This is a genomic window from Streptomyces sp. NTD91 (assembly GCF_059510455.1).
Genome location: NZ_JCAJZW010000050.1, coordinates 1 through 55176, shown reverse-complemented (window position 1 = coordinate 55176; position 55176 = coordinate 1). Strand labels below are relative to the sequence as shown.

At 72.6% G+C, this 55176-nt stretch carries 54 protein-coding genes and 4 pseudogenes; 35 read left to right on the top strand and 23 right to left on the bottom strand.

The window, feature by feature from the left end; all coding sequences use genetic code 11:
- Positions 1-76: 76 nt before the first annotated feature.
- Positions 77-469, bottom strand: a complete 393-nt coding sequence (locus tag AC5WRT_RS33675) for a VOC family protein (protein WP_496097910.1) — start codon at positions 467-469, stop codon at positions 77-79.
- 70 nt (positions 470-539) lie between these two features.
- Between AC5WRT_RS33675 and AC5WRT_RS33670 the strand changes: the two genes are divergently transcribed.
- On the top strand, positions 540-1079 hold the full coding sequence (locus AC5WRT_RS33670) for a GNAT family N-acetyltransferase (protein ID WP_496097909.1): 540 nt from the start codon (positions 540-542) through the stop codon (positions 1077-1079).
- A gap of 3 nt (positions 1080-1082) precedes the next feature.
- Here the strand turns inward: AC5WRT_RS33670 and AC5WRT_RS33665 are convergent, their stop codons facing one another.
- Positions 1083-1802 carry a glycerophosphodiester phosphodiesterase gene (locus AC5WRT_RS33665; protein ID WP_496097908.1) on the bottom strand — a complete coding sequence of 240 codons (720 nt, stop codon included), beginning with the start codon at positions 1800-1802 and terminating at the stop codon, positions 1083-1085.
- Positions 1803-2194: 392 nt separating this feature from the next.
- On the opposite strand from AC5WRT_RS33665, the gene AC5WRT_RS33660 reads away from it, so the two are divergent.
- The 4 genes from AC5WRT_RS33660 (at position 2195) to AC5WRT_RS33645 (ending at position 6125) form a co-directional block, all read left to right on the top strand.
- Entirely contained in the window at positions 2195-3592 is a 1398-nt protein-coding gene (locus AC5WRT_RS33660) for a DUF6421 family protein (RefSeq protein ID WP_496097907.1), read from the top strand.
- A gap of 41 nt (positions 3593-3633) precedes the next feature.
- Complete coding sequence (locus AC5WRT_RS33655; protein WP_496097915.1) at positions 3634-4389, top strand: SDR family NAD(P)-dependent oxidoreductase; 756 nt, start codon at positions 3634-3636, stop codon at positions 4387-4389.
- A complete protein-coding gene (locus tag AC5WRT_RS33650; RefSeq protein ID WP_496097906.1) occupies positions 4386-5456 on the top strand; it encodes a threonine aldolase family protein in 1071 nt (356 codons plus the stop codon). Before AC5WRT_RS33655 ends, AC5WRT_RS33650 begins: the two co-directional genes overlap by 4 nt.
- A gap of 78 nt (positions 5457-5534) precedes the next feature.
- Complete coding sequence (locus AC5WRT_RS33645) at positions 5535-6125, top strand: transglutaminase-like domain-containing protein (RefSeq protein WP_496097905.1); 591 nt, start codon at positions 5535-5537, stop codon at positions 6123-6125.
- A gap of 339 nt (positions 6126-6464) precedes the next feature.
- On the opposite strand, the gene AC5WRT_RS33640 is transcribed toward AC5WRT_RS33645, so the two are convergent.
- Together AC5WRT_RS33640 and AC5WRT_RS33635 are read right to left on the bottom strand one after the other, a co-directional pair.
- On the bottom strand, positions 6465-7193 hold the full coding sequence (locus AC5WRT_RS33640) for a lysophospholipid acyltransferase family protein (protein WP_496097904.1): 729 nt from the start codon (positions 7191-7193) through the stop codon (positions 6465-6467).
- 188 nt (positions 7194-7381) lie between these two features.
- Positions 7382-7798: a DUF4395 domain-containing protein gene (locus tag AC5WRT_RS33635; RefSeq protein ID WP_496097903.1), complete on the bottom strand. Its 417-nt coding sequence runs from the start codon at positions 7796-7798 to the stop codon at positions 7382-7384.
- Between the two features lie 74 nt (positions 7799-7872).
- On the opposite strand from AC5WRT_RS33635, the gene AC5WRT_RS33630 reads away from it, so the two are divergent.
- The 6 genes from AC5WRT_RS33630 to AC5WRT_RS33605 all read left to right on the top strand — a co-directional run bounded on the left by AC5WRT_RS33630 (position 7873) and on the right by AC5WRT_RS33605 (position 12528).
- Positions 7873-8286: a TlpA family protein disulfide reductase gene (locus AC5WRT_RS33630; protein ID WP_496097914.1), complete on the top strand. Its 414-nt coding sequence runs from the start codon at positions 7873-7875 to the stop codon at positions 8284-8286.
- Positions 8255-8470, top strand: coding sequence for a putative leader peptide (locus AC5WRT_RS33625; RefSeq protein WP_496097902.1), 216 nt, complete (start codon positions 8255-8257; stop codon positions 8468-8470). The genes AC5WRT_RS33630 and AC5WRT_RS33625 overlap by 32 nt, the downstream gene beginning before the upstream one ends.
- Before the next feature lie 46 nt (positions 8471-8516).
- Complete coding sequence (locus AC5WRT_RS33620) at positions 8517-9026, top strand: flavin reductase family protein (RefSeq protein WP_496097901.1); 510 nt, start codon at positions 8517-8519, stop codon at positions 9024-9026.
- Positions 9027-9244: 218 nt separating this feature from the next.
- Positions 9245-10033 carry an electron transfer flavoprotein subunit beta/FixA family protein gene (locus AC5WRT_RS33615; protein ID WP_496097900.1) on the top strand — a complete coding sequence of 263 codons (789 nt, stop codon included), beginning with the start codon at positions 9245-9247 and terminating at the stop codon, positions 10031-10033.
- A 55-nt stretch (positions 10034-10088) separates the two neighbouring features.
- On the top strand, positions 10089-11051 hold the full coding sequence (locus AC5WRT_RS33610) for an electron transfer flavoprotein subunit alpha/FixB family protein (protein ID WP_496097899.1): 963 nt from the start codon (positions 10089-10091) through the stop codon (positions 11049-11051).
- Positions 11052-11229: 178 nt separating this feature from the next.
- On the top strand, positions 11230-12528 hold the full coding sequence (locus tag AC5WRT_RS33605) for a DUF6986 family protein (RefSeq protein WP_496097898.1): 1299 nt from the start codon (positions 11230-11232) through the stop codon (positions 12526-12528).
- Positions 12529-12815: 287 nt separating this feature from the next.
- Here the strand turns inward: AC5WRT_RS33605 and AC5WRT_RS33600 are convergent, their stop codons facing one another.
- Positions 12816-13865 carry a LacI family DNA-binding transcriptional regulator gene (locus tag AC5WRT_RS33600; protein WP_496097897.1) on the bottom strand — a complete coding sequence of 350 codons (1050 nt, stop codon included), beginning with the start codon at positions 13863-13865 and terminating at the stop codon, positions 12816-12818.
- Positions 13866-14129: 264 nt separating this feature from the next.
- Here AC5WRT_RS33600 and AC5WRT_RS33595 point away from each other — a divergent pair, with 264 nt between their 5' ends.
- Positions 14130-15080, top strand: coding sequence for an ROK family protein (locus AC5WRT_RS33595; protein WP_496097896.1), 951 nt, complete (start codon positions 14130-14132; stop codon positions 15078-15080).
- Positions 15081-15238: 158 nt separating this feature from the next.
- On the opposite strand, the gene AC5WRT_RS33590 is transcribed toward AC5WRT_RS33595, so the two are convergent.
- Positions 15239-17260: an NPCBM/NEW2 domain-containing protein gene (locus AC5WRT_RS33590; RefSeq protein WP_496097895.1), complete on the bottom strand. Its 2022-nt coding sequence runs from the start codon at positions 17258-17260 to the stop codon at positions 15239-15241.
- Positions 17261-17485: 225 nt separating this feature from the next.
- Positions 17486-18256, bottom strand: coding sequence for a maleylpyruvate isomerase family mycothiol-dependent enzyme (locus AC5WRT_RS33585; RefSeq protein WP_496097894.1), 771 nt, complete (start codon positions 18254-18256; stop codon positions 17486-17488).
- Positions 18257-18767: 511 nt separating this feature from the next.
- On the opposite strand from AC5WRT_RS33585, the gene AC5WRT_RS33580 reads away from it, so the two are divergent.
- Both AC5WRT_RS33580 and AC5WRT_RS33575 read left to right on the top strand, forming a co-directional pair.
- The gene (locus AC5WRT_RS33580) at positions 18768-18962 is read left to right on the top strand and encodes a hypothetical protein (protein ID WP_496097893.1); all 195 of its coding nucleotides are present in this window, start codon (positions 18768-18770) and stop codon (positions 18960-18962) included.
- A 141-nt stretch (positions 18963-19103) separates the two neighbouring features.
- Positions 19104-20147 carry an NUDIX hydrolase gene (locus tag AC5WRT_RS33575; RefSeq protein WP_496097892.1) on the top strand — a complete coding sequence of 348 codons (1044 nt, stop codon included), beginning with the start codon at positions 19104-19106 and terminating at the stop codon, positions 20145-20147.
- Between the two features lie 20 nt (positions 20148-20167).
- On the opposite strand, the gene AC5WRT_RS33570 is transcribed toward AC5WRT_RS33575, so the two are convergent.
- Both AC5WRT_RS33570 and AC5WRT_RS33565 read right to left on the bottom strand, forming a co-directional pair.
- Complete coding sequence (locus AC5WRT_RS33570) at positions 20168-20872, bottom strand: MBL fold metallo-hydrolase (RefSeq protein WP_496097891.1); 705 nt, start codon at positions 20870-20872, stop codon at positions 20168-20170.
- A gap of 62 nt (positions 20873-20934) precedes the next feature.
- Positions 20935-22290: a dipeptidase gene (locus tag AC5WRT_RS33565; RefSeq protein WP_496097890.1), complete on the bottom strand. Its 1356-nt coding sequence runs from the start codon at positions 22288-22290 to the stop codon at positions 20935-20937.
- Between the two features lie 141 nt (positions 22291-22431).
- Between AC5WRT_RS33565 and AC5WRT_RS33560 the strand changes: the two genes are divergently transcribed.
- Positions 22432-23676: a geranylgeranyl reductase family protein gene (locus AC5WRT_RS33560; RefSeq protein WP_496097889.1), complete on the top strand. Its 1245-nt coding sequence runs from the start codon at positions 22432-22434 to the stop codon at positions 23674-23676.
- Between the two features lie 102 nt (positions 23677-23778).
- Here AC5WRT_RS33560 and AC5WRT_RS33555 read toward each other — a convergent pair whose 3' ends face one another.
- Positions 23779-24228 carry a nitroreductase family deazaflavin-dependent oxidoreductase gene (locus AC5WRT_RS33555; protein ID WP_496097888.1) on the bottom strand — a complete coding sequence of 150 codons (450 nt, stop codon included), beginning with the start codon at positions 24226-24228 and terminating at the stop codon, positions 23779-23781.
- A 126-nt stretch (positions 24229-24354) separates the two neighbouring features.
- Between AC5WRT_RS33555 and AC5WRT_RS33550 the strand changes: the two genes are divergently transcribed.
- The 3 genes and pseudogenes from AC5WRT_RS33550 to AC5WRT_RS33540 all read left to right on the top strand — a co-directional run bounded on the left by AC5WRT_RS33550 (position 24355) and on the right by AC5WRT_RS33540 (position 27055).
- Positions 24355-25047: a TetR/AcrR family transcriptional regulator gene (locus tag AC5WRT_RS33550; RefSeq protein WP_496097887.1), complete on the top strand. Its 693-nt coding sequence runs from the start codon at positions 24355-24357 to the stop codon at positions 25045-25047.
- Between the two features lie 130 nt (positions 25048-25177).
- A pseudogene (locus AC5WRT_RS33545) lies at positions 25178-26368 on the top strand (sensor histidine kinase); the annotation flags it as partial.
- Between the two features lie 21 nt (positions 26369-26389).
- Positions 26390-27055, top strand: coding sequence for a response regulator (locus tag AC5WRT_RS33540; RefSeq protein ID WP_496097885.1), 666 nt, complete (start codon positions 26390-26392; stop codon positions 27053-27055).
- Here AC5WRT_RS33540 and AC5WRT_RS33535 read toward each other — a convergent pair.
- Complete coding sequence (locus tag AC5WRT_RS33535; RefSeq protein WP_496097913.1) at positions 27016-27300, bottom strand: DUF6332 family protein; 285 nt, start codon at positions 27298-27300, stop codon at positions 27016-27018. The two genes, AC5WRT_RS33540 and AC5WRT_RS33535, sit on opposite strands and share 40 nt — an antisense overlap.
- 376 nt (positions 27301-27676) lie before the next feature.
- Between AC5WRT_RS33535 and AC5WRT_RS33530 the strand changes: the two genes are divergently transcribed.
- Positions 27677-28081 (top strand): MarR family winged helix-turn-helix transcriptional regulator, encoded by a 405-nt coding sequence (locus AC5WRT_RS33530; protein ID WP_496097884.1) that lies wholly within the window; start codon positions 27677-27679, stop codon positions 28079-28081.
- Here the strand turns inward: AC5WRT_RS33530 and AC5WRT_RS33525 are convergent.
- Together AC5WRT_RS33525 and AC5WRT_RS33520 are read right to left on the bottom strand one after the other, a co-directional pair.
- Positions 28068-28808 (bottom strand): maleylpyruvate isomerase family mycothiol-dependent enzyme, encoded by a 741-nt coding sequence (locus AC5WRT_RS33525; RefSeq protein WP_496097883.1) that lies wholly within the window; start codon positions 28806-28808, stop codon positions 28068-28070. The two genes, AC5WRT_RS33530 and AC5WRT_RS33525, sit on opposite strands and share 14 nt — an antisense overlap.
- Positions 28809-28894: 86 nt before the next feature.
- On the bottom strand, positions 28895-30073 hold the full coding sequence (locus tag AC5WRT_RS33520; RefSeq protein WP_496097912.1) for an MFS transporter: 1179 nt from the start codon (positions 30071-30073) through the stop codon (positions 28895-28897).
- 428 nt (positions 30074-30501) lie between these two features.
- Here AC5WRT_RS33520 and AC5WRT_RS33515 point away from each other — a divergent pair, with 428 nt between their 5' ends.
- Positions 30502-30897, top strand: coding sequence for a luciferase domain-containing protein (locus AC5WRT_RS33515; protein ID WP_496097882.1), 396 nt, complete (start codon positions 30502-30504; stop codon positions 30895-30897).
- Between the two features lie 25 nt (positions 30898-30922).
- Here AC5WRT_RS33515 and AC5WRT_RS33510 read toward each other — a convergent pair whose 3' ends face one another.
- Positions 30923-31702 carry a DeoR/GlpR family DNA-binding transcription regulator gene (locus tag AC5WRT_RS33510; RefSeq protein WP_496097881.1) on the bottom strand — a complete coding sequence of 260 codons (780 nt, stop codon included), beginning with the start codon at positions 31700-31702 and terminating at the stop codon, positions 30923-30925.
- A 126-nt stretch (positions 31703-31828) separates the two neighbouring features.
- Here AC5WRT_RS33510 and AC5WRT_RS33505 point away from each other — a divergent pair, with 126 nt between their 5' ends.
- Together AC5WRT_RS33505 and AC5WRT_RS33500 are read left to right on the top strand one after the other, a co-directional pair.
- Positions 31829-32710, top strand: a complete 882-nt coding sequence (locus AC5WRT_RS33505; RefSeq protein ID WP_496097880.1) for an SIS domain-containing protein — start codon at positions 31829-31831, stop codon at positions 32708-32710.
- Positions 32711-32741: 31 nt separating this feature from the next.
- Entirely contained in the window at positions 32742-33602 is an 861-nt protein-coding gene (locus tag AC5WRT_RS33500) for a class II fructose-bisphosphate aldolase (protein ID WP_496097879.1), read from the top strand.
- A gap of 23 nt (positions 33603-33625) precedes the next feature.
- Here AC5WRT_RS33500 and AC5WRT_RS33495 read toward each other — a convergent pair whose 3' ends face one another.
- Complete coding sequence (locus AC5WRT_RS33495; RefSeq protein WP_496097878.1) at positions 33626-34759, bottom strand: methyltransferase; 1134 nt, start codon at positions 34757-34759, stop codon at positions 33626-33628.
- A 79-nt stretch (positions 34760-34838) separates the two neighbouring features.
- Here AC5WRT_RS33495 and AC5WRT_RS33490 point away from each other — a divergent pair.
- A pseudogene (locus AC5WRT_RS33490) lies at positions 34839-35496 on the top strand (alpha-ketoglutarate-dependent dioxygenase AlkB family protein).
- Between the two features lie 36 nt (positions 35497-35532).
- Positions 35533-36771 carry an ROK family protein gene (locus AC5WRT_RS33485; protein ID WP_496097877.1) on the top strand — a complete coding sequence of 413 codons (1239 nt, stop codon included), beginning with the start codon at positions 35533-35535 and terminating at the stop codon, positions 36769-36771.
- A gap of 93 nt (positions 36772-36864) precedes the next feature.
- Here AC5WRT_RS33485 and AC5WRT_RS33480 read toward each other — a convergent pair.
- Both AC5WRT_RS33480 and AC5WRT_RS33475 read right to left on the bottom strand, forming a co-directional pair.
- Positions 36865-37235 (bottom strand): annotated as a pseudogene (locus tag AC5WRT_RS33480) (DUF4865 family protein); the annotation flags it as partial.
- Between the two features lie 53 nt (positions 37236-37288).
- A complete protein-coding gene (locus tag AC5WRT_RS33475; RefSeq protein WP_496097876.1) occupies positions 37289-37903 on the bottom strand; it encodes a TetR/AcrR family transcriptional regulator in 615 nt (204 codons plus the stop codon).
- A gap of 166 nt (positions 37904-38069) precedes the next feature.
- Between AC5WRT_RS33475 and AC5WRT_RS33470 the strand changes: the two genes are divergently transcribed.
- From AC5WRT_RS33470 to AC5WRT_RS33460, 3 genes and pseudogenes are all read left to right on the top strand, one after another.
- Positions 38070-38360, top strand: coding sequence for an SHOCT domain-containing protein (locus AC5WRT_RS33470; RefSeq protein WP_496097875.1), 291 nt, complete (start codon positions 38070-38072; stop codon positions 38358-38360).
- Entirely contained in the window at positions 38357-39103 is a 747-nt protein-coding gene (locus tag AC5WRT_RS33465) for an ABC transporter ATP-binding protein (protein ID WP_496097874.1), read from the top strand. The genes AC5WRT_RS33470 and AC5WRT_RS33465 overlap by 4 nt, the downstream gene beginning before the upstream one ends.
- A 65-nt stretch (positions 39104-39168) precedes the next feature.
- A pseudogene (locus AC5WRT_RS33460) lies at positions 39169-39531 on the top strand (ABC transporter permease); the annotation flags it as partial.
- A 424-nt stretch (positions 39532-39955) separates the two neighbouring features.
- Here AC5WRT_RS33460 and AC5WRT_RS33455 read toward each other — a convergent pair.
- Together AC5WRT_RS33455 and AC5WRT_RS33450 are read right to left on the bottom strand one after the other, a co-directional pair.
- Positions 39956-40594, bottom strand: coding sequence for an ATP-binding protein (locus AC5WRT_RS33455; protein WP_496097873.1), 639 nt, complete (start codon positions 40592-40594; stop codon positions 39956-39958).
- Positions 40595-40842: 248 nt separating this feature from the next.
- Positions 40843-41166, bottom strand: a complete 324-nt coding sequence (locus AC5WRT_RS33450; protein WP_496097872.1) for a hypothetical protein — start codon at positions 41164-41166, stop codon at positions 40843-40845.
- A 307-nt stretch (positions 41167-41473) separates the two neighbouring features.
- Between AC5WRT_RS33450 and cds1 the strand changes: the two genes are divergently transcribed.
- The 8 genes from cds1 (at position 41474) to AC5WRT_RS33410 (ending at position 48967) form a co-directional block, all read left to right on the top strand.
- The gene (gene cds1 / locus AC5WRT_RS33445; protein ID WP_496097871.1) at positions 41474-42598 is read left to right on the top strand and encodes an L-cysteine desulfhydrase Cds1; all 1125 of its coding nucleotides are present in this window, start codon (positions 41474-41476) and stop codon (positions 42596-42598) included.
- 234 nt (positions 42599-42832) lie between these two features.
- Positions 42833-44035, top strand: coding sequence for an ATP-binding protein (locus AC5WRT_RS33440; protein ID WP_496097870.1), 1203 nt, complete (start codon positions 42833-42835; stop codon positions 44033-44035).
- Entirely contained in the window at positions 44032-44430 is a 399-nt protein-coding gene (locus AC5WRT_RS33435) for a roadblock/LC7 domain-containing protein (protein ID WP_496097869.1), read from the top strand. The genes AC5WRT_RS33440 and AC5WRT_RS33435 overlap by 4 nt, the downstream gene beginning before the upstream one ends.
- The gene (locus AC5WRT_RS33430; protein WP_496097868.1) at positions 44427-44801 is read left to right on the top strand and encodes a DUF742 domain-containing protein; all 375 of its coding nucleotides are present in this window, start codon (positions 44427-44429) and stop codon (positions 44799-44801) included. The genes AC5WRT_RS33435 and AC5WRT_RS33430 overlap by 4 nt, the downstream gene beginning before the upstream one ends.
- Positions 44776-45378: a GTP-binding protein gene (locus tag AC5WRT_RS33425; RefSeq protein ID WP_496097867.1), complete on the top strand. Its 603-nt coding sequence runs from the start codon at positions 44776-44778 to the stop codon at positions 45376-45378. The genes AC5WRT_RS33430 and AC5WRT_RS33425 overlap by 26 nt, the downstream gene beginning before the upstream one ends.
- A gap of 110 nt (positions 45379-45488) precedes the next feature.
- Positions 45489-46793, top strand: coding sequence for a cytochrome P450 family protein (locus tag AC5WRT_RS33420; RefSeq protein ID WP_496097911.1), 1305 nt, complete (start codon positions 45489-45491; stop codon positions 46791-46793).
- A 123-nt stretch (positions 46794-46916) separates the two neighbouring features.
- Positions 46917-48179, top strand: a complete 1263-nt coding sequence (locus AC5WRT_RS33415; protein WP_496097866.1) for a cytochrome P450 — start codon at positions 46917-46919, stop codon at positions 48177-48179.
- Positions 48176-48967 (top strand): enoyl-CoA hydratase/isomerase family protein, encoded by a 792-nt coding sequence (locus tag AC5WRT_RS33410; RefSeq protein WP_496097865.1) that lies wholly within the window; start codon positions 48176-48178, stop codon positions 48965-48967. The genes AC5WRT_RS33415 and AC5WRT_RS33410 overlap by 4 nt, the downstream gene beginning before the upstream one ends.
- On the opposite strand, the gene AC5WRT_RS33405 is transcribed toward AC5WRT_RS33410, so the two are convergent.
- The 4 genes from AC5WRT_RS33405 to AC5WRT_RS33390 all read right to left on the bottom strand — a co-directional run bounded on the left by AC5WRT_RS33405 (position 48968) and on the right by AC5WRT_RS33390 (position 54796).
- Positions 48968-49441, bottom strand: coding sequence for an SRPBCC family protein (locus AC5WRT_RS33405; RefSeq protein ID WP_496097864.1), 474 nt, complete (start codon positions 49439-49441; stop codon positions 48968-48970).
- A 66-nt stretch (positions 49442-49507) separates the two neighbouring features.
- The gene (locus AC5WRT_RS33400; protein WP_496097863.1) at positions 49508-50338 is read right to left on the bottom strand and encodes a DeoR/GlpR family DNA-binding transcription regulator; all 831 of its coding nucleotides are present in this window, start codon (positions 50336-50338) and stop codon (positions 49508-49510) included.
- 1178 nt (positions 50339-51516) lie between these two features.
- Positions 51517-53958 (bottom strand): right-handed parallel beta-helix repeat-containing protein, encoded by a 2442-nt coding sequence (locus AC5WRT_RS33395; RefSeq protein ID WP_496097862.1) that lies wholly within the window; start codon positions 53956-53958, stop codon positions 51517-51519.
- Between the two features lie 232 nt (positions 53959-54190).
- Positions 54191-54796, bottom strand: coding sequence for an Rv1733c family protein (locus tag AC5WRT_RS33390; RefSeq protein ID WP_496097861.1), 606 nt, complete (start codon positions 54794-54796; stop codon positions 54191-54193).
- Positions 54797-55176 lie beyond the last annotated feature (380 nt).

Below are 55176 nucleotides of genomic sequence, written 5' to 3'. Positions count from 1 at the left end.
GAGGGCTTGCACCCGGCACGCCGAGAGCACGCACCGGACGCCGCTCCTTGACGGGCAAACGTTGCCTGCCGCGGCCCTAGATGCCCGGGCGGTAGCGCATCGGATGGTCCTGTGGGACCTCCACCAGGGCGATGCGGACGCCGTCCGGGTCGGCGATCCACATCTCGACCAGGCCCCACGGCTCCTTCACCGGCGGCCGGACGATCTCGACGCCCTCGGCCCGCAGCTCCTCGTGCGCGGCCGTGACGTCCTCGACCTGGAGCCACAGCCGGACCGCCGGGGACTGCGGGACGTCGGACCGGCCGGAGACCTCCAGGAAGCCGCCGCCGAGGAAGTAGACCGTCCCGCGCTCGGGCCCCGTACCGAACTCGCGGTAGACGGAGAGCCCCAGCTGATCGCCGTAGAAGGCCCGGGAGCGTTCGGGGTCGGTCGGGGTGAGCAGCGTCCGGCTGCTGAGTACGTGCACCATGCAGGTGGAGCCTAGTGGCAGGGTTACGCTCGACCCTGGCTGAGCCACGCCAGAGATCGGAGAGAGCCCCATGGAGACCCCCGCCGCCGGCCCCACCTTCCGCGACGCCACCGACGCCGACGTCGACGCGCTGGTCGCGCTGATCGAGTCCGCCTACCGTGGCGACTCCAGCCGGGCGGGGTGGACCACCGAGGCGGACATCCTCGAGGGGCAGCGGACGGATCCCGAGGGCGTGCTGGAGGTCATCAAGTCGCCCGACAGCCGGCTGCTGGCCGTGGAGCTGGACGGCGGGCTCATCGCCTGCTGCCAGCTGGAGCACCGCGGTGACCACGCATACTTCGGCATGTTCGCGGTCAGCCCCGCCCTGCAGGGCGCGGGCCTGGGCAAGACGGTGATGGCGGAGGCCGAGCGTCGGGTCCGCGAGGACTGGGGCGCCACCGAGATGCACATGACCGTCATCTCCGTACGGGACGACCTGATCGCCTGGTACGAGCGCCGCGGCTACCGCCGTACGGGAAAGATGTCGCCCTTCCCGTACGGCGACGAGCGTTTCGGCATCCCGCAGCGCGACGACCTGCAGTTCGAGTTGCTGGTCAAGAAGCTCGCGTGACCGTCAGGCCGTGAAGCGTCCCGTGCGCTTGATCTGAGGGAAGTCGGTGGTCGCGCCGTCCAGCTCCAGTGCGCGCACCAGCCGCAGATGGTCCTGGGTGTTGACGACCCAGCCGATGATCCGCAGCCCGGACTTGCGCGCGTGCTCGACGATCTCCAGGGTGAGCCGGCGGATGTTGAGGCAGACGGTCGCCGCGCCCACGGCGACCGCGCGCTCCACCACGTCCGTGCCGACGGGGGTCCCGCCGCTCGGACCGGTGCGGAAGTGGGGGAGGCTCGCGATCAGCGCGGTGCGCGCCCCCGGCACCAGCCGGGCGATCTCGGCGATCGCGTCGTCGTGGAACGACGACACCTCCACGCGCCCGACCAGATCCCGCTCGTGCATCACCGCCGCGAGTGCGCGGGCCGCCGCCACGTCCTTGATCTCGACCTGCAGTGGCGTGCGCACCGCGTCCAGCACCTCCTCGAACACCGGCACCCGCTCCCCGCGGCCGGCGTCCAGGGCGCGCAGCTCTGCCAGCGTCTTGTCGGCGATGGGTCCGGTGCCGTCGGTCGTACGGTCCACCTCCGCGTCGTGCATGACGACCAGGGCGCCGTCCTTGCTCAGATGCAGATCGAGTTCGATCAGGTCGAGGCCGGCGTCCTGCGCGGCGACGAAGGAACGAAGGGTGTTCTCGGGCTCGACACCCATGACCCCGCGGTGACCGATGGTAAGGAAGTTCAAGGTTCGACTCCGTTCCGTCGACGGCGGCTCGGCACGCGCGGAACGGGCGGACGCCGTCGTCCGCGCGGGCAGAATCGCAGCCTAACGGCCGGGCCCCGCGATGAACCCGCACGTGCACGAGGCATACGGGTGCGTGGCGGCCGTCGACTGGCCGGTATGCGCCCCTGCCGTCCCTGTCTCGTGGGCGCGTCCTCGCAGCCGCGGTCGACCGGGTCGCCACGGCGGCGGGAACCCGGGTGCTCGACCGAAGTGAGCGTCGTCACGGTTTACGGCAGGAAAAACGTCGGTGACCAAGGGGGTCCACAGAATAATTTCCCGATCCGCCTCTTGCTGGCTGAATCGGGGTATGCATACGGTGTCCCTACGCGAGCTTCTCCCGTGGAGGATGGGACATGACGGAAATTCTTGTGCAGGCGGGTGCGGAGGAGAGGATTCCTTCGTCGACCAGGGTGGTTGAGCACCCGGCCTGGCCCGTGCTCAAGGATGCCGTGGAGCGGATCCGGCCATGGCAGTCCAAGGACGGATCGATCGACTTCGCCGCCGAGGGTGCCCCGGCCAAGGCCGACGCGGAGGCGACGGTACGGCGTGTCGTCGAGGCGGTCGAGCAGCTGTCCCCGCTGCTCCCGCACGACGAGGTCTACCACCGCGCCCTGGTGGGGGATCTGCGCCGCTGGGCCGAGGACGGCTTCCAGGTCCCCGACTTCCTGGACTCCCTGCTGGCCTTCCAGCCCGCCGCGAACCGCGCGGACGGCCTGCAGCACCTGGTCGTCTTCCCGATGTACACGCAGAACGGCAACCTGGACCGCAACCTGGAGGCGGTCGTGCTGCGCATGGTCTGGCCGGACTGGCTGGCCGAACTGGAGCGCACCCGCTACGACAACCCACTGTTCTGCGGCATCACCTTCGAGGACTTCACGGCCGGGTACGACACCAACTCCGCCGTCCTCTTCCCCGAGACCATTGCCGTGCGCGAGGCGCCGGAACGTTTCTCTTGGGGTGGCATCTTCTGCGACCGCGAGGCCGCCCGCTTCCGCCGGGTCACCGCCGCCGCCGTCGACATCCTGGGCCTGCAGCTGCCCGAGGACATCGCCGCGATGGTCCACGACCAGAAGCGCTGCGAAGAGGCCTTCGTGCTGTGGGACATGGTCCACGACCGCACTCACAGCCATGGCGACCTGCCCTTCGACCCGTTCATGATCAAGCAGCGCCAGCCGTTCTGGATGTACGGTCTGGAGGAACTGCGCTGCGACCTCACCGCCTTCAAGGAGGCCGTCAAGCTCCAGGCGGACGGCGTCCCGCAGGCCCGTGACGTGCAGTACGCGGTGCTCTTCGACCGGATGTTCCGCTTCCCGGTCACCGGCGACCGCAACCGGAACTACGACGGCCTCGGCGGTCAGCTGCTCTTCGCCTACCTGCACAAGCACGACGTGGTCCGCTGGACCGACAACAAGCTCTCCATCGACTGGGAGCGCGCCCCGCAGGTCACCAACGAGCTGTGCGCCGAGATCGAGAAGCTGTACCGGGACGGCATCGACCGCCCGAAGCTGGTGCACTGGTTCGCCGGATACGAGCTGGTCTCCACCTACCTCGCCCCGCACCCGGGCTCCAAGTGGGCCAAGGGCCCCGATGCCCTTGACCTGACCCAGCCGCCGCGCAAGCTCGTGGACGACGTGCTTCCGGACGAGTTTCCGCTGAGCATGTTCTACGAGGCCCTGTCCAAGAAGCTGAAGAATGTGATCGCCTCCACCAAGGGCATCACGGCGGACGGCGCCGAGCGGATCGCCGCGTGAGCGACCGCGTCCAGAACACTGCTTCAGAGGGGAAGATCATGGTGGGGAACGGTGCTCTCAGCGGTGCGGTGATCGCGGTGGCCGGAGCGGGAGGGCCCGCCGGGCGCGCGACGCTGCTACGACTGGCCGAGGCCGGGGCGACCGTCGTCGGGGCGGACAACGACCCCCAGCGACTGTCGGAGGCGGTGGACGCGGCCCGGTACGCCTCCGGCGGCGCCACCGTCACCGGCGACACGGTGGACCTGCTCGACCTGCAGTCGACGCGGGACTGGGCGGCGCACATCGAGAAGGACTTCGGCCGGGTCGACGGGCTCGTGCACCTGGTCGGCGGCTGGCGCGGCAGTGAGACCTTCACGAAGACCAGCCTCGACGACTGGGACTTCCTGGAACTGCTGCTCGTCAAGACCGTGCAGCACACCTCCCTCGCCTTCCACGAGGCGCTGCAGCGCAGTGAGCGCGGCCGGTACGTCCTGATCAGCGCGGCCGGTGCGAGCAAGCCGACCGCGGGCAACGCCGCGTATTCCGCCGCCAAGGCGGCGGCCGAGGCATGGACACTGGCCATGGCCGACTACTTCCGCAAGGCCGGCATCTCCGCGGGCGCCGAGGGTGCCACCTCCGCGGCTACGATCCTGGTGGTGAAGGCGCTGGTGCACGACGCGATGCGCGCCGAACGTCCCAACGCGAAGTTCGCGGGCTTCACGGACGTCAAGGACCTCGCCAAGGAGATCGAGGGCGTCTGGAGCAGGCCCGCCGCCGAAGTGAACGGAAACCGTCTGTGGCTGACCGAGAAGCCGTGAACCCTCCGAAGACCGACGCGCGTCGCCATCACGACCCGCAGGTCCGCGGTTTCGCCAGTGACAACTACGCCGGGGCCCACCCGGAGGTGCTGGCCGCCCTGGCCCTCGCCAACGGGGGCCACCAGGTGGCCTACGGCGAGGACGACTACACCGAGAACCTCCAGCGGATCATCCGCAGCCACTTCGGGGCGTCCGCGGAGGCCTTCCCGGTCTTCAACGGCACCGGGGCGAACGTCGTCGCTCTCCAGGCGGTCACCGACCGCTGGGGCGCGGTGATCTGCGCCGAGAGTGCCCACATCAATGTGGACGAGGGTGGCGCGCCCGAGCGCATGGGCGGCCTGAAGCTGCTCACCGTGCCCACGCCGGACGGCAAGCTCACGCCCGAGCTGATCGACCGGCAGGCGTACGGCTGGGAGGACGAGCACCGTGCGATGCCGCAGGTCGTCTCGATCACCCAGAGCACCGAGCTGGGCACCCTCTACACGCCGGACGAGATCCGCGCGATCTGCGAGCACGCCCACGCGCACGGCATGCGGGTGCACCTGGACGGCTCCCGGATGGCCAACGCCGCCGCCTCGCTCGACGTGCCCCTGCGGACGTTCACCAGCGCGGTCGGTGTCGACATCCTCTCGCTGGGCGGGACCAAGAACGGCGCCGTCTTCGGCGAGGCCGTCGTGGTGCTCAACCGGGACGCGGTGCGGCAGATGAAGCATCTGCGGAAGATGTCCATGCAGCTGGCATCCAAGATGCGCTTCGTCTCGGTGCAGCTGGAGGCGCTGCTGGCGAAGGACCTGTGGCTGCGCAACGCCCGGCACGCCAACGAGATGGCCCAGCGCCTCGCCGAGGGCGTGCGCGCGGTGCACGGTGTGGAGATCCTGCATCCGGTACAGGCCAACGGCGTCTTCGCCAGGCTCCCGCACGATGTGGCCGAGCGTCTGCAGAAGCGCTTCCGCTTCTACTTCTGGGACGAGCCCGCAGGAGTGGTGCGTTGGATGTGCTCCTTCGACACCACGGAGGAGGACGTCGACACCTTCGTGGCCGCGCTCAAGGAGGAGATGGCGCGCTGACCCGGAGCGATGCATAGGTATGCGGTCACTCGAAAAGTCATTGACCGTCGAGTGACCGCTTTCCTATGCTCGGCAGGCATGGAGCTGATCCAGAACACCGCCGATCTGTCCGCATATCTGGCTCCGGACGAGGTAATCGACCATCACCATCCCCTGGTGCGGGACACCGCCGAGAGGCTGGCTGCCGGAGCGGCCGACTCGTATGCCTATGCGCAGGCCGCCTATGAATTCGTCCGGGACACCATCCCGCACTCCCAGGACTCCGGTGACCTGCGTGTCACCTGGCGCGCCTCCGACGCGCTCGCCCTGCGCACCGGCATCTGCTACGCCAAGTCTCATGCCCTGGCCGCGCTGCTGCGCGCCGAGGACATCCCGACGGCCCTGTGCTACCAGCGGCTGGCCGACGACGAGGGCGGCCATGCCGTGCACGGTCTGGTCGCCGTCCGCTTCCACGGCGCCTGGCACCGGCAGGACCCCCGCGGCAACAAACCCGGCGTGGACGCCCAGTTCTCCCTCGACGGCGAGCGGCTGGCCTGGATCCCCGACGCCGCAGCCGGTGAGCTGGACCATCCCGTCCTGTATGCCGAGGCGCACCCGGTCGTCCTCGACGCGCTGGAGGCGGCCCCGGATCGGCCCTATCTGTGGAAGACCCTGCCCGATGCACTCTGAACGCAGGGCCACCGCGCCCGACGCCCGCGCGATCACCCGGGCCGGGACGAGGGCGGTGCCCGCGGAGGGGAACCGGCGGGCTCGGCTCGGATGCCGTGGGCGCCCGGGAACAGGAGCCCGCCGGACGGGACGGCGGTTCCGGTGCGCCCGAGCGGGACTTCGCCGGTCGACGGGAGGGCGGTGCCGGCGGGCGGCCTGCGACGGCGTGCTCCCCTCCGGGCCTGTGCGCGAACTCGCCGCCGACGGCGGTCACTTCACCGGCTCCGCCGTCGCGGCGACTCCTCGGCTCGGTGCTGCACCGCTGAAGTCCCCGTCCCCACCGGGCCGAAGCACCGCAGGTCAACGAGCGTCGGCCACCCGCAGCTGCTCCGCCGTCGGCGCCGTACCCCCCAGGTGGGCGGGCAGCCACCAGGAGTCCGCCAGGCCCTTGGGGCGGCCCGGGTAGGCGCGCTGGGCGGCGTCCAGCAGTTCCTGGACGCGTTCGCGCAGCCGACGGGTGATGGCGCCCGCGTACTGGTCGCGGGATGCCTCGACCGCCTCGCCGACGCGGATGGTGACGGGCAGGTGGTCGCGCTTGAAGTTGCGCGGATGGCCCTTGGTCCACAGCCGCTGGGTGCCCCACACCGCCATCGGGATCAGTGGGACGCCGGCGTCCTGGGCGAGCCTGGCCGCACCCGACTTGAAGCTCTTCAGCGTGAAGGACTGGGAGATGGTGGCCTCGGGAAACACCCCGACGACCTCACCGGAGCGCAGCGAGTCCAGCGCGTGCTCGTAGGCGGCCTCGCCCTGGTTGCGGTCGACCGGGATGTGCTTCATGCCGCGCATCAGCGGACCGGAGACCTTGTGGCGGAAGACGGACTCCTTCGCCATGAAGCGCACCAGACGCTTCTGCGGCAGGGCCGCCAAGCCGTTGAAGATGAAGTCCAGATAGCTGATGTGATTGCTCACCAGTACGGCGCCGCCCGAGCGCGGGATGTTCTCCGACCCCTGGCAGTCGATCTTCAGGTCCCAGACCTTGAACATCGTCTTGGCGAAACCGATGACGGGACGGTAGACCAGCTCTGCCATGGGCGGGGTGGACCCCTTCTGCTCTGCTCGGGAAAGGGATCCCGGCGGGTAAGTTACGCAGCCGTAGGTTTACGGCGTCTCGCAGATCGTGCCCCAAGAACGGACGGGTAGCCAGTCCTGGTGCCCCGCGGCGGCGAGATCCTCGTCACGTCGGCCTACATCCCGCCCCGGATCTTTCAGGACCCGCTTTACTCCGCCCGTACCGTGGCCCTCTTCAGAAGCAGGAACATCTCGCATCCGAGGCAGTAGCCGAACGCGGCGTTGAGGAACGCGGCCGCGAGCGCGGCGCCGGTCGCGGCCAGGCCCAGCCACTCCGGCCCGACGGTGAACCCGACGAGGCCGAGCCCGGCGAACACCAGACCCACGGCCTGCGCGAACCGCGGCGGCTGCCGCGGCTCGAACTCCTTCGGCGGTCCGAGCCGCGGCCGCAGGGCCGTGCGGAACGCCCAGCCGTAGGGCGAGCGCTGCACGCCCGCCGCCGCGCCCAGCGCGAACGCCAGCGTCTGCCAGCCCAGTATCCAGATATTCTCCAGGCTCAGGGCCACGGCCAGTACGGCCGTCGTCACGGCCGCTGCGAAGCGCGGCCCTCTCGCGTCGATGTCCATGAAGCCAGCATTCCGCATTGCGGAGGCCTCCGGGGGGCGGGAATCTTTGCGGTCTCGTGAACGCTTGTACAGAGATGACCGGAGTGATGGTGTGCGTGGCGGTGCTCCTCGTGGCGAGCGCCGCCGGAGTGCTGCACAAGCGGCGGAACGGGAGAGTGCGGGTGCGCGGGCGGGACGAGGGCAGGCGGCTGGGACCGGCGGAACTCGGCGGCGAACTCGGCGAGCGGGCCACCCTGGTGCAGTTCTCCAGCGCCTTCTGCGCACCCTGCCGCGCCACCCGGCGCGTTCTCGGCGAGGTCGCCGGGTTGGTTCCCGGGGTGACCCACGTCGAGATCGACGCCGAGGCGCGTCTGGACCTCGTACGCGAACTGGAGATCCTGAAGACGCCCACTGTCCTGGTGCTGGACGCCGAGGGGCGGGTGGTGCGGCGCGCCGCCGGGCAGCCCCGCAGGGCCGATGTCATCGCGGCTCTCGGGGAAGCCGTGTGAGGGACGGTCAGGGGCCTGTGAGGGACCCTCAGGCGGCTGTGGGGGTCTTCCGGATCCCGGACCGTGCTTGACTGGGCGCACCATCCATCGTCAGCCTGACCGTATGCCGATCGACATCCTTCTCTACGGGCGGGTCCACGTGGACCTCGCCCGCACCGCGAGCGCCACTTGTCCGGGCTGCTGAGAATCCACCGCCCCCAGCTCGCGAACTCCGGCAGAAGGACAACTCCATGACGGCCTCTCCCGACCTCGGCACCGTTCAGCTCGCCTCTCCCGACCTGTTGCGCTCCACCTTCCGCCGGCACGCCGCCGGTGTGGCGGTGATCACCGCGCGCGGCGAGTCCGGCCCGGTGGGCTTCACCGCCACGTCTGTCACCTCCGTCTCCGCCGAACCCCCGCTCGTCTCCTTCGGCATCGGCACGGGCGCGTCGAGCTGGCCCGCCATAGCCGCGACGGACCACGTCGGCGTGCACATACTCGGCGAGCACCAGAGCGGGCTCGCCGCGACCTTCGCCCGCAGCGGCGCCGACCGCTTCGGTGCTCCGACCGCCTGGCGCGAGGGTCCCGAAGGCGTACCGGTGCTCGACGACGTGCTCGCCTGGCTGGTCTGCCGGATCGTCACCCGGGTCCCGGCCGGTGATCACCGGATCGTGCTCGCCGAGGTCGTCGTGGGCGACCCCTCCGGGTCCGGCCGGCCGCTCCTCTACCACCAGGGGCGCTTCAACGGTCTGCGGGATTGATCACGTGACCCGCTCTCTGCGGGGCCGTCCGGTACCGGTTACGCTGCGTTGCGAAGGTCACAGTTCAAAGCGCTTGCTTAGCGGGCAGGAACTGGGTGTACTGACGAGTAATATTTCGGTCGGAGCGCGCGGACGCTCCGGCCGGGATCGGCCGCTTGAGGCGCCTATGCTGCCTGCAAGAGGCAGCCAGGAAATGACGATGCAGTAGGAGAGCCGGCGTGAGCTTGAGGATCGTTGTCACTGTGAAGTACGTGCCCGACGCCACTGGCGACCGGCACTTCGCCGATGACCTGACCGTCGACCGCGACGACGTGGACGGTCTGCTCTCCGAGCTGGACGAGTACGCGGTCGAGCAGGCGCTGCGGATCGCGGAGAACTCGGACGACGACGTCGAGGTCACCGTCCTGACGGTCGGTCCGGAGGACGCCAAGGACGCGCTGCGCAAGGCGCTGTCCATGGGTGCCGACAAGGCCGTCCATGTCGAGGACGACGACCTGCACGGCACGGACGCCATCGGCACCTCGCTGGTGCTGGCCAAGGCGATCGAGAAGGCCGGTTTCGACCTGGTCGTCTCCGGCATGGCGTCGACGGACGGCACCATGGGTGTGGTCCCGGCCCTGGTGGCCGAGCGCCTGGGTGTCCCGCAGGTCACTCTCCTGTCCGAGGTCTCCGTGGAGGACGGCGTCGTCAAGGGCCGTCGCGACGGCGACACCGCCTCGGAGCAGCTCGAGGCGTCCTTGCCGGCGCTGATCTCCGTCACCGACCAGTCGGGTGAGGCCCGCTACCCGTCCTTCAAGGGCATCATGGCGGCCAAGAAGAAGCCGGTGGAGTCCTGGGACCTGTCCGATCTGGACATCGAGGCCGAGGAGGTCGGTCTCGAGGGTGCCCACACCACGGTCGAGGCCGCGAACGAGCGCCCGGCGCGCACGGCCGGCACCATCGTCAAGGACGAGGGCGAGGGCGGCAAGCAGCTCGCTGAGTTCCTCGCGGGCCAGAAGTTCATCTAAGGGCCCGCCCCCGCTGACCGCCCCTCAACTTCCGTTTTCGCAGGAGAGCAATCCCATGGCTGAAGTCCTCGTCTACGTCGACCACGTGGACGGCGCCGTCCGCAAGCCCACCCTGGAGCTGCTGACCCTGGCCCGCCGCCTCGGCGAGCCCGTCGCCGTCGCGCTGGGCAACGGCGCCGCCGACACCGCCGCCGCGCTCGCCGAGCACGGCGCGACCCGCGTCCTGACCCACGACGCCTCCCAGTACGCCGAGTACCTGGTCGTGCCGAAGGTGGACGCGCTGCAGGCCGCCTACGAGGCGGTGTCCCCGGCCGCCGTGCTGGTGCCGTCCTCCGCCGAGGGCAAGGAGATCGCCGCCCGCCTCGCGCTGCGCATCGGCTCCGGCATCATCACCGACGCCGTCGACCTGGAGGCCGGCGACGAGGGCCCGGTGGCCACCCAGTCGGTGTTCGCCGCGTCCTTCACCACCAAGTCCCGTGTCGTCAAGGGCACCCCGGTCATCACGGTCAAGCCGAACAGCGCGGCCGTGGAGGCCGCCCCGGCCGCCGGCGGCGTCGAGGCCCTGTCGGTCACCTTCTCGGAGAAGGCCACCGGCACGAAGATCACCAGCCGTACTCCGCGTGAGTCGACGGGCCGCCCGGAGCTGACCGAGGCCGCGATCGTGGTCTCCGGCGGCCGTGGCGTCAACGGTGCCGAGAACTTCTCGATCATCGAGGCGCTGGCCGACTCCCTCGGCGCGGCCGTGGGCGCCTCGCGTGCCGCCGTCGACGCCGGCTGGTACCCGCACACCAACCAGGTCGGCCAGACCGGTAAGTCGGTCTCGCCGCAGCTGTACATCGCCAACGGCATCTCCGGCGCGATCCAGCACCGCGCCGGTATGCAGACCTCCAAGACGATCGTGGCCGTCAACAAGGACCCCGAGGCCCCGATCTTCGAGCTGGTGGACTTCGGCGTGGTCGGCGACCTCTTCGACGTCGTCCCGCAGCTGACCGAGGAGATCAAGGCCCGCAAGGGCTGATCCCCGGCCCGCCCGAGGCCCCGGTGACCGGCGCGGTCACCGGGGCCTCGGTGCATCCTGGTGACGACCGCCCGGCGCCGGTCGGCGGATGGACGGGGTGTTGACCACCGAGAACCGCACAGATAACTTCATTCTACGGATTGTTGATTCCGTAGAACGGAAAATTGGAGGGTGTGGGATGGGTCAGCAGGAGAAGGTGGCGACGAGCCTCGCGGGCGCCGTCAGCGAGGAGATCAGCGCCTCGCTGGCACCGGTCGACGCGGAGCTGGAGCGCCGCTACCCCGGCGACCCCGGCACCCGGCAGCCCGTCCACACGGTCTACGTCCCCGGTGACGCCTTCGCCGCCGACACCGTCCGCTCCTGGGGCGACCAGGCGCTCGCCGCCCTCGACGAACACGCCCCGGACGCCTCCTCCTTCGCCGCGGTCCTGGGCCTGTCCGACGAGCTCGCCGAGCCGGTCCACTCCCGCGTCCGCGCCAAGCTGGAACGCGAGCCGGTCGAAGACCTGCGCGTCGACTTCGAAGACGGCTACGGTCCCCGTCCCGACGCCGAGGAGGACCAGGCGGCGGCCCGCGCGGCCCGGCTGATCGCCGAGGCGTACGACAACGGCACGGCGGCGCCGTACATGGGCATCCGCACGAAGTGCCTGGAGACCGCGGTGCGCGACCGGGGCATCCGCACCCTCGACGTCTTCCTCACCGGCCTGATCGAGGCCGGCGGCCTGCCCGAGGGCCTCGTGCTGACCCTCCCCAAAGTGACCTACCCCGAGCAGGTGAGCGCCTTCGTCCGGCTCCTGGAGGCCTTCGAGAAGGCGCACGGCCTGGACGCCGGCCGGCTCGGTTTCGAGATCCAGATCGAGACCAGCCAGTCCATCCTCGCCACCGACGGCACCGCCACCGTCGCCCGCATGATCCAGGCCGCCGGGGGCCGCGCCACCGGGCTGCACTACGGCACCTTCGACTACAGCGCCTGCCTCGGCGTCTCCGCCGCCTACCAGGCCGGCGACCATCCGGCCGCCGACCACGCCAAGGCGGTCATGCAGGTCGCGGCCGCGGGCACCGGAGTGCGCGTCTGCGACGGCTCCACCAATGTCCTGCCCGTCGGCCCCACCGAGAAGGTCCACGACGCCTGGCGCCTGCACTACCGCCTCACCCGGCGCGCCCTCGCCCGCGCCTACTACCAGGGGTGGGACATGCACCCGGGCCACCTCCCGACCCGGTACGCCGCCGTCTTCGCCTTCTACCGCGAGGGCTTCGAGCAGGCGGCCGCCCGCCTCGCCCGCTACGCCGACCGGGCCGGCGGCGACGTCATGGACGAGCCCGCAACCGCCAAGGCCCTCAGCGGCTATCTGCTGCGCGGCCTGGACTGCGGTGCCCTCGACATCGCGGAGGTCGCCCGCCTCACCGGTCTGACCCGCGACGCCCTGGAGGGTTTCGCGGCGCCGCGCCGCGGTGACCTGACGGCCTCGGCGCAGTAGAGACCGCGGACCGGGCACAGCGGCCCGCCGGGGCGGTTCCGCGACGCCGACCTCGCGGCCGAGGCCGGTCCGTCCCGGACTCGTCGTCCCCGGGCGGCGGTCGGCCGGGGGAGTCGGCCGGGAGCAGCGGCGCCCGGTCGTCGTACACCGGGTGTTCCGGCGGAGGCATCCGGTCGCCGTGCGGCAGCCCGGAGCCGGTGGGCCGGGAGCAGGGACAGGTCGGGGGATGGTCGCGGGGGCTCGGCGAGGCCGAGCCCGCCGAAGGCGCGACCGGTCATACGGGAGGGTCAGTCGGCCGGCGGCAGCTCGCCCGAGCCGCGGGTGATCAGCCGGGTCGGCAGCTCGATGCGCTCCGGTGCGACCAGGCCGCCGTCCAGCCGCCGGAAGAGGCGCTCGGCGGCGGTACGGCCGAGGGCGGCCGCGTCCTGGGCGACGACCGTGAGGCCGGGCCGCAGCAGATCGGCCAGCTCGATGTCGTCGAAGCCGACGAGCGCGACCCGTCGGGACAGCTCGGCGAGCACCCGGATCACCGTGACCGTCACCCGGTTGTTGCCGGCGAAGATCGCGGTGACCGGTGCGGGACCGGAGAGCATCTCCTCGGCCGCCCGGCGCACCCGCTCCGGGTTCGTCTGCCCGAGGGACATCCAGGCGTCCTCGACGGGTATCCCGGCGTCCTCCATGGCCGCCCGGTAGCCCCGCAGCCGCTCGGCGGCGGTGTGGATACGCGGCATGTCACCGATGAACCCGATCCGGCGGTGGCCGTGGGCGATCAGATGAGCGACGCCGTCCCGGGCACCGCCGTAGTTGTCGGAGAGGACCACGTCGGCGTCGATGCGCCCGGCCGGACGGTCCACGAACACGGTCGCCACGCCCGCCCTGATCTCCGGTTCGAGATAGCGGTGGTCGTCCCCGGCCGGGATCACCACCAGGCCGTCCACCCGCCGCGCGCACAGCGCCAGCGCCAGTTCCTGCTCGCGCTCCGGGTCCTCGGCGCTGGAGCCGTTGATCAGCAGGGCGCCGTGGGCCCGGGCCACCTCCTCGACGGCACGGCTGAGGGGGCCGTAGAAGGGGTCGGCGAGGTCCTCCAGGACCAGGCCGATGCTCGCCGTACGGCCCTTGCGCAGCACCCGCGCGCTGTCGTTGCGGCGGAAGCCCAGCGCCTCGATCGCCTCCTGCACCCGGCGCTCGGTGTCCGGGGTGACGCCGGGCTCGCCGTTGACCACCCGGGAGACCGTCTTCAGGCCCACCCCGGCCCGGGCCGCCACGTCCTTCATGGTCGGGCGGTTGCCGTAACGGGTGCCGGGAAGGCTGTCTGCGCGGCGGGTGGTCTCGGGCACGGTTCGGTGTCCTGTTCCTGTCGTCCGTCCGACCGCGGAGGCGGTGCGTCCGGGGGGTGAGCCGCCAGCGCGTACGAGGCGGGCGCACCCCCGGTGGTGCGCCGATCCGCGGTTCGTATGAGGATGTGGCTTCGAGCATAGAGCCTGGACAACGTTGTCAGATGCGCGAGAGACTGTCCACCGCTGTCCGTCGGCCCGCACCCCACCGCCCGACCGGCCCGCGCCTCTTTGTTTCTCGAGCTCCAACGGGGAGATCTGACTCTGATGCACACCGACCTCGTCGCGGCCCTGGACATCGGCGGCACCAAGATCGCCGGCGCGCTGGTGGACGGCGACGGACGGATACTCGCGCGGGCTCAGCGCGGCACGCCCGCCCAGCAGGACCGCGAAACGGTCATGCGGGCCGTCGAGGAGGTGCTCGGTGAGCTCGCCGGCTCGCCGCTGTGGGGACGCGCCGGCGCCGTCGGCATCGGCAGCGCGGGGCCGGTGGACGCCTCCGCGGGCACGGTCAGCCCGGTGAACGTGCCGGGCTGGCGGGACTTCCCGCTGGTCGAGCGGGTGCGCACGGCCACCGGTGGGCTCCCCGTCGAGCTGATCGGCGACGGCGTCGCGATCACGGCGGCCGAGCACTGGCAGGGCGCCGCCCGCGGCCACGACAACGCACTGTGCATGGTGGTGTCGACCGGGGTGGGTGGCGGCCTGGTCCTGAACGGCCGGCTCCACCCGGGTCCGACCGGCAACGCCGGGCACATCGGCCACATCAGCGTCGACCTCGACGGGGACCCGTGCCCGTGCGGCGCACGGGGCTGCGTGGAGCGGATCGCGAGCGGCCCCAACATCGCCCGCCGCGCCCTGGAAGGGGGCTGGCGCCCCGGCCCCGACGGCGACACCTCGGCCGCCGCCGTGGCCGCCGCAGCCCGAGAGGGCGACCCGGTGGCCGTGGCCTCCTTCGAGCGCGCGGCACAGGCGCTCGCCGCCGGCATCGCGGCCACCGCGAGCCTGGTCGAGATCGACATCGCCGTGATCGGCGGAGGCGTGGGCAAGGCGGGCGACATCCTCTTCACACCGTTGCGCAAGGCGCTCACCGACTACGCGACGCTGTCCTTCGTCCAGCGGCTCACGGTCGTGCCGGCGCAGATGGGCACGGACGCGGGCCTGGTCGGCGCGGCGGCGGCCGCGCTGGCCCGGCGGCCGGACGCCACGGCGGGGGTGTGAGGCGCGGGCCGGCACGGGGGGCAGCGCCCGGAGGCTGACGGCACGGCGACTCCCCGAGGGGCGTGGGGCCGTATCGGCTTGCGGCTCCGCCGCCGGGCGCGCCCCCCGCGCACCCGCGGCCGCGTACGGCCTCACCGTCCCCTGGGCCGGCGCCGTGGTCAGCAACTCAGGCGTGCGTCCGCCCAGTCCGCGTGGTCGGAGTCGTTGCCGTCCCCCGCGTCGGTGACGACCAGGCGGACCACCTGGGCGCCGGTGATGTCGGCGGCGAGCGGCTGGGCCGGCATCGCGTTGGTCAGGACGTCCGTCGAGGCGGCCTTCGTGCCGTCCGCCCAGATCTCGAAGGTCACGCTTCCCTTCGTGCCCTTCTCGTCGTCGACCCCGACGTCCGCGGTGAGCCTGGTGCAGGACTTGCCGGTGTAGAAGGAGACGTCGCTGGGCGCGTGGACGCCGAGGCCCTTGGCGTACACCGTGCCGCCGATGGTGATCGGGTGGCCGTCGCCCGCCGCGCTCTCGCCGTTGCTCGTGTCGCGTTCCACCGGCCCCCAGCCGCTGGTCGCGGACAGCCACGGCAGGTCGCTGAGGTACGACGTCCCGGCGGGCGGCCGGACGACGACGGACGCGGTCAGTGGAAGGGTGTCGGTGACTCGCTGCCCGGACGGTGAGAGATGACGCGCCTGCAGCGTGAGGCCGTAGGAGCCGGTCGGGGTTCCGGCCGGCGCGGTGACGGTCCAGTCGGTGCGCAGGGTGCCGCCGGTGGCGAGGGCGTCGGCCGTGGTGGTGGACGCGGGCCGTACGGCCCACCCGTCGGGGCCGGTCAGGGACACGGAGACTCGGCGCGCGGGAGTACGGCCGAGGTCCGTCACGGTACTGGTCAGCGTGGTCGGGGCGCCGGTCTCGAGCAACGGGGCGCCGTCCAGGCCCAGTTCGGTGGCGGGCGGGTACGCGGCCCAGTGCGGGTCGGCGGAGACGCGCAGCAGGACCGTGCCGTGGGCGGGTACGGTGGCGGCGATGGTGCCTGCCGTGTTGGAGCTGCTGTGCCGCCACAGGTCCCGCTGGATGTAGGCGGTGGCGTCGGGCAGGCCGACGGCGGACGCGGTGGTGGCGATGCGCTGGGCGGTGCCCGACTCGTTGAACAGGGCCACCGCGCGGCTGCCGTCCTTCATCTCCTTGGCGATCACCCAGCGTCCGCCCGCCGAGGAGACGACCGTGCCCTGCTTGCCCAGCGGATCCTGGTCGACGGCTGTCACCTCCTTGTTGTCCAGGATGTCGAAGGTCGCCCGGGAGGCCTTGCGCAGGTCGGTGCCGATGAGCAGCGGCGCGGCCATGACCGACCAGAGGGAGAAGTGCGAGCGGTACTCGGTGTCCGTCATGCCGCCGTTGCCGACCTCCAGCATGTCCGGGTCGTTCCAGTGACCGGGGCCGGCGTACGGGGCGAGCGGCAGGTTCTGCTTCAGGATCGACAGCATCGACCCCCAGCTGTCACTGATGTCGCCCGTGGTGCGCCACAGATGACCGACGTCCGCCCCCCACTCCCAGGGCTTGTACTGACCCCATTCGCAGATGCTGTAGACGATGGGCCGCCCCGTCGCCTTCAATGCGTCGCGCATGGTGGTGTAGCGCTGCCTGGCGTCGACGCCCTGGTTGTTGCAGTTGTCGTATTTCAGGTAGTCCACGCCCCAGTCGGCGAACTGCCGCGCGTCGCTGTACTCGTGCCCGAGTGCGCCGGGGAAGCCCGCGCTGTTGCAGGTCCTGGTGCCGGCGCTGGTGTAGATGCCGAGCTTGAGACCCTTGGAGTGGACGTAGTCGGCGACGGACTTGATGCCGTGCGGGAAGCGGGCCGGGTCGGGCACCAGCTTGCCGTCGGCGTCGCGCTGCGGCAGCGCCCAGCAGTCGTCCAGGTTGACGTACTGGTAGCCGGCGTCCTTCAGGCCCTTCGCCACGAAGAGGTCGGCGATGCCCTCGACCATGCTCTCGTTGAAGTCGGCGCGGCAGTGCGTGGAGTTCCAGTTGTTGAAGCCCATGGGCGGGGTGAGGGCGAGACCGTCGGCCAGGCTGGGAACGACGGGGGCCTCGGCGGGCGCCGCCAGGGCCGGGCCGGTGAGTCCCGCCGTGCAGAGCAGGCCCGCGGTGAGCGCTCCGAGCACTCTTCGGCTGGTGGTGCGGGTGTGAGGGTGACGCATGGTTGACGTTCCTCCGACTCGCGAAAGGTGGCTGACGACCGTACGGACACCTGCGTGCGCCTGGGTGTCATGTGTGCGTCAGCTGTGCGCGTTTACGGTAGGACCTGTCGGACTGTGTTGGAAGAGGTGTGCTGTGGCTGTTCGACAGTCCGTCGAACCACGCAGCGCCACGGCGGCCTCGCGCTGCGGAGTCGTGTGATGTTGGGATGTGTTGTCTTCTTCAGGTCAGGTCTGGTCGTCGACGCGGCCCCATCCGGGCAGCGGGGGCTGGGGCCAGGCGGGTGGGCGAGGGAGGGATCCGGCCGGGCCGTCGGTCCTCCGCACGGCGGCCGGGGCACGCCCGCTCAGCCAGCCGAGCACCTGGTGCCCGGCCCCGGCCACCGAGGGCCCCTCGGCCGCCACGGACCAGCGGCGGCCGAGATCCACGGCCTCCACCGACGCGACCCGGAAGCCCCGGGCGCGCAGCGTGGTGAGGGTGTCGTCGAGCGCCCAGGAGACATAGCCCTCCGGCCACCACTCGCTGCCGTGGCCGACGTCGAGGTCGAGGTGATGCGTCTCCACTTCCCGCAGGCAGCGCAGCAGGAGGTACCAGGCGGGATGCCGCCAGCCCGCCAGCGCGGGGACCAGACGGTCCCAGGCGGGTGCGGGCAGTGCGCGTGCCTGCGTCGCGAACCCGTCCAGGCTCCCGCGCGGCCGGTCCGCGAGCCGGACGGCGGGGAGCGCCGCGTCACGCTCGCCGGCCGCGGCCGGCGCCGCGGCGTCCGGGCGCGGGCCTGGCGCGCGGCCGGTCCGGGCGAGCCGCAGGAGCCAGATGTAGGCGTCGACGCTGTGGGTGACATGGGCGAGCACATGGCCTCGTGTCCACCCCGGCAGCCGCGAGGGGGCGCGGAGTCCCGTGTCGGACAGCTCGGCCGCGGCCCGCGCGAGCCGGTCGCCCGACCGCACGACGTCCTCGGCGCGTCCTGCGCCGGCGCGGAAGTCCGGCGGCCCGTTCACGACAACTCCCGTACACCCTCGACGGTACGGGCACCGAACTCGCCCGACCTCCCGCCGGCCGGCACCAGGACCGTCCCGCCGCCGGCCCGGCGGACCGGATGCCGGGTCCTCTTCGAGCACCGGGCGGAAGACCGGCTGCTGCTCCGGGAGCCGGGGCGGCCGGGCCCGCCGGGCGAGGGTGCGGACCGGTTCCGGTTCCCCGGGGCCCGTCGGGCGCCGGAGGGTCGTCGTCGACGGGGGTGAGCTGGTCATCGGGCCGCGTCTCCGGTCGGGGCCTGCCACGGGAGCGGGCAGGGCGGGACCTCGGACGATATCGGTGGCATCCGGGCACGGACCAGCGGTTTTCGGCCGGACCGGCATCCTCCGTGCGCGCGCCCGACGGAGAGGTGGCCCGGTCTTCGCGCGCTTCCCCGGCGGGGGGCGCCCGCCCCGCCCGCCTGACCGGTGACGCGGCTCGTCCGCTCGCGGGTATCCGCGTGACCCCCGGCCGGCGTCCACAGTTGATCAGGGCATGAAGAAGCGCAGCATGCTCGCCATCGCCTCCCTGGCCACCGGATTCGTCGTGGCCGCCATCACCCCCTCGCACGCGGCGGAGCAGGGCCCCGTGAAGGACCTGCACGTCTCGGACACGGTCGACTCGGTCGGCCGCCTGGTCGGCCAGGACAGTCTCGCCGTCGACGACAGCGCTCTCGGAGGTCAGGAGTAGCCCCGGACCGCCAGGGCGCGCGTGCCGGTGTCCCCAGCCGGGGGCCCCGGCACGCGCGTTCCGGCGCCCTCACCGGGGCGGGGTTTCCGTGGCAGGGTGGAGCGGGCAAGCCTCAGGGGGCCGACACAGGAGGGGGAGTCCGTGACCGTCGTCTGGATCAACGGCGCGTTCGGCGCGGGGAAGACCACGACCGCACGGGAACTGATCGAACTGATCCCGAACAGCACGCTCTTCGACACCGAGGTCATCGGAGCGGGACTCGCGCATCTGCTGCCGGCCAAGCGGCTCGCCGAGGTCGGCGACTTCCAGGACCTGCCGATCTGGCGCCGGCTCGTGGTCGACACCGCGGCCGCGCTGCTGGCCGAGCTGGGCGGGACCCTCGTCGTGCCCATGACCCTGCTCCGCCAGGAGTACCGCGACGAGATCTTCGGCGGCCTCGCCGCCCGCAGGATTGCCGTGCACCATCTGCTGCTCGCCCCGGCTGAAACGATCCTGCGCCAGCGGACAGCCGGCCGGGAGACCCCGTCCGGTCTGCCCGACGGCGAGATACGGCAGCGGCAGTGGGCCCACGACCACATCGAGCCCTACCGTGCCGCCCTCGCCGCCTGGCTCACCGCCGACGCCCACCTCCTGGACACCAGCGACCTCACCCCGTACGCCACCGCCCTGCGCATCGCGGAGGCCGTCGGCAGCGGTGCCGTACCGCCCTGTGACATCGTGCAGACCCCCGAGCCGACCGCCGAGACCCTGGCCGCCGGGGTGCTGCTCTTCGACGAACAGGACCGGGTGCTGCTCGTGGACCCCACCTACAAGCCCGGCTGGGAGTTCCCCGGCGGGGTGGTGGAGCGCGGTGAGGCACCGGCCCGTGCGGGCATGCGGGAGGTCGCCGAGGAGACCGGGATACGGCTGCGGGAGGTGCCCCGGCTGCTCGTCGTGGACTGGGAACGGCCGGTTCCGCCCGGCTTCGGCGGGCTGCGGCTGCTGTTCGACGGTGGCCGGCTGGAGTCGGGCGAGGCGTCGAGGGTGCTGCTGCCGGGGCCTGAGCTGCGCGGCTGGCGCTTCGTGACGGAGCAGGAGGCCGCCGGCCTGCTGCCGCCGGTGCGTTTCGAGCGCCTGCGCTGGGCCCTGCGCGCCCGTGAACGCGGCACCGCGCTGTATCTGGAGGCGGGGGTGCCGGTCGGCTGAGCCGGCGCAGGGTGGTGCGCTCAGCCCGCGCCCGCCGCCGAGCGCAGGGCCGCGGCGGCTTTCCCGACGACCGGGTCGCCGTGTCCGAAGCAGGCCACGTCCGCATCCAGCCCGGCCAACCGGGCGAGGGAGGCGAGGAGCCGGGGCCGGTCGAGATTGAGCACCCCGGGCATGACCGTGCCGTCGACGGGCGAGGCGGCCACCGTGTCCCCGGTGAACAGCACACCGTGCGCGGGCAGGAACACGGCGATGCTGCCGTCCGTGTGCCCCGGGACGTGCAGCACCCGTGCACCCCCGCCGAAATCGAGCAGCGCGCCGTCGACCACCTCGGTCAACGCGGCCGGCGGCCTGGGCGTACCCACGGGCAACCGCCGGAGCGCCGCCGCGTGGATCGGCCGCTCCCACTCCTCGTACTCGGGCGGAGGACCGGGGAGTTCACCCCGGACGAACGGCGCGTCCAGCGGGTGCGCCAAGACCTCGGCACCGCTCAGTCCGGCGAACTCGCCCGCCCCGCCCACGTGGTCCTCGTGGAAGTGGGTCAGCACGATCCGCCGTACGTCCCCCAGGGCGTGGCCCAGCGCCGTGACCGCATCGGCGATCGCTCTGCCGGCGCCGATCGGACCGGTGTCGACCAGCGTCAGCTCCTCGCCGTCGCGCCAGAGCCAGGCCTGGCCGACCGGGAAGCGCAGGAGGTGGAGCCGGGGGAGCACTTCGATGACGTCCATGCGCCGACCGTAGGGGGCGCCCCCGCGCATGGACGAGGGCGCTCTGCCGGCGGCAGAAGGGCTCAGCCCGCCGCGTAGTTGCGCAGGAACAGCGCCTCCGCGACCGACAGCCGCTCCAGCTCCTCGGGGGACACGCTCTCGTTGACCGCGTGGATCTGCGCCTCCGGCTCGCTCAGGCCGATGAGCAGGATCTCCGCCTGCGGGTACAGGCCCGCGAGGGCGTTGCACAGCGGGATGGAGCCGCCCTCGCCGGCGTACTGCATGGTCTCGCCCGGGTAGGCGACCGCCATCGCGTCGGCCATCGCCTGGTACGCCGGGCTGGAGGCGTCGGCGCGGAAGGCCTGTCCCTGGCCGGTCTGCTCGGTGGTGACCCGGGAGCCCCAGGGGGTGCGCGCCGCGAGGTGGGCCTCCAGCAGCTTGCTCGCCTCCGCCGCGTCCACGCCCGGCGGCACCCGCAGGCTGATCAGTGCGCGGGCGCTGGAGTGCACGGACGGGGTGGCGCCGACCACCGGCGGGCAGTCGATGCCGAGGACGGTGACGGCCGGGCGGGCCCACAGGCGGTCGGCGACCGAGCCGTCCCCGATCAGCTCCACCCCGTCGAGCACCTTGGCGTCCGCGCGGAACTGCTCCTCGGTGTACTCCAGGCCGTCCCACGTCCCCGTGGCGTCGAGCCCGTCGACCGTGGTCGAGCCGTCCTCGGCGCGCAGCGAGTCCAGCACGCGGATCAGCGCGGCGAGCGCGTCCGGGGCGGCGCCGCCGAACTGGCCGGAGTGCAGATTGCCCGCGAGCGTGTCGATCCGGACCCGGACCAGGGTCATACCGCGCAGCGTGGTGGTCACAGTCGGCAGGCCCACGCGGAAGTTGCCCGCGTCGCCGATCACGATGGTGTCGGCCTCCAGCAGCTCCGGGTGCTCCTCGGCGTACCGCTCCAGGCCGCCCGTGCCCTGCTCCTCCGAGCCCTCCACGATCACCTTGACGTGCACCGGTACGCCGCCGTTCGCCTTCAGGGCGCGCAGCGCGAGCAGGTGCATGATCACGCCACCCTTGCAGTCGGCGGCCCCGCGGCCGTACCAACGGCCGTCGCGCTCGGTCAGCTCGAACGGCGGGGTGGTCCAGCCGGCCTCGTCCAGCGGGGGCTGCACGTCGTAGTGCGCGTACAGGAGAACCGTTTTGGCACCCTCGGGGCCCGGCAGGTAGCCGTACACGGACTGGGTGCCGTCGGGAGTGTCCAGCAGGGCCACGTCGACGAAACCCTCGGCGCGCAGCGCGTCGGCGACCCAGTTCGCCGCGCCCTCGCTCTCGCTCCTCGGGAACTGCGTGAAGTCCGCCACCGACTTGAAGGCGACCAGCTCGGCCAGCTCCGCCTTGGCGCGGGGCAGCAGCGAGGCGACGGTCTCGGCGACCGGATTCGACGACATGGGCACGCTCCTCGTGGGTGCGACGTTGAACTGCTTGCACAGGTGAGTACACCCTGATCCTCCCACAGTGGCCTGCGGGGACGGCCGCCGTAGGATGCGGGGGACACCACGGCAGCGGCTTGATCGGAGCGGTAGACCATCGTGAGCGGCGAGAACTCTTCGGCGGACGGCGTGCAGCGGGTGTGGGACGTCGTCGTGGTGGGCGCGGGACCCGCGGGGGCTTCGGCCGCCTACGCGGCGGCGGTCGCGGGCCGACGCGTGCTGTTGCTGGAGAAGGCCGAGCTGCCCCGCTACAAGACCTGCGGCGGCGGCATCATCGGCCCGTCGCGCGACGCGCTGCCGCCCGGCTTCGAGCTGCCCCTGCGCGACCGGGTGCACGCCGTCACCTTCTCCAACAACGGGCGCTTCACCCGCACCCGGCGCTCCAGGCAGATGCTGTTCGGGTTGATCAACCGGCCCGACTTCGACCAGCAGCTGGTCGAGCACGCCCAGAAGGCGGGCGCCGAGCTGCGTACGGGCGTCACGGTGCAGCGGGTCGAGCAGCACGGCTCGGCGGTGCCGGACCGGCGGACGGTCGCGGTCGTCCTGCAGGGCGGGGAGACGGTGCTGGCCCGCGCGGTCGTCGGCGCCGACGGCAGCGCCAGCCGCATAGGGGCCCATGTCGGGGTGAAGCTCGACCAGGTGGACCTCGGACTGGAGGCGGAGATCCCGGTCCCCGAGCCGGTCGCCGACGACTGGAAGGGGAGGGTCCTCATCGACTGGGGCCCTCTGCCGGGCAGTTACGGCTGGGTGTTCCCGAAGGGCGACACCCTCACGGTCGGTGTGATCTCCGCGCGCGGCGAAGGCGCCGCCACCAAGCGGTACTTGGAGGACTTCATCGCCCGGCTGGGGCTGTCCGGCTTCGAGCCGGCCGTCTCCTCCGGGCATCTGACCCGCTGCCGCGCCGACGACTCGCCGCTGTCCCGGGGCCGGGTGCTGGTGTGCGGTGACGCGGCCGGGCTGCTGGAACCGTGGACCCGTGAGGGAATCTCCTACGCGCTGCGCTCGGGCCGGCTCGCGGGGGAGTGGGCGGTGCGCGTCGCCGAGGCACACGACGCGGTCGACGCCCGCCGTCAGGCCCTGAACTACGCGTTCGCGATCAAGGCCGGGCTCGGCGTCGAGATGAGCGTGGGCAAGCGTCTGCTGGCCGTTTTCGAGAAGCGCCCGGGCCTCTTCCATACGGCCCTCACCGGTTTCCGCCCGGCATGGAAGGCGTTTTGCGACATCACCCGGGGCTCGACCTCGCTGGGTGACATGGTCCGCACCCACCCGATCGCCCACCGCGCCCTGACCGCGCTGGACCGGGGCCCGGCGGCGGTTCCGGCGGAGGACCCTGCCGGTTCCTGACCGGAACCCCGCGGGGCCGCCGAGGACCGGGCCGGTGGGGGACGGCGCCGGCCCGGCGGCGTGTTCGGTCAGGGGGACGGTCCGGTCCGGCGACGTACGCGGTCAGCTCGTGACCGTGATCCGGAAGACCGGGTGGTCGGGGGCGATGCGGCGCAGCTCATCGTCGGGGGAGTCGGGGCCGACGCCGTCGAAGAAGACACCGACCTCCGCCTTCCATCGCCTGAGGTACGCGCGCAGCAGCGGCACCTTGTCGTCGTCGGTGACCTCGGTGGCGGTGAACACGTCCACGTTCTTGCCCAGCCGCAGCTCGCCGCCGCCGGCCGCCCGCATGTTGTGGGTCCACTGCACATGGCCGCGCGGGGCGACCAGGTACTGTTGTCCGTCCACCGTCAGCAGGTTCACCGGCGTGGTGCGCCACTCGCCGCTCTTGCGCCCGCGCACTGCGAGGACCCGGGACCCCCAGACGCTGATGCCGCGCCGGGTGAACCAGGCGACCGCCCGGTTGAAGACGTTGACGGTGAACCAGCCGGGCTTCTTGACGTGTGTCGACATGGTGACCCCCACGGTTTGGGAGAGCGGTGCTCTCGCTCGACTCGATTGTGGCGCAGGCAGGTGCTCCAGAGCAAGAGCAGTGCTCTCTTTCGTGTGCGCTGCTCTCGAATCTGGCAGACTGCTCGTATGAGCACGACACAGGGAGCCCGCGCGCGGGCCAGGAGGGAAGTCACGGCGGCGATCAAGGAAGAGGCGCGCAGACAGCTGGCGAAGGACGGCGCCGCCAAGCTCTCGCTTCGGGCGGTCGCCCGCGAACTGGGCATGGTCTCCTCGGCGCTGTACCGGTACTTCCCCAGCCGTGACGAACTGCTCACCGCTCTGATCATCGATGCGTACGACTCCCTCGGCGAGGCGGCGGAACGGGCGCGGGACGCCGCGGCCGGTTCCGGTCCGCTGGGCCGCTGGACTGCGGTGTGCGAGGCGGTGCGGGGCTGGGCGCTCGCCCATCCGCACGAGTACGCCCTGATCTACGGCTCACCCGTGCCCGGCTACGCCGCCCCGCAGACCACGGTTCCGGCCGCCGCCCGCGTCGGCCTGGTCTTCATCGGCATCGTCCGGGACGTCCACGAGCACACCGGCCTCGCCGACCTCCCCCTGCCCGGCGAGCTGCGGCCCGAGGCCGAGCGCATGGCCGCCGACCTCGCGCCCGAGCTGCCCCCCGAAGCCGTCGCGGCCCTCGCGGCGGCCTGGGCCCAGCTGTTCGGGCTGGTCAGCTTCGAGCTGTTCGGCCAGTTCAACAACGTGATCGAGGACCGGGCGGCCTTCTTCCGGCACGCGGCGTCCCGGCTCGCCCGCCAGGTGGGGATCGACCGCTCCTGACGCCCCGGAACGGCCCACGCCGCGGCATCACGCGTGCCGGCACGGAAGCACTCGTACTCCCCGTGGAGTACGAGTGCTCACCCCGCCCGGCTGACGCCCGCGCCGACGAGCGGCGTCTACCGTGGCCTGCATGGAAGAGCAGCGCGCCCCGGGGCAGTGGTGGCGGCACGGGCCGCCGTGGCGGGGCGCGCCCGGCGAGGCGGAAGCGCACCGGCCCCGCCGGCCCTGGCGCACCACCGCGCTGATCACCGTATTCGTCCTGATCGGCAGCAATTTCGCCGGGCACGCTCAGCCGCACCGGGTGCCCCTCGACGGCTACGGGCGCGTGCTGCTGCTCGTCGCCTCGGCGCTGTTGCTGTGGCGGCACCGGTACCCGGCGGCCGTGGCCTTCGGTACCGCCGTGGTGACCCTCGGCTACCTGGCCGCGGGCTACCCCTATGGCCCGGTCTTCCTGGTCGTCGCCGTCGCCTGCTTCAGCGCGGTCGTCACCGGGCACCGGCGGGCCGCCTGGGCGTCCGTCGGCCTGCTCTGGGCCGGGCACGCCCTGGTCGCCCTCTGGCTCTACCGCTGGCTCCCGCCCGCGGGTGACCGGGGCGCCGGGCTCACGCAGGAGATCGTCGCCGCCACCTGGGTGCTGGGGATCGTCGCCCTGGCCGAACTGGCCCGGGTACGGCGCGAGCAGTGGGCGCGCGAGCGCGCCGACCGGGCCGAGGCGGCGCGGCGCCGGGCGGACGAGGAACGGCTGCGGATCGCCCGCGAGTTGCACGACGTGCTCGCGCACAGCATCTCCGTCATCAACGTCCAGGCCGGCATGGGGCTCGCACTGCTCGACAGCGACCCCGAGCAGGCGCGGGCCGCGCTCACCACCATCAAGGCCGCCAGCAAGGAGGCGCTCGGCGAGGTCCGCCAGGTCCTCGACACCCTGCGCGCCCCCGGCGCAGCTCCGCGCGCCCCGGCCCCCGGCCTCGACCGGTTGCCGGAGCTGGTGGAGCATGCCGCCGCGGCCGGACTCACCGTGGAGGTCCAGGGCGAGCCGCCGCGCCTGGCGCCCGGCGCCGACCTCGCCGCCTTCCGCATCGTGCAGGAGGCCCTGACCAACGTCGTACGGCACTCCGGATCACGGCACGCCCGCGTGCGGTTCACCCACGACGGCCGGGCGCTGCGGCTGCGCGTCGACGACGACGGGCCGGCCACCGGTGCCGACGCCGGCGGCAGCGGCAACGGGCTGGCCGGTATGCGGGAGAGGGCCGCTGTGCTCGGTGGCAGCATCGAGGCGGGACCGCGGGACGACGGAGGCTTCCGGGTGCTCGCCGTACTGCCGTCGCACCTCAGGGGGGGACCAGTGATCCGGGTACTGCTCGCCGACGACCAGTCGCTCGTGCGGGCCGGTTTCGGAGCGTTGCTCGGCGCGCAGCCGGACATCGAGGTGGCCGGCGAGGCGGCCGACGGCGAGGAGGCGCTGCGCCTGGTGCGGGAACTGCGGCCGGACGTCGTCCTGATGGACGTCCGCATGCCCCTGCTGGACGGCCTCGCCGCGACCCGCCGCATCACCGGTGAAGCCGGTCTGGAGGACGTGAAGGTGGTCATGCTCACCACCTTCGAGCTGGACGAGTACGTCTTCGAGGCGATCCGCTCCGGCGCCTCCGGCTTCCTGGTGAAGGACACCGAGCCGGACGAACTCCTGCGCGCGGTACGGGCGGTGGTGCGGGGTGACGCCCTGTTGTCGCCGGGTGTCACCCGCCGGCTGATCGCGGAGTTCGCGGCCCGCTCCAAGGAACCCGCGGCGGCGGACGCCCTCGCCCACCTCACCGAGCGGGAGCGGGAGGTGATGGCGCTGGTCGGCATCGGCCTGTCCAACGGGGAGATCGCCCGACGCCTGGTGGTCAGCCCGCTCACCGCCAAGACCCATGTGAGCCGCACGATGGTGAAACTGGGCGCCCGAGACCGCGCCCAACTCGTTGTCCTGGCCTATGAGTCGGGTCTGGTACGCCCTGGCTGGCTCGGCTGAGGGGAGCGCCGGAAACGCACCAGCACGCTGACCACGCGGACCGCGAAGACGACAAGGGCGCCCGTCTCGCCGAGCCGCAGCAGGGTCCTGGACAGCAGATGCGGAAGGTCGAGGAGCAGTGCGGGCCCGGCCACGGCCCCGAACAGCACTGCCCCGGCGAAGGCGGCGCTCACCAGGGCGTAGCAGATCTCGATTGTCGTCGCGTCCCGTTGCGCCTCGGTACGGCGTCCCCCGTCTGCGTACATTTTCCCAGCTTCACATACCCGCGCCCGGCGGAGCAATCGGCCCCGCCGGGCGCGCTGTCGGAGGTTCCCCGCCCAGCTGGTCACCAACGTCGTGACCGGGTACGCCTGTCGGGGCACTGGTCGCGCCGGACGGCGCGCCCAACGTCTGGACGGCAGGGCGGCGCCGACCATCGACACGTCCAGCGCGTCCAGGAACATCGCCGTGCAGAGCACCAGCAGGGTGCCCCACAGCCGGGGAGTCCAGCGGACCACCGGGGACGGGGCCGTCGAAGGGGTGAGCGGAGAGGTCATGCCGACGAGATTGCTTGCGCATGCATGAGATGTAAGCGCATTTAATTCCGATGCAACGATCTTGTTGCTCTGCTACGGTGCGCCCATGGCGTCGAACAGGTCCGAGCAGGCGCTCGTGGAGCAGTGGCGGGAGATCCTCGCACTGCACGCCCGCACCCAGTGCGAGCTGGACCGGGTGCTGCACGGACACGGCCTGTGCGCCAGCGACTTCGAGGTCCTCGACCTGCTGGCCGAGGCGGTGCCGGCGGACGGCTGCGCCCGCCGGGTGCAGGAGATCGCCGAGCGCGTCCACCTCAGCCAGAGTGCGCTGTCCCGGCTGATCGGCCGTCTGGAGAAGGACGGTCTGGTCGAGCGCGCGATGTGCGCCGAGGACCGGCGCGGGGTGCGGGTGGCCCTCACCGCGAAGGGACGCGCGCTGCACGAGGAGGTACGGCCGGTGCAGCGCGCGGTGCTGACCCGGATGCTGGCGGGCGAGCTCAGCTCCAGGTGACGGCCGACCTCTCCCGCCACAGCTCGGCGACGGCCCGGTCCCCGGTCACCCGGGGGAACGGCAGCCGGTTCCACAGCGCCAGGTACAACTCGGCGGCTGGCGCGGACACTTCGCAGTCGGCCTCGCCCGCCGCGTCCCGCGTGGCCACCGGGGGTTCCTCGGACAGCCGTACGGTCCACACCGCGCCGTCGCTGTCCGTCGCCCGCACCCGCAGCACCCGGAGCTCGGCGCTGCGGACCCTGCTCCTGGGGCGGGCGTGGAAGCCGCGCAGCAGTTCGTCGATGCCGTCCACCGCGAACGCCGGGCTGATCCCGGACCGGGTGCCGCCCCGTGCCGCCTCCGCGTCCACCCGGTGCACCGTCGTCTCGTGCGCCTGGCGCCGTGCCCAGAACGCGAGCGGTGACGGCGCCGGCAGGAAGTGCCAGCACTCCATGTCGGGCGCGGCCGAGGCGAGGGTGTCGACGAGGTACCGGTGCCCCTCGCGGAACCAGGCCAGCAGTTCGCCGCCGTCGAGGTCGGGCAGCCCGCCGTCGGGGTGGTACGAGGTGTGCCCCTCGGCGACGAAGGCGGCGGCCCAGCGGTGCACCATCCCGGAGTGCCGCAGCAGGTCCCGCACCTGCCAGTCGGGGCAGGTCGGCACCTCGGCGCCGGTGCCGGCCCGTTCGGCGGCAGCGGCCAGCAACCGGCCCTCCCGGTCCAGGGTCTGAAGAAAGTCGGCAGTGTCCATGGGCGCGAGTGTGCCGGATGGAGCGGGCTCGAAGGGCGCCGCTTTCCGGCGGCGAGCCGGCCGGTCGCCCGTTCGTGGCCGGCGCGTCAGGTGCCCGTGGTCCGGCGTGTGCACACCCCGATGACCGCGGCCACGGCGGCCAGGGCCGCCACGCTGGTCAGTGCGGCTGGCAGGGAGAACCAGTCGGCCATGAACCCGATCGCGGGCGGTCCGAGGAGCATGCCGCCGTAGCCGAGCGTCGAGGCGACGGCCACGCCGGACGGCCCGGTCAGCGCGCCCGCCCGTTCCACCGCCACCGGGAACAGGTTGGCCAGGCCGAGCCCGGTGACCGCGAAGCCGACGAGCGCGGCCCACACGGACGGGGCGAGCGAGCCGAGCAGCATCCCCGAAGCCGCGACCGTGCCGCCGCCGATCACCGTACGGGCGCGGCCGAGGCGCTCCAGCAGGGTTGTGCCGGTCGCCCGGCCCACGGTCATGGCCAGCGCGAAACACGCGTACCCGGCTGCCGCCGCACCGGACGACGCCGCGAGGTCCTGCCGCAGGTGCAGGGCGCCCCAGTCGGCCATGGCGCCCTCGCCGTAGGCGGTGCACAGCGCGACGAGCCCGAACACGACGACCAGCCCCCGGTCGGCGGTCCGTCGCGCCGCGGCACGGTCCGGCTCCGGGTGCGCGCAGGGCGTACGGGCGCCGGGTGTCGGCGGCGCCTGCCGCAGCAGGGTGCGCCCGGCGACGGCGGTGACGAGCAGCCCGATCAGGGTGAGGCCGAGCAGATGCCGTGTGGGGGAGAGCGCATCGGCGGCGAGTCCGCCGAGACCGGCGCCGAGCATGCCGCCGAGGCTGAACGCCGCGTGGAACGAGGGCATGACGGGCCGCCGCAGCGCGGCCACCAGGTCCACGGCGGCGCTGTTGAAGGCGACGTTGATGCCGCCGTAGGCGGCGCCGAAGAGCAGGAGTACGGCGCCGAGTGCGGGCGCGGAGTGGGTCAGCGGGGGCAGGCTGACGCAGAGGCAGAGCAGTACGGCGCAGACCACGGTGACCGGATGGCTGCCGTAGCGGCGGCAGAGTCGCCCGGTCGGGGCCATGGTGACGACGGCGCCGGCGGAGACGCCGAGGAGAGCGAGTCCCAGCGCCCCGGCGGAGGCGTGGGTCTGCTGCTTGATGGCGGGGATGCGGACGACCCAGCCCGCGAAGACGAAACCGTCGAGGGCGAAGAAGGCGGTGAGGGCGAGCCGGAGCCGGGCGAGATCACGGTTGCCACCCGGCACGACGCTGTGCAGACGGGATTTGTTTATTAGCGGCACAAAGTCAGGCTAGGGGGAGGCGCGGGGTGCGGCAAGGGAGCGGGGGAGGCGCGACCCCCGCCGGTCGCACGTCTGCGGTCTGATCGATCTCACTGGGCGAGACGCCCGGGGGTGCGTCATCACCCGCTTCGGTGACAACCGCCTCCTGCCGTTCCTCGGGCCGCCCCGGACGCTCCACGAGGCGGGCGCGTGGGCCACGAGCCGGCCGCTGTGCCCGCCGACCTGCGCCGACTTGGATCCTGCCGGTACGGCGGCGGCGCCAACGCGGCGCACTGCCGGGCTCGTTCGGTGCGCTGCACGGGCGCCCCGCACGCGCTTCGCCGTCGGATACAGGTCGGTTAATGCTTGCTCACGAGCTGGTTGCCGAGGGATGAGCGGTCCATGATGGCCCCATGACGTTGGCCTCGCGCGCGCTGGCGCATCTGGCGACCTGGCCCGACCTGAGCCAGGCGGTCCCGAGCTGCGGCCTGGGACAGGCGGTGAGTTCGGCCCGGGGCGAGATCGCCCACTTCCACTCGGACCGGGATGTCGATCTGCGGCTGACCGACCGGGCGATCCGCCGGTTCGCCAAGGATCTCAGGGGCGCCGGGGCGATCCGGATCGTGCCCGGCTCGCAGTGGGTGACCCTGCGCCTCGACGCGGCGAGCGACGTCGATCTGCTGCTGACCCTGGTGAGCGTGGCGCTCCAGGCCCAGCAGACCTCGTCCGAACCGCTCGGACGGCCACAGGTGGGCTGCAACGACCAGCGCGGCGCGGGCTTCGTGAAGGCCGACCTCGGCGGCATCTGAGCCGAGGGCCGCGACACGCCGCCCGTCACACGGTGACGACCCGGACGCCCGCCTCCTCGAAGCGGCGTACCGTCTCCGGCGCCGCCGCCGTGTCCGTCACCAGCGTGTCCACCAGCTGCGCCGCGCAGATCCAGGCGAACGCACGCCGGCCCAGCTTGCTGGAGTCCGCGGCGACCACCACCCGCTCGGCGCGCCGGCACAGCAGCCGGTTGATCGCTGCCTCCGCCTCGTCATGGGCCGCCGCGCCGTGTGTGACGTCGAAGGCGACGACCCCGAGCACCGCCACGTCGAGCGTGATCTGCCCGAGCACCCCGTCCGCGAGCGGGCCGATGAGCTCGTACGACTGCGGGCGCGCCACCCCGCCGGTCACCACGATCTTGAACTGGGGCCGTACGGCGAGCTCGTTGGCGATGTTGAGCGCGTTGGTGACGACGGTCAGCCCGGGCGATCCGGAGGCCAGGTCGCCGCGCACGGCCAGGGCGCGGGCCACCTCCGTGGTGGTCGTGCCGCCGGTCAGCCCCACCGCCTCGCCCGGCGCGACGAGATCGGCCACGGCCTTGGCGATGCGCTGCTTCTCCGGGGCACGGCGGGCCGTCTTGTAGCGCAGCGGGAGCTCGTACGACACCCCGTGCACCACCGCTCCGCCCCGGGTGCGCACCAGCATCTGCTGTTCGGCGAGCTGGTCGAAGTCCCGGCGGATCGTCGCCGCCGAGACCTCCAGTTCGGCCGCCGCCTCCTCGACGTCCAGTCGGCCGCGCTCGACGAGCAGTTCCAGCAGCGCCTTCCAGCGGGCGTCCCGGGACATCCGCAGCCTCCGTTCCGATGTGTTCCCGGTGACCCTAGCGCACCGCGACCTGCGCTCCATTGCTTGATTGTGCTTGAAAGGTCGCTATATCTTGCAGGAACAATCAGCGAGCGGGAGGGTATGGCCATGAGCCATGTCGAGAACGAGCTGAACAGCCAGCCCGAGTGCTGGGCACGGGCCGCAGAGCAGGCGGCGCGGTACCGGAACGCGCTGCCGGGGCCGGGGGAGCGGGTCGCGGTCGTGGGCTGCGGGACGTCGTACTTCATGGCACAGGCGGCCGCGGCCCTGCGCGAGGGCGCGGGCATGGGCGAGACCGACGCGTTCGCCGCCTCCGAGTTCCCGCACGGGCGGTCGTACGACCGGGTGGTGGCCCTCACCCGCTCCGGAACCACCACCGAAGTGCTGGATCTGCTGGGGGAGCTGAGGGGCAGGACGCGGACCACGGCCGTCACCGGCGATCCGGACACGCCGGTGGCCGCGGCCGCCGACGACCTCGTCGTCCTGGACTTCGCCGACGAACGCTCCGTCGTCCAGACCCGGTTCGCCACCACCGCCCTGACCCTTCTGCGCGCCCACCTCGGCCTGCACACCGACTCCGTCGTGGCCGACGCGCGCACGGCCCTCGCCACTCCCCTTCCCGAAGGGCTGGCCGACTGCACCCAGTTCACCTTCCTCGGGCGCGGCTGGACCGTCGGCCTCGCCAGCGAGGCCGGGCTGAAGATGCGCGAGGCCTCACTGTCCTGGACCGAGGCGTACCCGGCGATGGAGTACCGGCACGGCCCGATCAGCATCACCACCGAGGGCACCGCCACCTGGATGCTCGGCGCTGCGCCCGAAGGACTCGCCCGGCAGGTCCGCGCCACCGGCGGGTTGTGGGTCGAGGGCGGGCTCGACCCGCTCGCCGAACTCGTCCGCGTCCAGCGGCTCGCGATCGCCGTCGCCGCCGCCCGCGGCCTCGACCCCGACCAGCCGCGCCACCTCACCCGCTCGGTGATCCTCGCGCCCTGACACCCGGCCCGCACCCGGAAGGACACCCGCCGTGCCCCTCACGTCCACCGGCGAGCTGGTCACCGCAGCCGCCGCCACCGGATCCGCCGTCGCCGCGTTCAACGTCATCACCCTGGAGCACATCGAGGCCGTCGTCGCCGGCGCCGAGGCGGCCGGCGCGCCCGTCGTGCTCCAGGTCAGCGAGAACGCCGTCAAGTTCCGCTACGGGCGGCTGCTGCCGCTGGCCCGGGCCGCGGTCGCCGCCGCCGAACGCGCCGCCGTGCCCGTCGCGTTGCATCTCGACCATGTCCAGAGCGACCAGCTGCTGCGCCAGGCGCCCGACGCGGGCTTCAGCTCGGTGATGTACGACGCGGCCCGGCTGCCGTACGCCGACAACCTCTCCGCCACCCGGGCCGCCGTCCACTGGGCGCATGCCCAAGGGCTGTGGATCGAGGCCGAGCTGGGGCAGATCGGCGGCAAGGACGGCAGTCCCCCGCTGGACGCGCACGCGCCGGGCGCCCGCACCGATCCGGACCAGGCCCGCGACTTCGTGGCCGGCACCGGCGTCGACGCGCTCGCCGTCGCCGTCGGCAGCGTGCACGCGATGACAACCCGCACCGCCACCCTCGACCACGCCCTGCTCGGACGACTGGCCTCCGCACTGCCCGTCCCGCTCGTCCTGCACGGCTCCTCCGGTGTCCCGGACGACGGGCTGACCGCGGCGGTCGACGGCGGCATCACCAAGGTCAACGTCGGCACCGCGCTGAACGCCGCCATGACCGGCGCGATCCGCGGGTACCTCGCGGCGGACCCCGGGGCCGTCGACTCCCGCACGTACTTGAGCGTGGGTCGGGAGGCGATGGGACAGGAGGTGCGGCGGATCATCGGCGTGCTCTCCCGGTGCCCGGGCTGACCACCCGGCACCGGCAAGGCGGCTCAGCCCTTCTTGACCGCCCTCAGCACCACGAACTTCGGGTCGCTCGCTACCAGTTCACAGGTGCCGAACAGCCGCCTCAGCTTCACGTGGTACCCCAGGTGCCGGTTCCCGATCACCCACAGTTCGCCTCCCGGACGCAGCGAGCGACGCGCCCCCGTGAACATCCGCCACGCCGTCGCGTCGGTCGTGGCCTGGTGGGAGTGGAACGGCGGGTTGTTCAGCACGAGGTCCACGCTGCCCGGCGCCACCCCGGCCAGCCCGTCGCCGACCCGGAACTCGGCGTGCCCCGGCACCCCGTTGGCCTTGTAGGTCGCCTCCGCCGAGGCCACCGCCTGGAAGGACTCGTCCACGAACAGCACCTCGGCCGTCGGATCGGCCAGCGCCACCGCCGTACCGACGACGCCGTTCCCGCAGCCCAGATCCACCACGCGGCCCGCGCCCGGGCCGGGCAGGTGCCGCAGGAAGAAGCGAGTGCCGATGTCGAGGCGGTCGGCGCAGAAGACGCCCGCGTGGTTGACGACCGTGCGGCCCGAGACCGCTCCGGCATCGTCCGGAAGGGTGTAGCGGTACGGCCACGGGTTCGCGGGCCGTTCCAGCGCAGGGTCCGGGGTGCAGAAGATCAGCCGTGCCTTCTGCCGTGCCAGCGAGGTCCGCGTCGGGCCGATGACGCGCTCGAACAGCTGAAGCGTGGAGGTGTGGATCTCCTTCACCATCCCGGCGCCCACGACGACGGTGCCCGCGTGCACGGCCGGCGCCAGCCGCAGCAGCTGGTCCTCCAGCAGGGCCAGGCTCTTGGGCACCCGCACCAGCAGCACGTCCACCCGCTCCGGCGGCGGATCCTGCGTGGTCAGCAACGGGACCTCACCCGGCTCGACACCGGCCCGTGCCAGATTCGCCCGGGTCGCCTCCTGAGTCAGGAAGGAGTCGGTGATCTGCGTCGGCCGGCGCCCCGCGAGCGCCGTGACCAGCGCACCCCAGCGGTCCCCGACCACCACGACCGAGCCGGTGAGCGGCACCCCCTCCTCGGCCAGATGCCGCAGCAGGTACGCGTCGGAGGCGTCCCAGGCGCGCAGCCGGTCGCGCGGGTCGTCGGGGAAGCGGGCCAGCTCGACCTCGCCCCACGGTGTCGTCATACGGTCGCTCATCGTGCCCCCAGGCTAGCGGAGCCGCAGCTCAGCCACGGTGGCGCGGACCTGCGGCAAGATGGAGCGTGTGGACGCGGAGCTGTTTGCGAGGGAGCGCGCCCAGGTCGCGCCGGGCGCCGTGCACGTCCCGGACTGGCTGGACACCGGCGCGCGGCGCGAGCTGCTCGCCGCCTGCCGCAGGTGGGCGCGGCCGCCGGCCGGACTGCGCACGGTCCGCACCCCGGGCGGCGGCACGATGACCGCCCGGCAGGTCTGCCTGGGCCGGCACTGGTACCCGTACGGATACCCCCGCACGGCCGTCGACGGCGACGGCGCCCCCGTGAAGCCCTTCCCCGGCCGGCTCGGTGAGCTGGGCCGCTGCGCTGCCGTCGCCCCGCTGGGCCCGCAGCCGCCGTACGCGTACGACATCGCACTGATCAACTTCTGCGACGGCGACGCCCGCACGGGCATGCACCGGGACAGACGCGAGGGCGGACGCGCCGGTGGTGTCGCTGAGTCTGGGCGACACCTGTGTCTTCCGGTTCGGGAACACAGCGACGCGTTCCAGGCCCTGCACGGACGTGCCCTGCACGGACGTCGAGCTGCGCAGCGGCGACCTGTTCGTGTTCGGCGGGCCGTCGCGGCTCGCCTACCACGGGGTCCCGCGGGTGCACGCGGGCACCGCGCCGGACGGGCTGAGCCTGTCCGGACGTTCGAACATCACACTTCGGGTCAGCGGCCGGTAGCCGACCGCACCTGCGGATCATGGGAGACTCCCCCTCATGAGCGGCAAGGCGGATCCCCGGACGGCGGGGGAGAGGACCACCTCGAGAGCGCGGCTGGACCGGGGGCGCGGCGCCCTCGGCCCCGCGCTGGCGCTGGTGCACACCGGGCGGGCGCCGACCCGCGCCGTGCTCACCGCGGAACTCGGCGTCACCCGGGCCACCGCGGGGGCCGTGGCCGCCGAGCTGGAGGCGCTCGGGCTGATCCGGGTGGACGCCCGGCCGGGTGCGGCGGCCGGCTCCCAGGGCCGCCCCTCGCACCGGCTCAAGGTCGCCGAGGACGGCCCGGTGGCGCTCGCCGCCCAGGTCCACGCCGACGGCTTCCGGGCCGCGCTGGTCGGCCTCGGCGGGGAGATCGTGGCGACCGCGCCGGGCTGCGAGGCCGTCGACGCCGACCCGGCGAAGGTGCTCGGCACCGTCGTCGAGGCGGGCGCGGAGCTGCTGCGCACGACCGGCCGCCGCTGCGTCGGCGCCGGCCTCGCGGTACCGTCCGCCGTGGCCGAGCCCGACGGTCTCGCCCTCAACCCGCTGCACCTGGCCTGGCCCGTCGGCGCCCCGGTCCGGGGCATCTTCGCGGAGCGCGTGCGCGAGGCCGGCATCGCCGGACCGGCGTTCGCCGGCAACGACGTCAACCTCGCCGCGCTCGCCGAACACCGGCACGGCGCCGGCCGGGGCGCCCGGGACCTGCTGTGCGTGGCCACCGGACACCGGGGGGTGGGCGGCGCACTGGTGCTGGACGGCCGCCTGCACACCGGCAGTTCGGGCCTCGCCCTGGAGGTCGGCCACCTCACCGTCAACCCCGAGGGCCGGCCCTGCCACTGCGGCGGCCGCGGCTGCCTGGACGTCGAGGCCGACCCGCTGGCCCTGCTGGTCGAGGCCGGCCGCGAGCCGGGCCCCGAGATGTCCCTGCTCCAGCAGGCCAACGACCTGCTGCGCACCCAGTACGACGACCCGGCCGTCCGCAGGGCCACCGAGGCACTGATCGACCGGCTGGGCCTTGGTCTGTCCGGACTGGTCAACATCCTCAACCCCGACCGCATCATCCTCGGCGGCCTGCACCGCACCCTTTTGGATGCCGACCCCGAACGGCTGCGGGCCGTCGTAGCCGACCGCAGCCTGTGGGGGCAGAGCGGCGGAGTACCGATCCTGCCCTGCACGCTCGACCACAACAGCCTCGTCGGAGCGGCCGAACTGGCCTGGCAGCCCGTGCTGGACGACCCGCTGACGGCGCTGCGCTGACCCGTCCGGCGCGGGCCGGGCACATCCGTCCCGGCCTCCCGAGCCGCGGAGTCAGGTGAGGGCCGGGTCCGTGAGGCTCCACAGGGCCGCTCCGGCCAGCTCCACGCCGTCCGGGACGGGGCCGCGCCGTCGTACGGCGAACCGGGGCGCGGACCCACGCGCGGCCCCCTCCTCGAACGCCAGGCCCGTCCACTGCCGGACCGCGGGCCGCCCGAAGTCGTTCACCGGCCCCTGGAAGGCTCCTCCCCACAGGAGCCGTTCACGCCCTCCACCGTGTTCCGGAGGTAGAACGGCCCGTACTGGTTCACCGGCGAGCCGTGCACCCCGCGCTCGCGCAGGAGGTACGTCTTGATGCCGAGGCCGTCCCAGTCGTCCAGCACATGCCCGACACGGGCGACGCGGGAGCGGATGACGCCCATGTCGTAGTCGGCGGGCAGGGTGAACCCGTACTGCATGGCGTGCATGTTCCGGTCCTCTCTCCGGTCGCGGATCACCGCTCGGTCCGAGATCCCGCGTCTCAGGCGGGATGGTCGTCCCCGTGCGCGTGCTGTCCGGGAGTCCTGGGCGCGAGCAGGGACAGCAGTCCGCGGATGCCGGCGTCGAAGGCGGTGGGGGAACCGGAGGCGCGGGCGAGGACATAGCCGCCCTGCACGGTCGCGAGGACGACGGCGCCGATCTCCCCGCCGTCCAGAGAGGACGCGAACTGCCCCTGTAGCTTGCCCTCTTCGACGATTCCCGCGATCCGTTCCCGGATCCACGCGATCGTCTCGTCCACCGGCGCCCGGAGCTCCTCGCTGGCGATCACGTCCGGGTCCATGGTCAGTCGGCCGACGGGGCAGCCGCGCAGCACGTCACGCTCACACAGCAGATACGCCTCGATGCGCTCGTACGGCGTGCCCGGACCGCCGAGGACCCGCTCGGCGGCCTCGCGCAGCTCTCGCGCGGTCCGCCGGATCGCCGCCAGGGCGAGGTCCGGCTTGCCCTTGAAGTGGTGGTACATGCTGCCCTGTCCGGCGCCGGCGCGCTCCAGGATCGCCTTGGGGCTCGTGCCCACGTACCCGCGCTCCCACAGCAACTCACGGGTGGACTCGATCAGTCGTTCCGAGGTGCTCCTCATGCCCTCACTGTACATATCAGTAGTTACAATTCGCCGGGGTCCGCGGGAGCAGTCCGCCGCTTCGGTCGTACTCCCCGGGAGGTACCCGCACTGCCGCCGTCCGCACGACGCCCCGCGCCCCTCCCCGGAGGGAGTCTCGTGTCATCCCCGCACAGCGCAACCGACAAGGAAGTGACCCGAGATGCAGACCCTGGCCGACTGGCACGGCGGACCCGGCCCGTGGATCCTGTTCTTCCCGCTGATCTGGGCGGTCGTGGTGCTCGGCGCCGTCACCGTCCTGCGCCGCACCGCTTGGCGCGGCCGGGGCGGTCCGTGGCGGCCGGCGGACGGCGGCCGCCCGGCCGGTGACTCGCCGCTCGCCGTCCTCGGCCGCCGCTTCGCCTCCGGCGAGATCGACGAGGACGAGTACTGGCGCCGACTGTCCGTCCTGGAGGAGCAGTTCGGCCGCACCGGCAAGGGTGGTGCGGCATGACGGCGACCGCATCACGGGCCGCGGCCCGCGTGGTGGAAGCGGTGAAGGTGTACGGCGGTGGCGACACCGCCGTGCGCGCCCTGGACGGCGTCGCCGTCGCCTTCCCCGCCGGGCGGTTCACCGCGATCATGGGCCCCTCGGGCTCCGGCAAGTCCACCCTCATGCACTGCGCGGCCGGCCTCGACACGCTCACGTCCGGCGCCGCCTGGATCGGCGACACCGAACTCGGCACGCTGGACGACCGGCGCCTGACCCTGCTGCGCCGCGACCGGGTCGGCTTCGTGTTCCAGGCGTTCAACCTGGTGCCGACGCTGACCGTCGCGGAGAACATCACCCTGCCCCTGGATCTGGCCGGCCGGCGCGGCGATCCGGAATGGATCGACGCGCTGGTCGGCGTCGTCGGACTGCGCGACCGGCTGCACCACCGGCCCGCGCAGCTCTCCGGCGGCCAGCAGCAACGCGTGGCCGTGGCACGGGCGTTCGCCGGTCGGCCCGAGGTGGTCTTCGCCGACGAGCCGACCGGGAACCTCGACTCCCGCTCCGGCGCCGAGGTGCTCGGCCTCCTCGGCTCCGCCGTACGGGAGACGGACCGCACCGTCGTCATGGTGACCCACGACCCGGTGGCCGCCGCACACGCCGACGAGGTCCTCTTCCTCGCCGACGGACGGCTGGTCGACCGAATGGAATCGCCCACCGCGGACCGGGTCCTGGACCGGATGAAGGCCTTCGAGGTGCGCACATGAACGCATCGCTCCGGCTCGGCCTGACCTCCCTGCGCACGCACCGGCGCCGCTTCGCCGGCACCTTCCTCGCCGTGTTCCTCGGCGTCGCCAACACGCTGACCCTCGCGCTGCACGAACGCACCCGTGAACTCGGTCTGCTGCGGGCCGTCGGACAGACCCGGGCCCAACTGCGGGCCATGGTCCGCTGGGAGTCGGTGCTGGTCGCCGCCTTCGGCACGGCGGGCGGGCTCGTTCTCGGCGCCTGTCTGGGCTGGGTGCTGGTGAAGGCCTCCGACGCCGCGAGCGACACGGCGTTCGCCTTCGCCCTCGCGCCCGCGCGTCTCTCGGTGGTCGCCCTGGTCGGCCTCCTCGCCGGCGCCCTCGCCGGTCTGCGCCCGGCACGACGGGCGGGACGGCTGGACGTGCTGCGGGCCGTCGCAACGGAGTGACTGCGTCGTGCCGGCCGATCGCCCACGGTCCGGCTCGGTCCGGCTCGGTCCGGCCCGTGGGCGGTTGTGGGTGGGCAGTGACTGGACCCGGAATTCCCCGTGCCCCTGGAGTTGCACCGGCGGCGCCGTCCCGGCGCCGCCGGTGGGGTTGGCTGAGATCGTGCGGCTGCGCGACGGCCGGTGGCTGGTCGCGCAGTTCCCCGCGCCCGGGGAGTGCGGCGCCGGCGCCTGCGAGGCGCGCCGCCGCCGGGCAGGCGCAGCGGGCAGCGGTGGTCGTACGGTCCGCGCAGCTGCGGGCGGCACCCGGTGGGCGCGGGTGAGCGGGACACCCGAGCCGCAACGCGGGGGCAAGCGGAACGCCTCTTCCGTCCGCGGCACGGCGCACCCACCCCCTGCCGGGACGGGTGCGCGTCTCACCGCCCGGTCAGCCGGGAACGGCCGACCGGGCGGGAGCCTGGGGGAGGGGGCCGACGCCTGCCGCGCTCGCCACGGGTGCCACCGCGGCGGGCGCTTCCGCGGTCAGGGTGACACCGGCACCCACCGGCGTCCCCGCCGGCGCCCTGGCCGCCGTACCGACGCGGACGGGTTCCGGCGCGGCGGGTACCTCGGCGGTACGGCGCGGAGCGCGGGCGGGACAGGGCCGTACCACCGCCGGAGCCGACAGCGTGAACCAGACGACCTTGCCGTTCTCGCCGTCCGGCCGTGCACCCCAGCTCTCGCTCACCGCCGCCACCATCGCCAGCCCGCGCCCGCACGTGGCCAGCGGGCCGCCGTCCACCGTGTCCGCGGCGTCGGCCGGCACCGGAAGCCGTGGATCGTTGTCGCGCACCGAGACGGTGAGCCGGTCCGACGCCAGCTCCAGCTCGACGGTGCACGACTTGTCGGGCCTGGCGTGCCGGTGGACGTTGCTCAGCAGTTCCGTCACGCCGAGCGCGGCGCGGTCTATCAACGCGTCCATGTGCCAGTAGCGCAACTGCGCAGATACGATTCTGCGGACCTGGCCGATCCGCGACGGCAGGGCTTGGAGCTCCACCGTGCAGTGCCTGCTTGGGTGACTGATCACGGCTGCGACTCCCCGATGTAGAGGTCCGAAGGACCGGAAGAACACGGAGAACAACGGATCCAGCAGGGTGGCTTGCGTCCAAACGTCCGCCTGCTGTCATGGCCGGCGGGCTGGTTCGCAGCGTTATCGCCGGTAAACCCAGAGTGACGTGAGACCAGCGTGACGCAGCGGATGCCGTCCCGCAACTCGCCGCGACGGACCGCTGCTCGGAGTAATACGACCGGCGTCCTCCCGAGCGGGCGGCCGTCTCAGCCGCCGCGTCCGGAGGCCCGCCGCACCGCCTCGATGAACCGCCGTGCCGCCGGCGGCCCCGGCTCGCCCGGAGCGGGGTCGTGCTCGCCCAGCGTCAGCAGGTACCGCTTGCCGTTGAGGTCGGCGAGCGCCTTGTCGTCCGGCCCGAACCACGGCCGGGACGCGCGCACCGCCTGTACCGGGGCACTGTCGATCTCGCTGCCGTAGCTGGTGAGCAACTCCAGCCTGCCGTCGTTGATCCGGACCTGGCCGGCCCGGGTGAGCGAACGCAGCCGCTTGCCGATCCGCACGCCAGTGGCCGTGAACTCCGGCTCCGCCATCCTTGGCCGCCCCCTTGCCCGTGTGCTTCCGCGATCCAGTGTGCGCCCACGTTCGGGACGATCGTCCCGACGCGTGCAGTCTGCCCCGATGCGGCCGGGAACACCAGTACACGCGACGCGCCCGGCACGGCCGCCCGGAGCACTCCCGCCAATGCGCCCCCGATGCCTCGCGCGCCCTGCTCCCCAGGGGTGTCTTTGGGCGGCTGAAAGATGCGTTTATGCAGGTGGGAAGCGATGTGAAAGATGCCTATGCTCGAGGTGCCGGCCGCGTGAGGCGTCGTCGGCGCCCAGCCGAAGGAGTATCGCCGTGAGCACCACCCACCCCACCCGGACCGGCGCCACCCTCGACGTCGACCGCAGCGACGCCGGCTACCGCGACTGGCTGAAAGAGGCCGTGCGTAAAGTCCAGGCCGACGCCAACCGGTCCGCGGACACGCACCTGCTGCGCTTCCCCCTCCCCGAGCGGTGGGGCATCGACCTGTACCTGAAGGACGAGTCCACCCACCCCACCGGCAGCCTCAAGCACCGCCTCGCCCGCTCCCTGTTCCTCTACGGCCTCTGCAATGGCTGGATCCGCCCCGGCCGCCCGGTCATCGAGGCCTCCAGCGGCTCCACCGCCGTCTCCGAGGCCTACTTCGCCAAGCTGATCGGCGTCCCCTTCATCGCGGTCATGCCGCGCACGACCAGCGCCGAGAAGTGCCGTCTGATCGAGTTCCACGGCGGGCAGTGCCACTTCGTGGACGACTCCCGGAAGATGTACGAGGAGTCCGCCCGCCTCGCGGTGGAGACCGGCGGCCACTACATGGACCAGTTCACCTACGCCGAGCGGGCCACCGACTGGCGCGGCAACAACAACATCGCCGAATCGATCTTCCGTCAGCTGGAGTTGGAGCGGTTCCCGGAGCCGGCCTGGATCGTCGCCACCGCCGGCACCGGTGGTACCTCCGCGACCCTCGCCCGCTATGTCCACTACATGCAGTACGACACCCGTATCTGCGTCGCGGACCCGGAGAACTCCTGTTTCTTCGAGGGCTGGACCACCGGTGATCCCGAGGTCACCTGCGACTGCGGTTCCCGGATCGAGGGCATCGGCCGCCCGCGCATGGAGCCGAGCTTCGTGCCCGGCGCGATCGACCGGATGATGAAGGTCCCGGACGCGGCCAGCGTCGCCGCCGTACGGGCCCTGGAGCGGGCCATCGGCCGCAGGGCGGGCGGCTCCACGGGCACCGGGCTGTGGAGCGCGCTGAAGATCGTCTCCGAGATGGTGGCCGACGGGCGTCGCGGCAGCGTCGTCACCCTGCTGTGCGACCCGGGCGACCGCTACCTCGACAAGTACTACTCCGACGCCTGGCTCGCCGGGCAGGGCCTGGACATCGCGCCGTACGCCGCGGCGATCGAGACCCTGCTGGCCACGGGGGTGTGGCCGCACTGAGCCGGCCCCCGCCGTCCGTGAGGCCGGGCGCCGACGCCAGGGTGACAGGGGTGTGTGGGTTTGGTGACGTCTCAATTCCGGTTCTGGGCAAGCCGGTTGTGCCTGTGTGACTGATAAGATCATCCCACTTTTCAAATGGGCTGACGGCGCGTCACAGACACGCCCCGGGGGACAGTCTCGAAGGCACCATCGCGCTCGCACGGTTTCGGCGCGATGCGACTTGAAGAGAGTCTCATGACGTCATTGACCACGGATCCACTGCTGTGGATCTTGCTGGTGGTGCTCGTCGCTGCGGTCGTCGCAGTGATGCGGGCCCGGAGAACCAACATGGCGCTCCGAAGAACACGAAAGGAACTGGAGACAGGACTGGGAGAGGCCCGCGGAGAGGTCGGCCGGCTGCACGCGCACGTCGCCGCGCTGACGGCGCAGCAGCAGCGCGACCTCGCCGACGTACGGGCGGACGCCGAGGCGGCGACCAAGGCGGTGCTGAAGTCCGCCATGGGCACGCTCCAGTCGCTCGCCGAGGAACAGCAGGTCCTCCTCGACAGCCTGCTGAGGAAGTACGGCGACACGACGGACGTCCTGGCCGACCTGATGACGGTCGACCACACCGGCAGCCAGTTCGGCCGCCGCGCCAAGGGCATCTCCGTGCTGTGCGGCGGATGGCTGGGCAGGCGCGAGGGCGCCGCGACCGTCTACGACGTCGCCCGCAGCGCCCAGGGCAGGATCAAGGACTTCGACCGGGTCGGCGTCCACTCGCAGGTGAACGTCTCGCTCGTCGGCAGGGCGGTCGAGCCGGTGGCCGTCGTCCTGGCCGAACTGCTGGACAACGCGACCAACTACAGTGCGCCCGGCACGCCGGTCGAGGTCAACATCCAGACCGTGCCGACCGGTGTGTGTTTCATCGTGGACGACGCCGGCCTGGGGATGGACCAGGAGACCAAGGACCGGGCGGCGGCTCTGCTGTCCGTCGACGGTCCCGTCGACATCACCGGCCTCGGCGATCCGCCGCGGTTCGGTTTCGCCGTGTGCGGCATGCTCGCCGCCCGCTACGGCTTCGCCGTCTCCGTCGGTTCCGTGTCCCCCTACGGCGGAGTGCGTGCAGTGATCCGTGTACCCGAAAGCCTGCTCTCGGCCGACACTCCTTCCCCCGCGGCCGACACCCAGGACACCGCGACCCCGCAGGAGGCCCCACAGCGACTGGCGCCGGTACCGGTCGTCGGCCCCATGCACGTGGTGGGGCAGACCTCGGGAGGCCTGCCCAAACGCCGACGGCGCAGCGGCCCGGTCACGGTCGTCCCGGCCCTCGACAGCGCCGGCCCGGAGGAGACTCCGGAGGCGGCCAGCGAGGTGACGGCGTCGCGCATCGGGGCGTTCGCGCGCGGAACTCACCTCGGGCGCACCACGAACACCACGGAAGGACCTGACAACCAGTGAACATCGACCTGTCCTGGGTGCTGAACGACGTGCTCGAGGTGCGCGGAGCCCGGCACGCGATCCTCGTCTCGGGAGACGGCCTGCTGCTGCAGCGCTCGGACGACATCGCGCGCGACGACGCCGAGACGAACGCCGCGGCGATGAGCTCGATGCAGTCGCTGAGCCGCGCCGTCGCGGGGTTCGTGGGAGCGGGACACGGGATCTGGAAGCAGACGCTGCTGGAGTACGACGGCGGCTGGATCTTCCTGATCGCCGCCGGCCAGGGCTCCTACCTCGCCGTCTCGGCCGCGCTGGACGTCGACATGGAGGCGATGTCCTTCCGCATGCAGAAGACGGTGGCGGGTCTGAGCAAGGCGATGAGTGTGGCCCCGCGCTCGGACGGTGCGGGCGTATGACGACGCCCGGCGAGGAAGCCTCCGTCACCAGCGAGTTCGTCCGTTCCTACGTCATCACCGGCGGCCGGAGCCTGCCCGCCTCGGACGACCTGGCGCTGCACACCCTGGTCACCCTGGCTCCCGAGCGGACCCCACCGCTGGGCGCCGGCCCCGAGGTGATGGCGATCTGGCAGCTGTGCTCCGGCGGCTATCTGTCGGTCGCCGAAGTGGCCGGTCACGTGGGACTGCCGGTGGGGGTGGCCCGGCTGCTGCTGACCGATTTATTCGAGCAGGGCCACCTCCTGCGCCGCGCGGAGCCGCCCCGGGCGCAGAACGTTGACAGAGCGACCCTCGAGAAGGTTCTGAATGGACTCCAATCCCTCATCGGCTGAGACGGCCCCTGGATCCATCTACGTCTCCAGCGCGGTGACCAACGCTGCCAAGATCCTGGTCGTCGGCCATTTCGCCGTCGGCAAGACGACCTTCATCGGCTCGCTGTCGGAGATCACCCCGCTGCGCACCGAGGAGAAGATGACCCAGGCGTCCCTCCACGTGGACGACCTCAGAGGCGTCGCGGGCAAGACCACCACCACCGTGGCACTGGACTTCGGTCGGCTGACGCTCAGCGACGAACTCGTGCTGTACCTGTTCGGCACCCCGGGACAGCAGCGCTTCATGCAGCTGTGGGAGGACATGGCCCGCGGCGCGCTCGGGGCGCTGCTCCTGGTCGACCCCGCACGGCTGGAGGAGACCTTCCCCGTCATCGACCTCGTCGAGCGGTACGGCCTCGAGTACGCCATCGCCGTCAACAGCTTCGAGCGGGCCGAGGTGTACGAGGAGGCGGAGGTACGGGAGGCCCTGGACCTGCTCCCTGACACACCCGTCGTCTACTGCGACGCGCGCGACCGGCAGTCGTCCGCCCTTGCGCTGATCGCCCTCGTGCGTCACCTGCTCACCCGAGCCGCCTGACACACCCATCCGCCCGGACCGTCTTCCCCCGGACCGTCGGCCCGGAGCCAGCAGAAGGAACCCCCATGGACCGCCAGTCAGCCTCCGCCCCCGCCGCGGCCAGATGCCCCATGCACGACGCGGCGTTCGCCGCCGACCCCCAGCAGGTCTACGACCGGTTGCGCGCCCACGGCCCGGCCGGCCCGGTCGAACTCGCCCCCGGCGTCGACGCCACCCTGGTCGTCGGCCACGAGACGGCTCTGCGCGTGCTGCAGAACTCCACGCTCTTCGCCAGGGACGCCCGCCACTGGAAGGCGCTGAACGAGGGGCGCATCCCGCTGGACCACCCGGTGCTGCCGATGATGGCGTACCGGCCCAACTGTCTGTTCACCGACGGCGCCGTGCACCTGCGGCTGCGCAAGGCAGTCACGGACAGCCTCGCCCGGCTCAACATCACCCGGATCCGCCGCGACGTCGAGCCCATCGCCGACTACCTCATCGACCAGTTCAGCGAGCGGGGCCGCGCCGACCTGCTCAACGACTACGCCAAACTGCTGCCGCTGCTGCTGTTCAACAAGCTGTTCGGCTGCCCGGCGGACATCGGTGACACCCTGACCGGCGCCATGTCGGCGATCTTCGACGGCAAGGACGCCCTGCGCGCCAACGAGGAACTCACCTCCTGCCTCATGCAGTTGATCGCCCTCAAGCGGCGCAGGCCCGGCGACGACGTCACCTCCTGGCTGATCCAGCATCCCGCCGGACTGACCGACGAGGAGCTCAAGGACCAGCTCGTGATGCTGATGGGCGCGGGCGTGGAGCCCGAGCGCAACCTGATCGGCAACGCACTGCTCCTGCTGCTGTCACCCGACACGAGCGGACGCGACTCCGGGCTGCTGATCGAGGAGGCGATCGACCACGTGCTGTGGAACCAGACGCCCATCGCCAACTACGCCACCCACTACCCGGTCCAGGACGTGGACCTCGGGGGAGTGGTGGCCGAGGCGGGCACGCCGGTCGTCATCAGCTTCGCCGCCGCCAACACGGATCCGGCCCTGTCGGAAGCCCGCCGCACCCACAGCAAGGGTGCCCACCTGGCCTGGGGGGCGGGTCCGCACGCGTGCCCGGCCAAGGACCCGGCGACGGTCATCGCCGTCACCGCGATGGAGAAGCTCCTCAACGCGCTGCCCGACCTCGCGCTGGCCGTCCCCGCGCGGGAACTGCAATGGCGGCCCGGTCCGTTCCACCGGGCGCTGGCCGCGCTGCCCGTGGCGTTCAGCCCCACGCCCGCCACCCACATCGCCTCCGCGCTGCAGGGCCGTACCGTACCCGCCGCGGCCGAGCAGCCGCTCCCGACGGCACCGGTCACCGCCGTCCGTCAGGAACCGGCGAGGAAGAAGGGCTTCTGGAGCAGCTTCCTGGACATCTTCCGAGTCTGATGCGAGACGTGTGCCGGTCTGTCGGGCATGTGACGGGAGCAACACCGAGCGGTGCATGACGACGGAGAGGGGAAGGGTAGATTCCGGCGGTAACGGTAGCGCCCAGCCACAAAGGAGCTTCGCGTGACCGCCGTTGGCGTCATCCGTGGTACCACCATCGACCGCCGAGCCGCCATCCCCCTTCTCCGTCGCCTCCGTTCGGCCGAGGGACAGGCCGACCCCTTCCCCGTCTGGGACGAACTGCGTGCCCTCGGAGAGGTCGTACCCGCTCCCTGGGGCGGGTACTTCGTGACCGGATTCGATCTGTGCAGCCAGGTCCTGCGCGGCAGGAACTGGCTCGTACCGGACTTCGCCTGGCAGGAACGCCAACCCGACACGGCCCGCTGGCAGCATCCGGCGACGCGCGAGATGACGCGGACGCTCTCCCGCCTCAACCCGCCCGAACACACCCTGCGACGGCGTGCCTTGGGCAATCTCTTCGACCGGGGCACCCTGGAGGCCATGCGGCCCCGGGTCGAGGACCACGTCACCCGGCTCCTGGACCGCCTGGAGCTGCAGCTGCGCGCCCGGGGCGAGGCCGACTTCGTCACCACGGTCGCCGACCAGCTGCCCATCCACACCGTCGGCCAGTGGCTCGCCGTCCCGGTCGAGCACTACCCGCACATCCTGGACTTCACCCACCGTCAGGTCCACGCCCAGGAGCTGATCCCTACCAGCAGCGAACTGGCGATCTCGGCCCGGGCCACCCTGGAGATGAGGGCCTTCTTCACCGCACTCGTCGCAGCCCGGCGCCGCCACCCCGGCGACGACGTCCTCAGCCGCTGGATCCGCCACTGGGACGCCCACTGCCCCGGCGACCGGGCGGCGGCGGACCAGATGCTGTACGACCTGACGATGTTCATCACCATCGCCTCCCTGGAAACCACCGCGACGCTGCTCACCAACGCGGTGTGGTTCCTCACCCGGGATCCGGTCCGGGCCGCCTGGCTGCGCCGGCACCCCGAGCACATCGACGACGCGATCGACGAGACGCTGCGCTACGACCCGCCGATCCACCTCAACTCCCGCTTCGCCGCCGAGGACACCGTCCTCGCCGGCGTCCCCGTTCCCAAGGACACCACCGTCCACGTCCTGTACGGCGCCGCCAATCACGACCCGCGCCGCAACCCGGACCCCCACGTCTTCGACATCCGCCGCAAGGGCGCCCACCTCACCTTCGGCGGCGGCGTCCACTACTGCCTCGGAGCGGGCCTGGCCCGCCTGGAGGCCGGTCTGCTGCTGACCCAGCTGCTGGAACGATTCCCCACCCTGCGGCCGATCGCCGGCCCCAGCTACGCGAGCCGGATGGTGTTCCGGCGCATCACCTCCCTGAAAGTGACGACATGACCGCCCTCCCCCTCGAGACCCTCCCGGCCGGCACCGTACGGCGGACCCTGCGGACCCACCGGGAGGGCCCCGTCCTCACCGTCGAGCTGAACACCCCCGAGGAGGGCAACACCGTCACCGACGCCCTGCTGGACGATCTCCTGGCGGTCCTCCAGGACCAGGACCCGGCCGTCCGCGTGCTGGTGCTCACCGGCAGCGGCGACGACTTCTGCCTCGGTGGGGACCGTGGTGAGTTCACCCGGCATCTCGCCCACGACCCCACGGGCAGCGGCATCCGCGTCTCGGGCGTCAAGGCCCGGCTGGTGTGCGAGGCCCTGACCGGCAACCCGGCCGTCACCGTCGCCCGCGTCCACGGCAAGGCCGTCGGGGCGGGCGTCGCTCTCGCGCTCGCCTGCGACCTGCGGGTCGGCTCCGAGGACGCGACCTTCCGGCTGCCCGAACTCGCCCTCGGAATGCCGACCGCCTGGGGCGGCCTGCTGCCCCGGCTCATCAGCGAGGTCGGCGCGGCACGCGTCCGCGAGATCGTCCTCACGGGCCGGGTCGTCACCGCGGCGGAGGCCGCGTCCCTGTCCATCCTGCAGAAGGTCGTCCCCGCCCAGGATCTGGACGCGGCCGTCGCCGACTGGGCCAGGCCCGTCGTACGCCGCCCGCAGGCGGCCCTGCGCGTCACCAAGACGCTGCTCAACTCGCTGTCCACGGCATCGCGCCTGGCCGATGTCTCCGCACTGGACCCGGAACTGATGGCGGCGGTCGTGTCCGAGGCGCACCGCGCCCGCGACACCGCCTGATCAGCGCCTCGCCAGGCGCCGGTCCAAGGAGGTCACCGCGTTCCGGAAGGCTCGCCCGAGGCCCGGCCGGGCAAGGCCGAGGGCGAACCGGAACGGTGCCGTCCCATCGGCGGCGAAGGTCCACCGCACCCGCGTGCCGGTACCTTGAGGCGCGAGGTGCCATTCCTCGACCAGGGCGCGGGCACCCGGCGCGTTGGTGACGTCGACACGGTAGGCATACAACTCCGGCGCCCTGGCCACGAGGACCGTCTCCTCGAACCGTGTCCCGCCCCGGAGCCTGATCTCCCGCCCGGCGCCCCCGTCGGTGGCCCGGGCCAGCGTCACCGCCGAGAACCACCGCGCCCAGCCCGGCACATCCTCCGCGAGCGCGCGGAAGACCTGCTCCGGTGGCGCGCAGATCTCCCGCGCGAAGACCAGTCGGACGGGCGCGGCCCCGAGGAAACCGAGGTCCACCGGGCGAAGACGACGAGCCATGGACGTAACCCCCTGCCCTCCGGCAGTTGCGGTCGACCGGGCGGACACACCATAGCTGACGGGTGCTCAGATGTCTGTGTCGTCGTCCCCGGGCTCGCCCGCCACGACCACCCGCAGATGCTCGGAGATCTCCGCGCGGGCCTCCGCGGGCAGCCCCGCGTCCGTCACCAGCGTGTCCACCTGCTCCAGCGTGGCGAACGAACTCAAACCGACCGTGCCCCACTTGGTGTGGTCGGCGACCACCACCACGCGGCGCGCGGAGTGCACCAGCCGCCGGTTCGTCTCCGCCTCGGCGAGGTTCGGCGTGGACAGCCCGGCCTCCACCGATATGCCGTGCACACCGAGGAACAGCAGGTCGAAGTGGAGGGCCGCGATCGCCTGGTCGGCCACCGGCCCCACCAGCGAGTCGGACGGCGTGCGCACCCCGCCGGTCAGCACCACCGTGGGCGCGCCCTGCCGCTGGCCCGAGGTGCGCTGTGCGGCGTGGAAGACGTCCGCGACCCGCACCGAGTTCGTCACCACGGTCAGGTCCGGGACCTCCAGCAACTGCTGGGCGAGCGCGTACGTCGTCGTACCGCCGGACAAGGCGATCGCCGTGCCCGGGGTGACCAGCTTGGCGGCGGCGCGCGCGATGTCCTCCTTGGCGGTCAGCTCCAGACCCGACTTGGCCTCGAAACCGGGCTCGTGCGTGCTCGCCTCGACCACCGGCACCGCGCCGCCGTGCACCTTCTCCAGCACGCCCTGGCGGGCGAGGGCGTCGAGGTCACGGCGCACGGTCATGTCCGACACGCCGAGCTTGCGGGTCAGTTCGTTGACCCGCACACCGCCCCGGCGCCGGACCTCGTCCAGGATCAGTGCGCGGCGCTGCTCCGCGAGGAGGTTCTGATTCTCGCTCACGTACGCTCCGGTCCTTTCGCCGCCATCTGTCCGACACGCCCGGCACACAGCCTGCGACCAGGAGATTCCGGCCGGCCTCCGATGTGCGGGCGTCCCATCTTTTCACGGGTCGGTACCGGTTGCGCCACCGCCTGTCACGACGCGCTCATGCCACATCCGCCACGGCCGTCCTCATCCGGATCGGGGAGATCGTGGGGCAAGGCCGGTGCACCGCGCCCCGCCGGAGGTCCTGAAGCCCGCGCGACACGGTCCTTCGGCCGCGTCAGGGGTGCGAGAACAGTGAGTACAGGAACACTCCGGCGAGCGGGGGACCGGCCGGGCCTCAGGGCGGCGCGGGCCCGGCCGGTGCCGCTGGTACGCACGGTGGGCGGGACCACCGCCGAGCGGATGCTCAGTGGTCCCGTGCCGTCCGGGTCGGCGGCACCGCGCGGGACCCGTCCGGGAGGCTACGGCGGCTGGGCCCGGCCCGGCCGGCGGTCCACGGAGGCCTCCCGGGCGACCCCGCCGTCGGCGCGCTCACAGCGGCCCCGGGCCTGCCGGCCGTCGCGCAGCGCCGTGGTGACCCGGCCCTGTGCTGCGGCACTCCCGACCCGCGGACCGGCATGCGCGGCCTCGGCAGACCGGCCGTCGTCCCTGCTCGCCTGTGCCCTGGGCGGCGTGATGCCCGGCGCGGTTCGCCCAGCGCGCCGCCGGCCGGCCGGACGGCACCCACGCCCTGCGCCCCGGCCCGCCCTTCCCGCTGACCTGGCAGGCGTCCGCCCTCCTGCCGGTCCACACGGTCCTGCTGGTACTCGCCGCCCGGCTCGGGTACCGCCCGGCAGGCCGTGCCGTGCGCGGCCGGGGCCGCCACGAGCAGCCCGGCGAGCCCGAGGGCCCGGGCCGCACCAACGCCCGGCTCCGCCATGGCCGCCCTCACCGGCGGGGCATCCCTGGGCGTCGCCGCGTGCTCGCCGCCATCACCCTGCGGCTCGGCGGACGGCTCGCTTCTCGGTCAGGGGCGCGGAGCGGCGGCGGAGGCACTGGCGGCGTACGACACGGCGCAGCCGGCGTGAGCCACCGGGCGGCCTGTGCGCCGGCGGGCGCCGGGCGGAGCACCGGCCCTGGCTGGGTCGAGTACGCGACGTCGGCGCCGGCCGGGGGCCGTGCCCTCCTCAGGGCTCGTGCGGACCGGCGGCCGCTCAGGGCAGGTCCGGAAGGTCCTCCGCGAACAGCAGGGTAAGGTCGTCGGTGCTCGGATCCGCCAACTGGGCGACCCGGCTCGCATGCCGCTCGACCATCGCCTCGAACGTCCGGCGGGCGGTGCGGCCGTTACCGAACGCCGGGCCCTTCGGGATGGCTGTGAAGTACTTCAGCAGCGCCTCGCCCGCGCCCGGCGCCAGCCGGTACTCGTGCTCGTCGGCCTGCTGCTCCACGATCCGCAACAGCTCCTCGGGGTTGTAGTCGCCGAAGGTGATGGTGCGCGAGAAGCGGGAGGCGACGCCGGGGTTCACGGCCAGGAAGCGCTCCATCTCCGCGGTGTACCCGGCGACGATCACCACCACCGCGTCCCGGTGGTCCTCCATGAGTTTCACCAGCGTGTCGATGGCCTCCTTGCCGAAGTCCCGCCCGGCGTCCTCCGGGGACAGCGCGTACGCCTCGTCGATGAAGAGCACACCGCCGCGCGCCTTCTCGAACGCCTCCTGGGTGCGGATCGCCGTGGAACCGATGTGCTCGCCGACCAGGTCCACTCGGGACACCTCCACCAGGTGTCCCTTCTCCAGTACACCGAGGGAGGCGAGGATCTCGCCGTAGAGCCGGGCGACCGTGGTCTTGCCGGTGCCGGGGGAGCCGGTGAACACCAGATGCCGCTTCACCGAGGCCGCCTTCAGGCCCGCCCGCTGCCTTCGCCGGCCCACCTCGATCATGTCGGTCAGCGCCCGCACCTCACGCTTGACGCTCTCCAGGCCCACCAGGGCGTCCAGTTCGCCGAGCACGTCCTTCGACGTCCGCACCGGCTTCTCCGGCGCGGCGGCCGTGACCGGCGGCTCCTGCTCCGTGCTGCGCTGCCCGGGAATCGAGCCGAGCAGACCGGGGGAGTGCGCCGTCGACCGTACGGCGGTCTCGCGGACCGCGGGCGGCGGCCGCAGGCCCGCGCTCTCGTCGCTGGTGCAGTCCTCCACGACGGGACCCGTCCCGGACGTACCGTCCGGGCCCGCGTCGGCGAACTCGTAACCACCGCGTGCGCAGCGCTCTGTACGGCACCGGCGCAGCGTCGCCCGGCAGCCGTCGATCACATGGAAGCCGTAGCCCCCGCTGCCGCTGACCCGGCAGTTCAGGAAGGTGCCGCGGCCGCCCGCTGAGACGTAGAAGCCGGCCTCGGCGGGGGAGTCGACCGTGCAGCGCTCGATGGTCGGGTCGGCGCCCTTGGTGACGATGACGCCCGTCTGGGTGCCGTCCAGGGTGCAGTTGTTCAGCGTGCCGCCGCTGCCGTGGTCGCGGAACCACGCTCCGGTCGCCGCCTCCCGGATCCGGCAGTCGTCGAGCTGCGCGGTCGCCCCGTCGCTCACCGACACCGCCGTGTTGCGCACCTGCGACAGATCGCTGTCCACGACGTCCGCGCGCGAACCGCGGTCCAGCACGAACAGGGCGTCCGGCACGTCGTGCACCCGGCAGGAGTCGAGGACGGCGGTGGCACCGTCGCTGACCCACACCGCGGGATAGTCGCCGGTGCTGTCGAAGATCTCGCACTGGTTGGCGTCCACCCGGGTCCCCGGATCCCACACCGACAGGCCGTTGCGCCCGAACTGACGCACCGTCGTCCGGGTGAGCGTGAGTACCGAACGGGAGCGCAGGTCGACCGCGTTCTCGGGGATGTCGTGGATGTGGCAGTCGGCGAGCGTGAGCACCGCGTCCGTGTCCAGGGTGACGCCGTCGGCCGTGGTGCGGTGCACATCACAGTCGGTCAGTTGCGCGGTCGCCCGCTGACTGACCTGGGCACCGGAGCCGCGGACCTCGTAGATCTCACAACCCACCGCCTCCAGCGCGGAGTGCTCGCCGGTCACGGTCATCCCGGTCCCCGAGGCGTGGTGCACACGGCAGCGCTCCAGACGTGGATGCGCACCACCCCGGACCGCCACGCCCGCCTGCCCGGCCGCGACGACCTCGCACTCCTCGAACACGCCGCCCCCGCCGTCGAGTACGGCGATGCCGATGCCGGCCGGGTTGTCGACGGTGCAGCGGCGCACGGTCGGCCGGGCGCCGCCGCGCACCTCGATGCCCGCGGCCGACCGGGTGACGATCCGCAGGTCCGTCAGCTCGGGCGTGCCCTCCTCGACGAGCAGCGCGGGCGCCGCCGCGTCCTGGCCCTCCACGTGCAGGTCCTGCACCACCGCCGAGGCGCGCACGGTGATCGGCACGCCGGCCTCGGGCGCGATCCGCACCGAGCCGGGCGAGCCCTCGGGCCCACGGAGCGTCACGGCCCGCTCCACCACGAGGTTCTCCCGGTAGGTGCCCGGGGTGATGGTGAGGACATCGCCGTCGGCGGCGGCCTCCAGGGCGGCGGCGAGCGACGCGTACTCGCCTGTGCGGCGCCGCCACCGCGACGTACCGGTGTGCGTCACCTGGACCGTGCCCTGTGCCATGGCGTTGCTGTGCCCCCACCTCGTCGTACTGATGGCTCGCTCCCTCAGGGGACCTGCCCGCCGGTACCGGTACCGCGACCGTGCCCAGCCCTGGGGCCGGTGCGCGTTCGCGCTCCCGAAAACCTGTGCGCGGCCCTGCGGTTCGCTCACCCGCGGGTTGTCGCCGAAAGCGCTTCGGCCGGTCCACCGTAGCGTGTGCGTGCAGGGTCGGTTGACCGGAGGCGGAAGGCGGTCAGCTGCCGGTGCCCGCCTTGCCCCAGTCCGGGCCCGCCCGGTCCCAGGCCTGGTCCCAGCGTGTGTACCGGCTGCGGACCATGCGCCATGCCACCAGCCGTCGGCCGCCCTCGACCAGGCCCGCGGCCAGCAGGGCCGCGCCGATCCCGGCCAGCACCGCGTGGGTCGTGGCGGTGGGGGAGTCCAGCGGGCGGGTCGTTATTCGGCCGTGCGCGTCCGTCCAGAGCCTGAAGTGGTCGCCCGGGCGCGGGGACTTGAGGTCCGCCAGGGTCGGGCCGTGCCGGTGGGTCCCGTCCGGCCCCGTCCAGGCCGCGATCACACGGCTGCGGGTCTCGCGCGCCGTCGTGGTGTCGGGGTCGGTCTCCAGTGGGGCCTCGCCGAGGTCACGCACCACCGTGGCCGTGACGAGATGGCGGGTGTGCCGCTGCTCGCGCACGGACCGCTGCAGCGAGTCCTGGGCGGCGGCACCGGCCAGGCAGCCGGCCACGGGCGCGGCCACGGCCATCAGCACCAGCGCCACGAGGGCCACCCATGCCTCGGCCAGATCGGTCGCGCGGCACAGCGGATTGTGCCGCCAGCGCCACAGACCACTGATCGCCCGCATGTCCCACCCCCTTCCGCTCCGTCATAGCCCCTGGCGCGGACGGGCATCCGCGATCCGGAGCAAGAGAGAGCGACATCACTCGACCGCGGTCGGCCACGCACGCGGCCTCTCACGAATCCCTCATGCGTCCCAACGACCGGGGGCCGCCCCCGGTTCCCCGCAGGCCGGGCGCATTCACCGCGCTGGTGCCCCGGCAGGCGACGTTCGCCCGTCGGGGAGCGGCGTCCGGTGCGTGCTGGCGGCGTGCCGGCCGGAGGCCCTCGTACTGGACGGACTTGGGCTCCCGGTCGGGGCGGCGAGTGGGGGCACCTCCCGCGCCCCCCGGGCAGTGGGGGAGCGCGCCGGGCGTCGCGACGGGGCGAACGGCGCCGGCCGGGGCA

Coding starts and splice junctions, on each gene's coding strand:
- AC5WRT_RS33675 (WP_496097910.1), bottom strand. CDS start 469: ATGGTGCACGTACTCAGCAGCCGGACGCTGCTCACCCCGACCGACCCC.
- AC5WRT_RS33670 (WP_496097909.1), top strand. CDS start 540: ATGGAGACCCCCGCCGCCGGCCCCACCTTCCGCGACGCCACCGACGCC.
- AC5WRT_RS33660 (WP_496097907.1), top strand. CDS start 2,195: ATGACGGAAATTCTTGTGCAGGCGGGTGCGGAGGAGAGGATTCCTTCG.
- AC5WRT_RS33645 (WP_496097905.1), top strand. CDS start 5,535: ATGGAGCTGATCCAGAACACCGCCGATCTGTCCGCATATCTGGCTCCG.
- AC5WRT_RS33640 (WP_496097904.1), bottom strand. CDS start 7,193: ATGGCAGAGCTGGTCTACCGTCCCGTCATCGGTTTCGCCAAGACGATG.
- AC5WRT_RS33635 (WP_496097903.1), bottom strand. CDS start 7,798: ATGGACATCGACGCGAGAGGGCCGCGCTTCGCAGCGGCCGTGACGACG.
- AC5WRT_RS33630 (WP_496097914.1), top strand. CDS start 7,873: ATGACCGGAGTGATGGTGTGCGTGGCGGTGCTCCTCGTGGCGAGCGCC.
- AC5WRT_RS33625 (WP_496097902.1), top strand. CDS start 8,255: ATGTCATCGCGGCTCTCGGGGAAGCCGTGTGAGGGACGGTCAGGGGCC.
- AC5WRT_RS33620 (WP_496097901.1), top strand. CDS start 8,517: ATGACGGCCTCTCCCGACCTCGGCACCGTTCAGCTCGCCTCTCCCGAC.
- AC5WRT_RS33610 (WP_496097899.1), top strand. CDS start 10,089: ATGGCTGAAGTCCTCGTCTACGTCGACCACGTGGACGGCGCCGTCCGC.
- AC5WRT_RS33605 (WP_496097898.1), top strand. CDS start 11,230: ATGGGTCAGCAGGAGAAGGTGGCGACGAGCCTCGCGGGCGCCGTCAGC.
- AC5WRT_RS33595 (WP_496097896.1), top strand. CDS start 14,130: ATGCACACCGACCTCGTCGCGGCCCTGGACATCGGCGGCACCAAGATC.
- AC5WRT_RS33590 (WP_496097895.1), bottom strand. CDS start 17,260: ATGCGTCACCCTCACACCCGCACCACCAGCCGAAGAGTGCTCGGAGCG.
- AC5WRT_RS33580 (WP_496097893.1), top strand. CDS start 18,768: ATGAAGAAGCGCAGCATGCTCGCCATCGCCTCCCTGGCCACCGGATTC.
- AC5WRT_RS33570 (WP_496097891.1), bottom strand. CDS start 20,872: ATGGACGTCATCGAAGTGCTCCCCCGGCTCCACCTCCTGCGCTTCCCG.
- AC5WRT_RS33565 (WP_496097890.1), bottom strand. CDS start 22,290: ATGTCGTCGAATCCGGTCGCCGAGACCGTCGCCTCGCTGCTGCCCCGC.
- AC5WRT_RS33555 (WP_496097888.1), bottom strand. CDS start 24,228: ATGTCGACACACGTCAAGAAGCCCGGCTGGTTCACCGTCAACGTCTTC.
- AC5WRT_RS33550 (WP_496097887.1), top strand. CDS start 24,355: ATGAGCACGACACAGGGAGCCCGCGCGCGGGCCAGGAGGGAAGTCACG.
- AC5WRT_RS33535 (WP_496097913.1), bottom strand. CDS start 27,300: ATGTACGCAGACGGGGGACGCCGTACCGAGGCGCAACGGGACGCGACG.
- AC5WRT_RS33530 (WP_496097884.1), top strand. CDS start 27,677: ATGGCGTCGAACAGGTCCGAGCAGGCGCTCGTGGAGCAGTGGCGGGAG.
- AC5WRT_RS33525 (WP_496097883.1), bottom strand. CDS start 28,808: ATGGACACTGCCGACTTTCTTCAGACCCTGGACCGGGAGGGCCGGTTG.
- AC5WRT_RS33515 (WP_496097882.1), top strand. CDS start 30,502: ATGACGTTGGCCTCGCGCGCGCTGGCGCATCTGGCGACCTGGCCCGAC.
- AC5WRT_RS33510 (WP_496097881.1), bottom strand. CDS start 31,702: ATGTCCCGGGACGCCCGCTGGAAGGCGCTGCTGGAACTGCTCGTCGAG.
- AC5WRT_RS33505 (WP_496097880.1), top strand. CDS start 31,829: ATGAGCCATGTCGAGAACGAGCTGAACAGCCAGCCCGAGTGCTGGGCA.
- AC5WRT_RS33495 (WP_496097878.1), bottom strand. CDS start 34,759: ATGACGACACCGTGGGGCGAGGTCGAGCTGGCCCGCTTCCCCGACGAC.
- AC5WRT_RS33485 (WP_496097877.1), top strand. CDS start 35,533: ATGAGCGGCAAGGCGGATCCCCGGACGGCGGGGGAGAGGACCACCTCG.
- AC5WRT_RS33475 (WP_496097876.1), bottom strand. CDS start 37,903: ATGTACAGTGAGGGCATGAGGAGCACCTCGGAACGACTGATCGAGTCC.
- AC5WRT_RS33470 (WP_496097875.1), top strand. CDS start 38,070: ATGCAGACCCTGGCCGACTGGCACGGCGGACCCGGCCCGTGGATCCTG.
- AC5WRT_RS33465 (WP_496097874.1), top strand. CDS start 38,357: ATGACGGCGACCGCATCACGGGCCGCGGCCCGCGTGGTGGAAGCGGTG.
- AC5WRT_RS33450 (WP_496097872.1), bottom strand. CDS start 41,166: ATGGCGGAGCCGGAGTTCACGGCCACTGGCGTGCGGATCGGCAAGCGG.
- AC5WRT_RS33440 (WP_496097870.1), top strand. CDS start 42,833: ATGACGTCATTGACCACGGATCCACTGCTGTGGATCTTGCTGGTGGTG.
- AC5WRT_RS33430 (WP_496097868.1), top strand. CDS start 44,427: ATGACGACGCCCGGCGAGGAAGCCTCCGTCACCAGCGAGTTCGTCCGT.
- AC5WRT_RS33425 (WP_496097867.1), top strand. CDS start 44,776: ATGGACTCCAATCCCTCATCGGCTGAGACGGCCCCTGGATCCATCTAC.
- AC5WRT_RS33420 (WP_496097911.1), top strand. CDS start 45,489: ATGCACGACGCGGCGTTCGCCGCCGACCCCCAGCAGGTCTACGACCGG.
- AC5WRT_RS33410 (WP_496097865.1), top strand. CDS start 48,176: ATGACCGCCCTCCCCCTCGAGACCCTCCCGGCCGGCACCGTACGGCGG.
- AC5WRT_RS33405 (WP_496097864.1), bottom strand. CDS start 49,441: ATGGCTCGTCGTCTTCGCCCGGTGGACCTCGGTTTCCTCGGGGCCGCG.
- AC5WRT_RS33395 (WP_496097862.1), bottom strand. CDS start 53,958: ATGGCACAGGGCACGGTCCAGGTGACGCACACCGGTACGTCGCGGTGG.
- AC5WRT_RS33390 (WP_496097861.1), bottom strand. CDS start 54,796: ATGCGGGCGATCAGTGGTCTGTGGCGCTGGCGGCACAATCCGCTGTGC.